This is a genomic window from Mesorhizobium sp. WSM4820 (assembly GCF_055811075.1).
Genome location: NZ_JBVVQN010000006.1, coordinates 264759 through 311203 on the forward strand (window position 1 = coordinate 264759; position 46445 = coordinate 311203).

Sequence of the window (46445 nt, forward strand, 5' to 3'; positions counted from 1 at the left end):
AAGGGCAGCGTGACGATGCCGTAGATCAGCGACAGCCCCCACCAGCTGTCGGTAAAGTTGAGAAAGGCCCACATGATCATCACCGGGGTCATCACCGCCATCGGCGGAAACAGGCGGAGCTGGATCAGCGCCAGCGGCAGGTTCTGGCCAGAGCCGAAGCGCGACAGCCCGTAGGCCGCCGCGGTGCCCGCCGACATGGCGATCGCCGTTCCGAAGGTGGCCGACAGCAGCGACGACAGGATCGGCTTCAGGGCGGTGCGGTCGAGCGCGACGATCAGGTTGTTGGTCGATTCACCGAAGACGAAGCGGAAATTGCTGAGCGTCGGATCCTTCGGCCACCAGGTCAGCTCGGCGCCGGTCGCCGACCATTCGGCGATCGGCTTGAAGGCCATCGACACCATCCACAGGATCGGCACCAGCGTCACCGCGATGGCGGCAAGGATCGCTGCATAGCGGAGTGTTTCGAAGGGAACGGAACGCTTCATCTTGCCGCTTTGCTGGTACCATCGTTTGCGGAGGCGAAGCGCAACTCCTCGCCTCCATTCGGATCCTGGGAGGAGGATCAGCTGACCGGATCGAGAACGGTGGGCCAGGCCTCCTTGTTGGTCTTGATGGCTTCGAGAAGCTTCTCCTCGCCGGTGCGGCGGGCGATCTTCTTCCATTCCGCCTCGGTGTCGGCCATCGCCTGCTCGGCGGTCTTGGCCTTGGTCAGTGCGGCGACGAGGTTCTCGTCCAGCGCGTTGTGGAAGGCGGTGGCGCCGGGATAGTTGATGGTCGGCACGGTGCGGGCGACCGTCTCGCGCACCACATCCATGTGGTAGGCGTGATAGGTCTGGCGGACCAGCGGGTCGGAGAAATCCGACAGCCGGAACGGATCGAAATAGCCGCCCGGATTGGCGGTCATCCAGGCATAGATGCGGCTCGAACCGAGCCACTGCAGGAACAGGTAGCAGGCCTCCGGATTCTTGGCCTGCGACGAGACCGAGGCCGACAAATTGAGCCACAGCACCGAGCGGCTGATCAGCTTGCCGTCGATCTCGCGGCCGGGCGGCAGCATCGAGCCGATCTTGCCGGTGACAGCTGAATCCTTGTTGCCGGCATTGTCGAGGAATTTTGGCAGGTTGGAGAAGGCGCAGGTCATCGCGGCGCCGCCCTTGGCAAAATTTCCGTACTGCTCCGGCCAGCCCCAAGAGATCGCATCCGGCGAATGATGGGCCAATGAGGCGATGTACTCGTTAACAGCAGCAATGCCTTGCTGTGAATTGATCAGCGGCCTGCCGGTATCGTCGAACAGGAACTGATTTGGCGAAGCCATTGAAACATAACGCTGATACCAGTTGGTGTAGCCCCAGCCCTGGTTGCGCAGATCGGTCGAACCGAACAGACCCTTGTCCGGGCGATGGAAGAAGGCGGCGATCTCGTCATGCTGCTTCCAGGTCTTCGGCGGCGCCAGTTCATAGCCATGCTTGTCGGAGAAGGCTTTCTTCTCGGCCGCGTCGCCGAACAGATCGGTGCGATAGACCCAAGTCTGGAAATCGCCGTCCAGCGACACGCCATAGGTCGAGCCGCGATACTGGTTGAGCAGCGAGACGCCCTTGGCGCCGTCGACATAGCCGCGCTCGGGGTCGTCCCATTCCGGCTTGTACTGGGCGACGAAGTCGTCGAGCTTCAGGATGCCGCCGGTTTCGGCGAGATCGCCGAGACGGTTCCATTCCACCGCGTAGATGTCATAGGCCCCACCCTTGGTGGAGATGTCCTGCATCGTCTTGGTGAATTCCTGGCCGTTCGGCACGCCGACGATCTCGAGCGGAATGCCGGTTTCTTTCTCCCACAGATCCTTGATCGAGGGCGCGCCGGCGGGAAATGGCTGCGTCAGCTGGCCGATCGAGCCGTCGGACAGGCCAAGCACGATCTTGGCCGGCGCCTTGCCGGCCCCCTTCATCGCTTTGGCCGCCTCGATGGCGCGGCCTTCCGGCGTGTCGGGACCATACTGATAGCGCTCCGAGCCGTCGAAGCCGGTCGGGCCGCCGATCATGCCCGGCGCCAGCGCATCGGCCGCATAGGCGCGGCTGGGGCGGATGAATTTCGGCGCGATACCTGCGGCGGCAACAAGCACGGCCGCCTTTCCACCGGACGCCAGCAGACGGCGCCGCGACATGCGGATCATATCAGACATTGGAACTCCTCCCTCGGGGGCCTTGTTCCTCCACGGCCCCTATGATGGATATTGACGGCACCGGGGGAAGGCTGTCAACATCATAAATAATCAAAACACGTCACAACATCGCAAATGGAGGAAAAATGCAGTCGATCATCATCGCCCCATCGCACTCGCTGCTGGATTTTGAGGGGCTTGAATTTGAGGGGCGGCGCGGCTCGACGATTTGGCGTAGCGCCAGCTTGCGCATCGGCTAAGGCCGGATACATCATTTCCCATCAGAATCGCGGATGGCATCAAGCGGTCGTCCGGCATTCGAACCGTTGAACGCGCGATTTTGATGCGCGGTAGCGCGCAAGCAGTGAGGTGATCGACTGTGCGGTCCACCCTGACAGACATAGCCCGGGAAGCCGGCGTTTCAGCCGCGACGGTCGATCGTGTGCTCAACAACCGCGCCGGGGTCAGGGCGCGCACCCGCGAGGTCGTGCTGGAGACGGCGCAGCGGCTGGGCTACATCGCTGAGAATTCGAACAGCCCGACCCCGCGCCACGCACCGCCCGGCGATGTCATACGGCTCGACTTCGCCCTGCCCGCCGGCACCAATTCCTTCATCAAGATGCTGCACCGGCATATCGAGGCGCAGGCGCAATCGCGGCCAGACCTCGATGTTCGCGTCGCCACGATCGAAGGCTTCAATCCCGACCGGCTTGCCCGCCTGCTGCAGGAATTGCGCGGCCAGACGCAGGGCGTCGGCGTCATCGCGCTCGATCACCCGACTGTCCGCGAGGCGATCCGTTCGCTGTCGGCCAGCGGCGTCAAGGTCGTCACCATAGCGTCCGACATCCTGCACGTGCCGAGGGTCGCCTATATCGGGATCGACAACCGCGCCGCCGGCCGGCTCGCCGGCTATCTGCTCAACCGCTTCATGGGCGCCGGTCGTCCGGGCAAGGTCGCGCTGTTCGCCGGCTCGCTCTCCTATCGCGGCCATGAGGAACGTGAAATGGGGTTCCGCCACATATTGACGGAAGAATCGCCCAACCTGCAGATCGTCGAGATGCGCGAGATGCTCGACGACCGGGAAAAGGCCTATGCGGAGGCCTCCGCCCTGCTGGACCGGCATCCGGACCTGGCCGCGATCTACAATGTCGGCGCCGGCAACACCGGCATCGCCCGCGCGCTCAAGGAGCGAGGGCGGGCGCTGTCGACCGTGTTTCTCGGCCATGAAGTGACGGAAGGCACCAAGGAGCTTTTGCTCGACGGCACGCTCGATGCAGTGATCGACCAGAATCCGCGAGTCGAGGCCCGCGAAGCGCTCAACACCTTGACCCACGCGGTCAGGGGCTTGCCCTACGAGTTGCACCAGCCGAGGCTGCAGGTGATCTTCAGGGAAAGCATCCCGGAGATCTGAACGGCCTGTGGCACTGTCAACACGGCCTAGATTCTGCTCACCATCGCTTGCGCACCCTCAGCCATGCCAATCGCGATCCGGTCGCCGGAGACAATGCCCGATATGTCGCAGACGACCAGCGGCATGCTGATTTCGTAGAGGAACTCGGCGACGATGGCGCCGACGGCCAGGATCGGATCGGGCCGCTGCAGGATGATGCCGGCCGGCGCCGTGCCCCTGCGGATCGCCTCGGCCAGGACCGACGACGAGGACGACGACCCCCGCCCGGATGCCATCACCAGGATCTTGCCGGCGACGTTGCCGCCCGGGTGCGAACGGTCGATGATGTCGCCCGTTTCGGCATCGACGCCACCCCAGAAGCTGAGCGCATGCGACAGCACCAGCGCCGATCCCTGCGCCTCGCCGGCAAGCTGGAACGTGCCGACTCTGTTCAGCGCTCGACCGTCCTGTTGGCTCATCGCGCGCCTCGCACGACGCGGCCGGCAGCGGCCGAGTGAACGCAGTCTTCCAGGTCGCCGAAGGCCACTGTCACGCCGATATTGCCGGGCGCATAATGCGCCCATTTGCCGGAATTGGTCATCACCACGCCGTCGAGACGCTCGAGCACAGAGGTGACATAGGTGCAGGTATCGGTAACCGGAATGACGTTGAACGCCTCCATGCCGTCCAGTTCGCCCTCGTCCTGCAATCTCTTGAAAGTGGCGCGCCCGGTGTTGACGTAGATCGGGATGCCCCTGCCCGGCGCCACCTCGCGCAGCATCGCCAGCAGGCGCATCCATTCGTCATGGGAAAAATGCGGCGTGCCGAGCGATACGGCCGCAAGCGGCGCGCCGTCGGGGACGCTCGACAGTTTTGCCAGCGCCTGGTCGATGTCGGCGCGACAGATCCGGATCGTCGCCTCCGGCGCCACGCCGCGAAATGCGTCGTCGAGCGTCCTTGCTTCCGGCGTGATGCCGACCGCATGAAACAGCGCCACCGCACCCGTCGTTGCCGCCGCCGCGCCAAGCGCCTTCAGCTGGTCCTCGTCGCGCGGCTGCGGCAGGCCCGATATGACCGGAATGCGGTCGCCACTCCTTTGACCGACAATAAGCCCGACGCCAACGAACAGGGCATCGGCAGGTTCGAAAGAACCGGTCAGCTCGAACAGGATCTGGCCGCGCCGATTATCGGTCAAATGCAGTCCCCAGGCCGGCGCGCGCCCGGTCATCGCGCAGCACAGATCGATGAAATCGCCATAGCGATTGGTCCGCGCACCGATCACCGAATTGGCAAAGACGATGGCGTTGGACTCGCCCCAGGCGATCTGCTCGCCAAAGCCCGGCCGGAACCGCGTCTGATAGGGCGCGCAGGTGAAGGTCGCCTGGCAGCCGAGTTTTAGATGCGCCTTCATCAGCCGCCGCGCCGGCACCTCTTGCGACCGCGGCATCTTCACCAGCCCGGGATGGATGAGGTCGAAGGAACCGACATTGAGTGTCGTCGGCACCCGAACGCGGCCGCCGCCCTCGACCAGCCTTTCGACGAAATCGAGGCTGGCCTGGCCGTGATAGAGGCAGCCGTCGATATGCGCCCCGGCAATGTCCAACAATTTGCGCGCACCGACGGCGTTGGAAAAGGCGACCAGTATCTTCACGGCTGCAGCCACGGCCCGGCCGTGCTCGCCGTCGAGCATCGACTGGTCGCCCGCACTGAGTTCAAGCGTCATCGGCATGCTCCGGCGCCCCATTTTGCTCGACAGACAGCGGGACAGCATTTGGATTCTTGCGAAGCGGACCCCCACCCTAACCCTCCCCACAAGGGGGAGGGAATGCTGCCGCGCGCCTTTATTTCTCCCCTTGGCGCCGAAAGGCAGGCAAGTTGCCGAGGTCAGCGCCAACGAAAGTCTCCCTCCCCTTTGTGGGGAGGGGTTAGGGGTGGGGGTACATCGTAGAGCGACAACCCATTCAGTCCTCAGCGATCAGCACCGTGCTCTCCGGCGACCAGCGCAGCACCACTTCTTGCCCCTCCGCCAACCTTTCAACGCCGGTGTTCTGCACGATGACCTTGAGCGTTTGCCCGTCGCGATCGACGAAATAGGTGCTGTTGCTGCCGGCGAAGATGCGCTTGGAAACCTGGCCGCGGAGCATATTGGCGTTCGGATCGGACGTCCCTGAATCGGTAGCAATGCGGATGCGTTCGGGCCGCACCGCGCAGCTGGCCCTGGCGCCGGCGGCAAGCGTCGCGCCTGCCGCGGCGGCGATCGCCGTGCCGTCCGGCAGCCGGATGCCGGCGCCGGTGCTGTCGCCGCGAAAAATGTTGGCGTCGCCGAGGAAGGTGGCGGCGAATTCGCTCTTCGGCCTGTCGTAGATCTCCTCGGGCGGCCCCTCCTGCACCAGCCTGCCGTCACGCAGGATGCCGATGCGGTCGCTCATCGTCAGCGCTTCTTCCTGGTCGTGGGTGACGAAGATGGTGGTGATGCCGATCTCGCGCTGGATGCGCTTCAGCTCGATCTGCATGTCGACGCGCAGCGCCTTGTCGAGCGCGCCCAGCGGCTCGTCGAGCAAAAGCACGCGCGGCTTGGTGACGATGGCCCGGGCGAGCGCCACCCGTTGGCGCTGGCCGCCCGACAGCTGGTGCGGGCGGCGGCCGCCGAGCTTGCCGAGCTGCACCAGGTCGAGCGCGCGCTGCACCTCGCTGGCTATCGTTGGCTTGGCTTGCCCGCGCACCGACAGGCCGAAGCCGACATTGTCGGCAACGCTCATATTGGGAAACAGCGCATAGTTCTGGAACACCATGCCGATGCGCCGCTTCTCGACCGGCACCCGCTCGACGCTCTCGCCGCCGATGGCGATGCGGCCGGAGTCGGGGAAATCGAAGCCGGCGATCTGGCGCAGGAGCGTGGTCTTGCCGCTGCCCGACGGCCCGAGCAGCGCGTAGAAACCGCCGTCGGCGAAATCGATCGAGACATCGTCCAGCGCCTTGTGCGCGCCAAAACTGCGCGACAAATTCGCTACCTGCACGCCGGCCATTATTTCTCTCCGCCGAATTTGAAGAATTTTGCCGTGAGCAGCATCAGCGCCATCGAGACGACGATGATGATCGTCGAGACGGCATTGATCTCCGGCGTGAAACCCTTGCGGATCGCGGCGTAGATCTCGACCGGCAAGGTCGTCTGGCCCGGCGTCGACAGGAAGTAGGAGACCACGAACTGGTCGAACGACACGGCGAAGGCGAACAGCCCGCCGGCGATGACGCCCGGCATGATCCAGGGCAGCGTCACCCGCGAAGTCACCTGCCACTGGTTGGCGCCGAGCGATCGCGCCGCCTCTTCCAGCTCCGGCGCAAAGGTCTGCAGCCGGGCCGAGACGACGACGATGACATAGGGCAGCGCCAGCGCCACATGGCCGAGCAGGATCGCGAACAGTCCCCGCCCGATGCCGACGCCGAAGAAGAAGATCAGCATCGCCGTGCCGGTGATCAGCCACGGAATGGCGATCGGTGGAAACAGCAGCGCTTGCAGGACTTTCTTGCCGCGAAATTCGTGGCGATAGAGCGCCAGCGATGCCGCCGAGCCGAGCACCGTGGCGATGATGGTGCTGATGATGGCGATCTCTATGCTGTTCCAGGTGGCCGAGATCAGCTGGTCGTTCTGCCACAGCGAAGCGTACCACTCGGTCGTCCATTCGAACGGCAACTGGTAGAAGGGCGAGACGTTGAACGACATCAGCGCCATGATGATAACAGGCAGGTAGAGGAAGGCGAGCAGCAGCCAGATGTAGAGGCGCCCACACCATTCCAGGATACGCGTCGTCGCCATCACGCGGCCCTCTTCAACACCGGCGACGCCAATGCCAGGATGACCAGCACGACGGCCAGCAGGATGAAGGACAGCGCCGCACCCAGCGGCCAGTTGAACACGGCGACGAACTGGTCCTCGATGATCGTGCCGTAGAAAGTGCCGGTGCGGCCACCGAGGATACGCGCTTCCATGAAGGAGCCGACGACGGGAACGAAGATCAGCGCCGCACCGGCGACCAGCCCCGGCATCGACAGTGGAATGATCACCCGTTTCAGCATTTGCAGCCGCGAGGCGCCGAGCGAGCGCCCTGCCTCGATCAGCGAATCGTCGATGGCCTGCAGCGTCAGGTAACAGGTCAGCACCATGTAGGGCACGTAGGAGTGGACCAGGCCGATGATGACGGCCGGATAGGAATACATCAGGTCGATGTTGATCTTGAACGGCAGCACGGCATTGAGCGCGGTGTCGAGAATGCCGCCCTCGCGCAGCACCATCGCCCAGGAGAAGATGCGCACCAGGCCGTTCGACCAGAACGGCAGGATGACGAGCAGGAAGATCGCCTCGCGGCTGCGTCCCCTAAACACCTTGGCCAGCACATAGGCCGCGGGATAGCCGATGACGACGCACCACAGCGTCACCTCGAGCCCGAGCCTGAGCGAGGCCAGCAGCAGCGTCCGGTAGAGGCCTTGCGCAAAGAAGGTGGCATAATTGTCCAGCGTGAACGACCACGCCTTTCCCGACAGCGGCAGCTCGGTCATGAAGGAGAAGAACACCATGGCCGACAGCGGCAAGAAGATCGCCACCGTCAGCCAGAGATAGGCGGGCACAAGCAGGGGCAAAGCCGATCGCAATCCGCTCCTCGCACCGGTCGCGACCTGTCCTGCCATATGTTCCTCCCGAAAAGCTTGCCGTTACTTCACCCCGCCCGTTACTTCACCCAGCCCGTTACTTCACATTGACCTTCAGCTCCTGCCACAGCGCCAGATAAGCCTCGCGCTGCGCATCGCTGATCGGCGCCTGGAACTGGATGCGCTTGGCGACATCGAGGTCGCCCATCACCTTGCGGTTGAAGGCATCTTCGGGAAGGGCGGCGACCGCCTTGGCGTTGGCCGACACCGGCGCGCCGACCTTGGTGACCCATTCGACGTAGAACTTCGGGTCGATCATGGTGTTGATGAAGGCCTCGGCGCCGGCGACATTCTTGGCGCCGACCGGGATGGAAAAGGCGTCGAGCCAGGCGACGGCGCCTTCCCTGGGGATGACCAGCGAGACCGGCAGCTTGAAATGCGTCTTGGCGCGGTCGGCCGAGCCGCTCCAATAAGTGCCGATGTCGATCTGATTGGAGGCGACCATCTGGTTCCAGTCGTTTTCCGAGCTCCAGAACGTCTTGATCTGCGGCATCAGCGAGGTCAGCTTCGCCTTGACCGCTTCCATATCCTTGATGTCGTTGATGTTCTGGCCGGTGGCGATGGCGCCGAACTGGACCGCTTCGACGGCATCGTCGCGAATGGTGACGCGGCCCTTATGCGCCTCGTTCCACATCTCGGCGATGCTGGTCGGCGGCGTCTCGAAGGCTTTCTCGTTGATGGCGAGCGCGGTCAAGCCCCACACCCATGGCACGCCATAGACCTTGCCATCGCGGGCGAGCATCGGCGAGCCTGCCTTGTCCGCGCTGATGTCGGCATAGTTGGGGATTTTCGAGACGTCGATCGGCTGGATCAGCTTTTCCGCCATCGCCTGGTCGTTGAAGGCGGCGTTGATCATGACGACGTCGTAGAGGCCGGGATTGGTCCTCAGCTTGGTCAGCATTTCCTGTTCGGAATTGAAAAAATCGTTGACGACCTTGTTGCCGGTCGCCTTCTCGAAAGCGGCAATGGCCCAGGGCTCGTCGGCGCCGTAGCCCTTCCAGTTGAGCACATGCACCTCGTCGGCGGTGGCGACCAGTGCGGAAGCGAAGACGGCGGTTGCCGTCAGAAAAGCAGTCAGTTTGGGCATGCGCATGTTCGTTCCTCTCATTGTTTGCCCGGTTGGCGAGCTTGTTTAAGTCATTTTTGCTGTCGGAAATGGGCCTCTAGCCCGCCGCCATGCACGGATTGATCGTCATGGCTGAGGAAAGTCTGGATGTCGTGGGCGGTCGGCGCCGACGACCCGCCATGGCGGGTGACCGAGAGCGCTGCCGCCGCATTGGCGTAGCCCGCCGCTTCGAAGGGCGGCACGCCGCGTGACAGCGCGCTGATGAAGGCGCCGATATGCGTGTCGCCGGCGCCGTTGGTATCGACGGCGGTGACGTTGAATCCGGGCATGGTCCGCGCGGTGCCGTCAGCCAACCGCACGAAGCAGCCTTTTGCTCCGGCGCGGATGACGACCGCCTCGGCGTTCGGGCAGTGACTGGCCAGCAGCCGGGCGGCAACGGCCTCGACATCGCCGCGGCCGGCGATCTCGGCCGCTTCCGTTGTGTTGCAGCTCAACCAGTTCGTGCGGGCCAGCACCCGGTCGAGAATGGCGCGCGGAATGTCCGAGACGACCGGCGTCGGATCGAAGACCAGGGGGATCTCCGCCGGCAGCGCCTCGATCCAGTCGGCCAGCGCGTCGCGGCTGCCGGGATAGCTCAGCGTATAGCCGGAGGCGAACACCCAATCATCAGGCGCAACGCAGACAGGCGCCATCATGCCGAGGCTGAGCACACTCTCGGCGCCAGGCCATGACACGAAGGTGCGCTCAGCGTCACCGCTGATCATGGCGACGCAATTGCCGCTGTCCATGTCAGGCGATGGCGGGGTCAGCGTTGCGATGCCCTCGGCGGCAAAAGCGGTGCGCAGGAAGTCGCCATTCGGTCCACTGCCGAGCTGGCCGCCGAAGACGACCTTCATGCCGGTGCGGCTGGCCGCGACCATCATGTTGAAGCCGCCGCCGGCGACCTGGGCAAAGCTCGATGCGGTCTTTTCGGTGCCGGGCTCAGGCAGGGCGTCGATGTGGTAGACATGGTCGACCACCGCGCTGCCGACATGGACAAGACGCCCGCTCATGTCAGGCTGAGCTCCGCTCATGTCAGGCTGAGCTCCGCTCATGCCAGGCTGAGCTCCGCTCATGTCGGGCTGAGCTCCGCTCATGCCGCCGCGTCCTTGCCTGAACCACTTTTCGCCATCCGCGCCGCGACCAGGTCGGCGGCGAGCGCGCGCACCTGCGCGATGTCGAGGCCCTTGAGCCGGGCGATGTAATCCCTTGGCAATCGGCGAAAGCCGGCGCAGGCGCCTGCCATGCCGGCCGCGATGGCGCCGATCGTGTCGGTGTCGCCGCCGAGATTGGCGCTGATGACGGCCGCCTGCCAGGGATCGCCGCCGGCGATTTCCAGCACCGCGAAGGCCGCCGGAACCGATTCCTGGCTGGCGACGCCGGTGCCGACCAGGTCGACGATCAGCCGGATGCCGTCGGTGACGGCCTTGCCGCGAACCAGGCCCCTCGCCCAGTCGATGCGCGCGGCGATATCGCCGCCGGTCGTCCAATGACCGCGTTCTGCGCCCTGCCTTGCCGCCACGACCGCGCGATCCGAGGCGGCGCGCCAATCGCCGCCGGCAACGCCACAGCTGACGGCAGCGGCAACGGCAGCCGCCGCGGCAATGGCGATCGAGGTGTTGTGCGTCGCCCGGCAGGTTTCCGCAACCTTGGCGACCAGCGCGTCGAGCGGCTCCAGCGGCATCATGATGCCGACCGGCGCGATGCGCATCGCCGCGCCATTGGTGTCGCCGCTGCGCCCTGCCTCCTCGGCCGGCACGCCGTCATTGATGGCGTCGATGGCGCGCTTGGTCGACGGTCCGAGCAGATCGTAGCTGCCGCGCGCCTTGACCTCGCGCTCCCAGTCGAGCAGCGCCTTGACCCAGCGCGTGTGGTCGAAGCCGTCGCCTGAAGCAACCAGGATGCGGCCGAGCAGCAGCGCCTGTTCGGTGTCGTCGGTGACAGTGCCGGCAGCCAGGCCCTTCGACACCGGATGGTCGGCGGCGGGCGCGACGAAACCCTCGACAGGACCGTAGAGCTCGACGATGCGGGCCGGCGACAAAAGCTGCGTCGGCATGCCGAGCGCATCGCCCAGCGCCCCGCCGACAAGCGCACCCATCGCCCGGTCGATCGCCTCGGCCATCTCCATGCTCAGAACTCCAGGTGAAGCGCGAAATGCGCCGGATTGAGCAGGCTGGTGACATATTCGATGGCGCGGCCGTCGGCGGCCCGCGTCAGGCGCCGCGTGCGCAGGAACGGCGCTCCCGGCGCGCAATCGAGAATGGCCGCGTCCTTAGCGCTCAGCATCTCGATATCGGCCCACTCCTCGCCGTGATCGGGGACGAGCCCCGCCGCGCGCAGCGTCTGGTGCAGCGAGCCCTCGCGCAGGCCGCGCAGCGGCACGTCCTCCAGTTCGGGCGACAGCGGCAGGCGGCTGCGCTCGATCGAGATGGCGTGGCCGTCATCGGCGTTTGAGCGCACCCGGTCGACGGCGATGAAGAACGGGCTTTCGACGCCGAGCCTGGCGGCGAGCTCGGCATCCTGCATGACTTCGAGCCTGAGCGTGCGCGTCTCGGCATTGGCGCCGGCATTGGCCAGCGCCCGCGACCAGCCGACGGCGTCGTCGACCGGCATGCCGTCGAAGGTGACGAACGAGCCGATGCCGACCTTGGTGGTGATCAGTCCGCGGCTCGACAATTCCTCGAGACCCTTGCGGATGGTGTTGCGGCTGACGGAGAAGCGCTGGACAAGCTCGTTCTCGCTCTGCAGGCGGTCGCCGAAGCCGAGCACGCCGGAGCGGATCTCGTGCTCGAGGACGGTGGCGATCCGTTCGGGCTTGCCGGTTCCGGGAGACGACGACAGGGTCGTGCGACGCGCCATGGAATACCTGTTCAGTAAACCTGTATAGTCCTGTTCAATAGCGCGATAGGCCAAGTCATGTCAACGGCTCGCGGCCGGCGCAGTTTGGCCTCCCGGAATCCCAGGCAAGATTGCCCTGCTGGTCGCGACGGCCCCTCCCGATCACCACGGGCCCTGCTGATCACGACGGCCCCTCCTGATCACGAGGGTTGGTCGCAGGCTGGAATTTTATGGGAACCTTCACCACCCCCGAGCGGTTTTTTCTGTAGTCGCGATGCGGCGACGACCGAAAAAATGGAGACAAATGGAGGCAAACCATGCTTACGAAGTTACTCGCGGCGTCCGTGCTCGCCGCCGGCCTGGCCACCTCTGCGATGGCCCAGAGCACCGCCGACCCAGCCGACACAGAGGCTGGCATGGCTCCCGGCAGCGGCAGGAGCGTCGTCATCGACCCGGCCCCGGTCGATCCGACCCTGGCCGAGCCGGATACGGTCGATACCAGGATTACCGGCAGCATCATTGCGGGCCCCGACGGCACGAATTCCAATGCCGATCGGAACTGCCCGCCAAGCCCGCAGGGCGCGATGCCTGATGCCACGCACAAGGCTCCCGGCACGGTTTCACCGACCGTCAACGACAGGCACTGCGGCCAGTAGCCGAGATCGATTTCGGGACCAGCGCTTCGGCCGCGGGACAGTGCTTCGTCCCGCGGCCGAAGCGTTATGTGCGAAACCTTTGATGGCAGAGCGAGGCGCCCCCCTCTGTCCTGCCGGACATCTCCCCCACTTGGGGGGAGATTGGCTGTCATCACTGATTTCGCCAATCACAAAAGTCGCAAGAAGAGTGCCGTCGTCGAAGCTGCCAATCTCCCCCCTCGTGGGGGAGATGCCAAGTTTTGGCAAAGAGGGCAGGACAGAGAGGGGCGCCGTAGAGCACTACATCAGATGGCGGCTAGCCCTTGCGCGGCCGGGCAGTCTTTGAACTGGTCACCTTGCCGGCCGCCGGCTCCTTCGGCCGAGCCGGCGCCTTCGGCCGAGCCGGCGCCTTTGGCCGAGCAGTCTTGGCTTTGGGTCCGCTTTCCCCACCACCGTCGATCTCGGCCGCGGCCTGGTCCCAGTGCTGCTGATGCGCGCCGTCGGGCCGGCCGGCCTGCTCCCAGATCGCGTGAGCCCGCCGGCGAATGCGTTCCTGCCTGTTATCAGTCACTGTTGCCTCCTCGGCTCAAATCGGTGAGCGACAACTTCTAGCTGAATTTTCGACCGGCGTCTTGGGGGCTTCGGCCCAGATCGGGTCGGCCAGGGTCTGGTCCACCCAAATCGGACAGGACCGCGACCCCGAGGAGTGCCGCCTTTTTGGTGATCAGCCCCGCCAGATCCGCGTCCGAGCGCTCGGTTCCGGTTTGCTCACGCACGGCTGCAATCAACGCCTTCATCGACAACAGGGCAGAGCCCCGTTCGGCAAGCAGGGCAAGCAGCTTGTCGACGGATGCGGCCACATCGCGTGATTCGACATGCGGCAACATGGAAATGGCTCCTTCCGTCCCGCCACGAAGACGATCGACAGCCGGCTGCCTGCCGGCGAGCCGCCGCTCTTCCCGCGTCTTCCCGGGAGAGCGGCGGGTGAAGGTCAGTCGATGACCTGCACGATCCTGCGGGTGCCGGGATCGACCAGCACGGTGCGATCGTCGACGACTACGTATCTGTATTCGACGTCGGGAACCTCATGAAGTTCAACCGTGTCGGGCAAGGTGGAACCGACGTTGAGTTCCACGCCCAGGAGGCTGATCGACGCCAGCGGGTGCCTCTCCACATATTGGCGGACGACCGTCTGCTGCTCGGGCGTGATAATCACCTGGTCTGCGGTGGCGACGCCGACACCGGCCAGCAGAGCCAGCCCGGCGGCGGCAGGAACAAGGTGGATTTTCATCGTCTTCTCCTGTCTGGTTTGCGGGCTCTGCTGTCCGCAGTCGGGACGACTCGGCCCAAAAGCCAACGTTTGACGAAACCGTCTTGTTCCGTGAGCGGCGACTAATTGATCGCCGCGTTGGCTGGCAGTGGCCCGCGATCTTGGTCGCCCAAGCGCGCGGGCCGATCGGTTTTGCCCGATCAGCAGCGATACCGGAGGGGGATGATACCGACTGCTTCGAAAAGAACATTCAGCGATAACTAATGTTCCGCTCCCTACGGCAAAAAAACCCCTGCCGGCGCCGGCACGTCAGGCGCGAGACCGGCAAATGCCCCCAATCTATGGTTTCGGCGGCTGCGCCGGGACCTCGCCGGGCTTGAGCACCGGTGTCCTGCCCTGGTCCGGCGGCGGTGCGGCCACGCCCTGATCGCCGGTCGGCGGCGGCAGCAGCACGCCGTTGCAGGGGTCAAGCGTGTCGGTCAGGCTGTTGCTGTCACCGTTGTTGACGGGCGGCGGCGGCTGCTGCTCGCCGTTCTGCGGCTGCGCCTGGCAGTGGCCGGCAGGCGCCTGGTCTTGTGTCTGGTTATCCGCCTGGGCGGCAACCGGCGCCGCCAACGCCAGTGCGCCGAGCAGCGTGATTGGCAGGAATGCGAAAGGTTTCATGTCGAACGCCTCCGCGCGAACGATCGCCTCCTTGCCAAAGCCGGCTGGCGGCGATTGGTTCCCGCCTGCAGCAAGCCGCCCGGCTCCATCGCGCCGGCGCGGCATGTTGGGGAATCGTTAATCAGCGATTGCTACTATAGCGGAATGACCAAGAACCTCGGAAACGCCGAAAGAAGCGCTCCAAAGGAGCCGGCAAGCAACTCCGCCCTGAGCCGGCTGGCGCCGGCCTTGTTCCCCCTGGCGGTCGTCGCGCTTGGCTACCTCATCGGCTGGCAGTTCTTCGGCTTCTAGAGCAATCTCCCCCCGTGAGGGGGAGATCAGCAGCTTCGGCCTCGGCACTCATCCCGCAACGCTGGTAATTGGTGAATACACCGATGACGGCCAATCTCCCCCCTTGAGGGGGAGATGCCCGGCAGGGCAGAGGGGGTCGGTTCGACTGGGCGCGGCCTCTTCTCTTGCGGCAGTGGAGGTTGGCGTATTACGTGAGACGACCCCCTATGCCTGCCGGCCATCTCCCCCTCAAGGGGGGAGATCAGCAGCTTCGGCCGCTAGTCCGGGAAATCGAACACCGGTTCCTCGCATCGATGGACCCGGCATCGACCGTCAAGCGTCCCGACATAGGCGGCGACAGGCACTTCGGGCCAGTCGCATTCATTGCCGAACCGGCGGACATAGCGGTCATAGGTGTTGCGGCCGGTGGTCAGCACCACCGCGCGCCGGCTCTGGATCAGAAGCTGCGTCTGTTCGCATGTCATGGCGCGCGTATCCGGCCGGGCGTGAGCCATGCTTGTGGCGGCGATCAGGATCGCTGCGGCTGTCGGGACGATTGGGCGATCTGGCATGCTGCATCCTCGGCAAAGGTCGTGCCTAACGCGCAGCTTCGGCCGTGGTTCCGCACCCTGCGCAACGGCGCGAGGGCGCAACAAGTCAGCCGCGATCACTCCTCCTTCTCCGGCCACTCCTCCTTCTCCGGCCACTCCTCCTTCTCGGGCTTGAACCGCCTGACCACCACTTCGAAGACGATGTCCGAGATCCACATCGCCGAGACGCCGATGAGGAACGCCGCGGCCAGCGTCGTGGTGTCGTCGTTGGCTGGAATCGCCAGGCCTGTGGCGCGGAAATAATGCACCGCCGGCAAGGTCAGGTAGGCCGCCGCCAGCGCGCCGCAGATCGGCGACGCCACCATCTCGCGAACCTTGTAGCGGTGGCGCGACAGGGCTCGCAAAATCCCGCCGGAAAGGCCGGCGACCACCACCGGCGCCTTGATGCCGAGCGCGTCGAGAAGTTCCTGTATCATGGCTTCCACCCGCACCATCTGGCGCCCTTGCCGTTGTAGGCATTGATTTCGTCGAGCTCCGGCCGCGTCATGGCGGCGACGACGGCGGCGGACGCACGGCGCGGCTGGTTGTGGTCGCACCAAACCTGGCGCGCCGGCGAAACCGGCGTTGCGCACCCGGCGAGCAGCAGGCCGCCAAACAGCAGGCACTTGGGCAACAGGCCGGGCAGCAGCAGACTGGGCAGCAGCATCAGCGCTTTGACCATCGCATCGCCTCCCGCCGTGCGGCTTCGTCCGGCAGGTCGCGCGCCGCGCGTTCGGCATCGGTCGCCTCGCGGTCCATTTCGAGGCGCTCCTCGACGGCAACGAGTTTTTCTGCCGCTCGCCTGGCCGCATCCTTGTTGGCCCGACCGCCGGCGACAAACAGGCCGATGCCGCCGACGAGCGCGGCAAAAATCGCCAAGATCGTCGTGTTGCCGGCGAGCGCGCCCAGCATCGAAAGCACCCACATCTCAATTGCCCTCCACGGCAGGCTGGTTTCTGACGAGGCCGGCGACGCCGTCGCGCACGACGTTGATCAGGATCTTGAGCAGGGCCAGCACCCCGGTGATTTTTAGCGCCAGGGCGGCGTCGATGCCGAACAGCGTCCAGTCGAAGCCGACCAGGCCGGTGAGCAGCAGGATCAGCACATTGATCAGATTGTGCGCGGCGTTGGTATTGAACCAGTTCATGGCTTTACCTTTCGAAACAGGGAGGGGGCCTTTCGAAACAAGGAGAGGATTGCGGCGACCAACGGAGCCAGCACTGCGGCCCATAATCCGGACAACGATCCGGAAAACGGTCCGGACAACGGCCCGCGCCGCACTCCGGTTTTGCCCGGCTCTGCCTTGACGGGCGTGAAACCCTTCGGTTGCGGCGGCTGCGGGATCGGAACCGGCGCCGGAGGGGGCGGCGTGTCCCTGATCCCGGACCATTTGCGGAACGCCTCGGCAAGCCGGATATCGTAGGCGTTCTTCGCATAGGATGCGCCGTTGTAGCCCCTGGCGAAGCCGGCCCAGTCATGCTTGCGCAATTTGCCGTCGAGCCGGTTGGCGGCGATGAAATTGACCGCCGCCGCCAGCTGCAGCGCCTCGTCCGCCATCATGGCTTCGACCATGGCCTGCACGGTCAGAAAGCCGGCCGCCCTGAAATTCTCGCCGAGGACCTGGCCGAGCCCCCATGACGCCGATCTGAGCGCCGCCGTCTCGTCGATGGCGCAGGCGGCTTTCAGGCGCGGATAGCTGTCGCGGGGATACGGCTTTTCGCCCCATTTGGCATAGGCAAAGCCGGCCGCTACCGCCTTTGCCCGAGCCGCGCCCGCCAGATTGCGGTAAAACACATGCGGCTCGAACAGGATGACCGGCCGGCCGTGGGCGTCGAAGCCATGCCCGCTGGTTTCGACATCGAGAAAGGCGTGGATCTCGTCTTCGCCGACGCCGATGCTGGCGCCGAGTCTTGGCAGATCGAGATCGTCGAGGCGCCTGGCGGGGCCCTTGAACGTCATGTCCATGGTCTTGTCCTTTCCCAGGTTGATGTTTGCAGGCGGTTGATGTTTGCAGGCGCCCGGTTGATGTTTGCAGGCGCCCGGTTGATGTTTGCAGGCGCCCGGTTGATGTTTGCAGGCGATTGTGTGAAATGGCCCCAAACTGTGGGGATTTGCCGATGTCGCAAGACGAAGGAACGGCGCGCTGGACGGTGAAGGCCGAGCTCTGCGCGGTCGGCCGCGACAAGCCGCTGCTTGTCGCGCTGGCGGTGATCCTGTGCCTCTATTGCGGGCTGATAGCCGGGCCGATCGTCTATGCATTCCTGGCCTTCCAGGGCATGGCGAATTTCTTCAACTGACGGCATTGACCAGTTGAGAACAGCTCGATCCGTCTTGCCATCGGCATGGAAACCGCTTAGCCGGAATAAACTGCTCGCATGAACCGTTCATACCCCATGGGAACAGGTGCGGAGGGCGCGTGACAATCAGGATCAGGCTTCCGGGCGGGACACTGAAGATCAAGAAAAAGGACGAGCTGCGTCGCCGCGAGCAGAAGCGCCAGGTCCCGGTCTGGCGGCTTGGAGACTATTTCATCGTCTGGTGGCCGAGCAGCATTTCGGATCGTCCGTCCGGACGGCCGCCAAAGGGAGTGGGTGAATAGTGAATAGTGAAGAAGGTGCTCTACTCACTACTACCATTCACCATTCACCATTCACCATTCACCATTCTCCCGCTCAAGCCGGTCCCGGAAAACAGCCGCGGAAATAATCAACGATCAGCCCTTGACTCTTCCGCCACGGAAGCTCTCTAAGTCGCTGCATTGCACAACGGGGGTTGGGAGCAATGGCAGTGCGTATCAGGTTGCCGGGCGGCACCTTGAAGATGAAGGTGTATCGGGAGTTGCGCGAGCGTGAGCGCGCCCGCCGCATCCCGGTTCTGAAGCTGGGCTCGCTGTATTTCAGCTGGTGGTCGAACCGGCCGCGTCCGTTGAACGACCAGCCCGACGACGATCCAAACCGATCTCGGGCAGCGCCTTGACGGCCCGAAAAAAGCCGTCCTCGGGCGGCTGCGCTTGAACCCTTCCGGTCAAGCCAACAAACGCGCGCATCGGCGGTTGACTCTTCGGCTGGGGAAGTTCTCTAATTGCTGCATCGCACATCATCATTGAATTGCACAGCGGAGTTGAACCGATGGCCGTGCGCATCAAACTGCCGGGCGGCACCTTGAAGGTAAAAGTCTATCGCGAATTGCGGGGGCGCGAACGCGAGCGCCGCGTGCCGGTCATGAAGGTGGGTTCGCTGTATTTTGTCTGGTGGTCGAACAGCCAGCCTCACAACAAGCCGCAAGACAGCCGCCATTAGCCGTTGCCATTCGCCCGCGCCTTGGCGCAAGCGAATGGTTGGCGCTCTAGGATGGGACGACGCTCATTGATGAGCGAAGGCATCATTTCATTTCACCAGGTCGCGGTCCGGCCGCACCAAAGCGTCGGCCGGAACGTCCGACCGTACGATTGAGCCGGCTGAAATTATCGCCCGGTCGCCGATCGTGACACCCTTCATTATCATGGCACTGTTGCCGATCCAGACATCATCTCCGATTGTGATCGGTGCTGAGCGGATGCCTGGGTCGACGCGCGGATGGCCTTCGCGAAAGATGGCCTGCATCTGCGCAAAACGCTTCTGCGGGTCCATGGGATGCGAGTTGGTATCGTGGATCGCCACCCCCCACGAGACGTGGACATGTTTGCCGATCTTGATCCCCACTGGATCCGATGACCAAATCGTCGAGCCTGGACCAAGGTAGAACCAGTCATCGATATTGATCCGACCCTCATGGGCAAAGACCTGCAAATGTCCGTCCAGATGGCTGTCCGCGCCGATTGAGACCCGGGACTTGTCGCCATGAATGTTGAAGATCTCCGCCCCGGCACCGAACTTCGTGCGCGGCCCGATGACGGCATTCTCCCTTGCGGCGCCTGTGGCGATCCAAGACGAAAAGCGGCGGCGAACAGCGAGAATGGTGGAGAAGATACGCATTTGCGAACATCTGCCACACGCCACCATTTCAGTCTAGGCATCGAAGATACCCCGACGCACCATTTGACGCAGGCATTCGGCGTCATAGGTGGCAGGCTGCCGGCTGCATTCGGATGCAGCTCGTCCGACATGTACAGTGTCGACGTGAGGTAGCCCATTCCGCTCGATCTTGGTGCCGACAACGACCCACTCCTCGCCTTCCCGGAGTTTGGCTACCGTCTCACCGTTGTGCTGAATTGCCTGTGCCATTTGCCTATCCCCTCTCCGCGACAAGGACTCCGTTATTGTGGAGTTCTCGATGGAAACGATCCAGGCTGTGTTCGGTCATCTCGATCCGCGCGACCAGAACGCTCGACACGAATTTTGCGAAATACTGTTCATTGCCTTCGCCGCGATGCTGTGCGGCGCCAAGACTTGTTCCGACATCTGGCGCTTTGGGCAGGAAAAGGAAGCGATGCTGCGAAATGTGCTCACTCTGGCGCATGGCATCCCGTCGCACGACACCTTCTCGGCGCTGTTTCGCAAGCTTGTCCATACGGGGTTCGCCGAGGCCTTCGCCGGCTTCATGCGCCATTTACCCCTACCTCCCCTCCAGCCGCGCCGCCTTCTCCAGCGCCGCCAGTTGCGCTTCGTCGAGTGTCAAAAACCCCATGATGTGCTGCACCACTTCGGCGCGCGCGTTGCTCAGCGCGCTGTGCAGCTCGAAGCCGTTCGGCGTTCTGGTCTTGGCCAGCCACTCGCCATAGGACGGGCGGCGGTAATAGCCGGTCGCCGCCGTCAGGTCGGCCAGCACCATCTCGCCGTCAGCGCATCCTGCGCCCTGGCCGGGCCGCCGGCCTGGCGCGAATGGGCGAAGCGTTTGCCGCTCATGCGCCGCCCTCGCCGTCCTGCGGCATCAGCCCGCTGAGACTGTCGAGCAGGCTGTCGCGCGCCTGGACCGCCGCCGGCACGGCATCCCTGGCAACCTTGCCGGCGGCGGCGATCGCCGCCATGCCGGCCTGCGCTTGTTTTGCCCTGGCTCGGGCATCGCGAATATCAGCCACCTCGTCCTGGCGGCGAAAGATGCGCTCCGGGCTGCGGCCGGCGCTCTGCACGATCTTCAGCGCCTCGTCACCGTCGATATTGTCCATGACGCCGGGGTCGAACTGCGCCATCTGCATGGCCGTGGTCACCACCTGGATGGTGTCGCGCGCCTCGGCCGAGCGGCGCAGCACGTCGAGCGGCCCGGTGAAGGTCGGCCGCACCGCCTTGCCGGCGAGGCTCGCCGGCGGCAGGAAGCGGCTGTCTTCCTCATACAATCCCTTGTCCTCGAGGATACCGAGCTCGCGGTCGAGATTGGCGGCAAAGCCGGCCTGGATGATCGAGCCGGACGGCCCGAGCAGCGCGCCCTTCTCCTCCTGCCGGATCAAGGCTTCGGTGGCCGTCATCTGCGGGTTCTGCACCAGCGTCTGGAACAGGTTGACGAACATCATGTCGCGGATCTCCTCGGCCCGACTTTCCGCGTAGTCGAATGCATGGGTCGGGTTCTGGCCCACAGCGATCGGCGCAATCGGCGGCCGGCCATTGTCGTCGATCAGGCCGGTGTAGTTCTCGCCGGGATTGAGCACCGGCACATAGTCGAGCCGCGCTTTCGACGCGGTCGCCGGATCGGTGATCTGCTGCAGCGCCCTGAGGCCCGAGCGGCGCACGGCATTTTCCTCGCGCACCGTGGTCAGCGCCTCGATGGTCGGCGAGATGCCATAGGGGTCGCCCTCATGGCGGCGCCAGTTGACGCAGGACACCGGGAAGGAGCGGAAACCGCTCTCCCTGACGATGACCTCCTCGTCCTCGACGACGTGGTAGGAGGCGAATGCCGTGTCGAGATACTGGTAGGTGCCGGAGAGCCGGTACATCTTGCGCTCGTCGCGCGGCTGGATGCACTGGATCAGCGAGATCTTGGTCTCGCATCTGGCCGGGTCGTCGACCAGCATTTTGATCCGCGCCGGCAGCTTGTCATAGCCGAGCAGCTGCGCCGCCTGCCGTGCCGTGCGCTCATAGCGGCGGTGGAAAATGTCGACCTGGCCCCAGCGTTGCGGCAGAGATAGCCCTCGACCACCGGGATCGAGGCATAGCGGATCAGCGTGCCGCCAAAGCCCTCCTCGGCGTAGAGATAGGCCGGGCCATAGCGCACGACGTTGCGCAGGCAGGCCTGCGTCGCCGGCACGAAATTCGAATTGGCCGAATAGCGCAGCGCAAACAGGAAATCGCGAAGCGCCTCCGCCCATTCCTTCTCCTCGTCGCTCTCCTGGTCGTTCACGGCGGCGGTCGACAGCCCGTGCCATTTCTCCGACTGCGGGATGATCAGGCTTTCCAGCCCGGCGACCAGCCGGTTGGCGGCCGAGTTGATGGTGTTGGCGTAGACACGGGCGCCGCGCCGCTGCTGCCGCTCGGCCTGCGGTTCCGCGCCCCGGCGCCCACTCCAGACATCGGGCGCGTCGGGGTCGCAGAATTCCGACACCGCCTCCCAGACAGCCTCATGCTCGCTCTCCAGTTCCGCCTGTCGCGACAGGATATCGTGGGCACGGGAATCGCTCGCCATGGCATTTCCTTGTTCTGTTGTATCAGCTTGTTCGAAGCCCAGATATTGCCAAGACCAGGTCGAATTTTGTTCGCTTTTGCGATGTTCAAGGGGCGCGGGGCGGCGACTCAAGGAGATCGATTTGATAATGACGGAAAGCCTACCCGGCGCCCTGAAGCGGCGAAGCAAGCAGGTTGCAAAGCGGCTGATCGGCTATGATTCCCGCAACTGGCTGCGCATCAGGCAGATCGAGGCGTTCACCGCGTTTCTTGAGGCCGACGGCCGCAAATCCTCTGACGTGATCGAGATCTCGCCCGGCTGGAACCGCCACTGGAAGACGATTTGCTCCAACTATACATCGGTCGATTTTCCCGAATTCGACATCTGCAAGGACCGCACCGACCGGCAATATTCCGTCGTCATCGCCGACCAGGTGCTGGAGCATGTGCAGCGCCCGTTTGCCGCGGCACAGAATATCCACGCCATGACCCGGCCGGGCGGCTGGGCGATGGTGGCGACGCCGTTCCTGTTCAGGGTGCATGCCAGGCCGCACGACTACAACCGCTGGACCGCCGCCGGCCTGAGGCAGGTCCTGGTCGAGGGCGGCTTCCCCCAGGCAAACATTGAAGTGTTCAGCTGGGGCAACAAAGCCTGCGCAAAAGCCCATATCGGCGGGCCGGTGCGCGCCTACGGCCTATGGCGCGACCTCAGCAACGACGAGGAATATCCGCTGATGGTCTGGGCCTTCGCGCGCAAGCCGGGGTGAGAGCGCGCAGAGTTCGACGTTGGTGCTGCCAGGCGCACCCCTTGTCGCCACGTCACACGCCCAGCAGCACGCGGCGCTGGCTGGTGAGTTCGCTCGGCGACAGATCGGTCTTGACCGTGCCGGCGGTGCCCTGGCGCTGCTCGAGCTCAGCCCGGAGCGCTGTTTCGCGCGCCTGCACGTCCTTGTCGGCAATGGTCGGTGTCGGTGGCAGCGGCTTCAGCGCCGGCGGCTTTTGAAAAACGCACATGGTTCCAGCTTTCTCCAAAGTCAGACGACCCAAAGTCAGACGACCTCGTCCAGTCGTAGAGCAAAAAATCCTCGCCGTTCTTGCCGTAACCCGGCAGGCGGCAGCGCTGCGTTGCGCCCAAGCGGGCCAGCCAGCGCAGCGCCAATTCATTGCTGGCCAGCGCCCGCGCCTCGACGCGGAAGGCGCCGTGCGCGGCAACCTGCGGACCGAGCACGGCGTGAAAGAACGCCGTAATGCCAGGCACACAGCGCTTCATGCGGCGCGTGCCCCAGCTCCAGGCGATCCACAACCCGCCGCGCTGCTCGGCGGCGCCAAAGCCGGCCTCCGGATTGCCGTTCAGCTCGGCGACATAGGCAAACCCCTGCAGCGCCGTCAGCGTCAGCAGCGCCGGCGACCATTCGTCGAACTGGCAGTCGATCTCCGTCCGGTCCTCAAGCCGCAGGTTGGCGGCGATGTAGGAGAGGTCGCGCAGCGTAGCGCTGACGATGCGAACGGTCATCGGCGGGGTCCCCTCACCGGAACGCCTCCAGCGGATCGCTCTGCCCTGCCTTTCGCCGTGCCGTCTTGAACTCGGCCGGGTCGACCACCGCTTCCCTCAGCATCATCACGCCATAGCGTGTCGCCGCCATCAGATCGTCGCGCAGCTTCACCACTTGGCCGTCTTTGCGGTGGTAGAGCCGAAACTCCTCGAACCAGGGCAGAAGCGTCGAGAACACCTTGAAGCGGCCGCTCTGCATGCGGTCGAGCATCTCCATCAGCCCGGCCTCGACCGACACCGAACCGTCGGCGAATTGCGCATGGCTGGAAAGCATGTTCAGCCCATGCGCGCCATATTGCCGGGCAAGTGCCACGCCCGCACCTTCCAGCGTCTCGCGGCGGCCGTCGCGCGGCCACGCCAGGGCAGCCATTCGCCCCACGGTTTTAGGGTCAGCGCCTGCATGGCCGGCGTTTGCTGCGAGGCGCGGCAGGCTTTTGCGACATAGACGACGTCGGCCTCCGTATCCCAGGCGAGTTCGACAGCAGCGGAACGGTGATCCCAGCCGAAATCCAGCGCCCCGAGCCGCGGCCAGTAGCGCGGCAGCCGGAACGGCTCGCAGGCGATCAGCTCCTCCGCCACCGGAAAGATGCGGCCGGAACCCAGCACCGGAATGCCCATCGCCCGCGCCTCGCGCTCATGCGCCGGATAGGCCGATACGATCGCGGCGCGCTGCTGCGGCGTGTAATGCTCGGCATCGTCGATGGTCATGAAGGTGACGTGGCGAGACATATTAGAGTGCCGTAATTTACTTGCCGCGGCGAGTGATTGCCATTGATAATACTGTCCATCGGTGCAAAGCTGCTGGCAGCTTGGGGGAGATACATGATCCGCATAGTAATCGTCGTGGCCATTGCCGCCAGTACATCAGCATGCCAATCGAACGTCCCGTACGACACGAGTAAGCAGACCTGCGGGGTCTACATGCGCAGGGGATTCAAACACGAAGTTTGCACCCCGGACACACCAGACAAAGTATGCAATGTCTGGTATAATCAGATTACAGGTGATGAAAGGATATGGTGTCAACCACTTACCCGGATAGCAACCGATCCTAAGGCCCGCGCCAGGCAGCTTGCGGGCAGCAGATACCCTTGATTCGACTTCGTCCGCTGGCTTTCGGCATCCCCTCCACCGCTTCCGCCGACAGAAACAACAGCACCACATCCGACATGCCGAGGAGCGGCGTAAAAGTGACGATGGTGATGCCGCCTGTGGCGTTGGTGCGGGTCAGGCCTTCGGAATAGATGTCGAGCGGCGGTTCCTCGTCGAACCAGACGCCGTGCAGCGTTTCGCCCTGCCACTTTTCGCGGCCCTTCTCAAAACTCTTGAACGACAGCACCGATTCATCGGCCTGCACATCGCCGCCGCCGCCATGGCGCACGACGACGCTGTCCAGCCCATGCGGCGCGCCGCGCCCCATGATGGTGCTGACAATGGCGTCGGCCGGGATCATGCCGGTGCCCCACGCCGCCGGCTGCTGCGGCGGGCCGACCAAGATGCGCTGCGGGTTGTCGCGCGTGCCCTCGGCGGTGACACCGGCCGCCCACAGCCGCACGGCCGTGTCAAAAACCTTGCCTTGCCACCACTCGGGATAGCGGCCGGTGAGATGCATCGCCCATTCGGCGCCGCCGGCCCTTGTCTTGCCGAGCTGGTTGCCGGCCATGAACAGGCGTTCTCGGTTGGCAGCACCGGCCGAATGGAACTCGGCCTGTCGCGGGTAAGGTCGGTAGGCGGCAAGCTGGTTAGTGCGCCGCCTCCGGTCCAATTCCCTGAGCAGGCTCAGATACTCGGTCTTCGCCGTCGCGGCCCGGCTTTGCGAGGCCCGGTCCTGCGACGCCGGACTTTTCGAGAAACGGCCGCAGGACGGCTTCGAGGCCGCGGATGCGCTGCCTGATTTCGTCATCGCTCAGTGCTTCCAGACTGTTGATGTTGAGATGCAGATCCTTGGGCAGCACCGACAGCACGATCTTCAGATATTGATCGGGCTTTTCGGTACGAACCTCGGCGATGACGCCGGCGCCATGTGCCCGGAAATCGGCGCGGATGGCGTCCAGAAAGCCATCGGCCAGCGTTTTTTTCGCTCGCTTCGGCCGGCCGGAAGGCCTGGGTTCGGTCACATCAGCCGGTTCGTCGTCGAAAAGGATTCTCGGCCATGCCCTACCTCGATGCTGGTGATTGGCGAAAGCCGGGGTGACATCCGATCTCCCCCCAAGTGGGGGAGATGCCAAATTTTGGCAAAGAGATGGCAGGACAGAGGGGGGCGCTGTCCCGCCGACATCGATATCGGCAACACAGGCACGAACTTGTGGGAAGGCTTGAATTAAAAAAACCCGCCTCGGCGGGCGGGTCGTTGGCGCAAATCAGCACCATGACTTTATTCCTAGCATAGCTGCCGTCACAAAGCAAGCGAAATCTCGCGGGCCGGCCTAAAATTCGGCCGCCCGCCGCGCTATGGTGCAGGGATCGGAACCGGTGTTCGCGCGTTTGCAATTTGCCAATGGGAGCAAAGCCATGAATGTCGCCAATCTGCAACTCGAGGGCCTGCTGATGGCCGTCGCATCGATCAATCAGGTCCTTGTCCGCAAGGGCGTACTGACGGTCGAGGAGATAGACATCGCCTTGCGCAAGGCCGAAGCCAGCGAGACCAGCGAGGAGCGCTCCGAAGGCATGTCGGCGTCGAGCCGCGATGCCGTCAACTTCCCGATCCGGCTGCTGGAGCTGGCGAACCAGTGCCAGCCGGAGGCGGACATGCCGTCCTTCTCCAAACTGGCGCGCATGGTCGGCCAGATGAAGGAACCCTACAACGACCAGATGTGACGTCGCGATCGCCTCGCCGTATCGGAACGCCGCTTGCCAGCCGAGCTACGATCAGCTGGCCGATGCAGACTTCCAGGTCAGCACACGGCCCGGCCCATGCACGGCGGCAAACAGCAGCCCGGCCAGGAAAGTAAAATGATCGACGAAAAAGCCGAACTCGGCCTGGTTGCCGGCCCAGTGCGACGGCCCGTGGAAGGCAAAGGCGAGGAACAGCACATAGGCGCCGGCGACAAGAGCGGCCTGCGAGAAGAAGGCGCCGGTCAGGAAGCACAGGACGAGGACGACTTCGAGCACGGCCGCGCACCAAGCCAGAAACAGCGGGAACGGAAATCCGGCGGCGGCGATGTAGCCCGCGGTGGCGCCCATGTCGATGAATTTGAAGGTCACCGCCATGAGGAACACGGCTGCGAAGATCAGGCGGCCAGTCAGGATTGCCGCGGTCTGCCACGGCGGTTGAGCCGGTGATTGGGTGGTTTCCGATGACATGCCGTCCTCCAGGGTTGCGACCGATTTCGTCCCAAGGACGTTACACCAGCCGCAAACCCGACATGCGGCGCTTCCCCTTCTCCCCTTGTGGGAGAAGGTGGCCGAGCGAAGCTCGGTCGGATGAGGGGTGCTCCAGCTTGGCATCGCCGCATTCCGTCCAACACCCCTCGTCCGGCTCGGCGCTGCGCGCCGATCCACCTTCTCCCACAAGGGGAGAAGGGATCGCGGGCCTTACCCTGCCTTCGCCTCCGGGTGGCTGATCGGTGCCCGCACAGTCCCATACTGGCCGCTCCAGCGGTCGGTCATGTCGCAGCGTATGTCCCACAGTTCCGGGAAGAAGCGATGCAGGGCGCCGGCCTGCAGCAGTTCGACTGGCCGGCCCTTGAGCGATTTCGAGCCGAGCCCGATCGAGCGGTGGATGAGATAAAGATGATTGGCGCGGAATTTCTGGAACAGCTCGTCGAATTCGATCAGCGCCTCGGCGACGACATAGCTGTCGCCGTGGTCATAGCTGACATCGTAGACATCCTCGAGCGAGAGCCCGCGACCATCGAGATAGGACGCCTTGAACGCCCGCCACAGGTCCGGCGGCGTGCGCAGCAAGAGCTTGAAGCCCGGCGATTCCTGGCCGCTGCCATTGCCGAGCTGCAGCCGAATCTCCTGGTATTCCTTGGGCGACATGGTTTCGAGCAGGTCGAGCTGCGCCGTCATCAGGCGCATCAGCCGATGCACCCGCCCCATCAGCGTGACGATGCGATGGGTGTTCTGCTGCTCGAGGAAGTCGACGACATCGACCAGCGTGTAGGCGATGAGCTTCATCCACAGCTCCTCGACCTGGTGGACGATCTGGAACTGCAGCTCGTCGGCATTTACCATCTCGGCCAGCGGCTTCTGGCAGGCGAGTAGCTTGTCGCAGCTGAGATAGACGCCATAGTCGCGCATCTCGGGCGCTTCGATACGGGCGTGATAATCCGGCTTGTGCATGGCAGCTGCTCCTTTGCCCGGCCCTCAGGCGTTTGTTCGGTCCGAGCCCGCAGTTTAGTCGCTTTTCACTTGAACATTGTTCCTTTGTGTTATCCAAATGCCAGAAAATGGAGGACGAATGTTCGTCCATCGCGAAGGTTTGGAGAACGTGTGATGCTGGATGCCGTCGACCGGAAGATCGTCGCGGCGCTGGAACGCGATGCGCGCACCTCCTTCGCAGTGCTTGCCGACGAGGTCGGCTTAAGCAAGACGCCGTGCTGGAAGCGGGTCAAGGCGCTGGAGGACGCCGGCATCATCCGCGGCTACTCGACGCGGGTCGACCCGGCCAAGCTCGGCTTCGGCATCGAAGCCTTCATCCAGGTGTCGATCGATTTCGAACTGTCCGAAGCCTTCGAGGCCGCCGTCCAGGCGCATCCGCTGATCCGGCGCTGCCACGCCACCACAGGCGAGGCCGACTATCTCCTGCAGATCGTGACCGTCGACATGATGGCGCTGGACAGGATGCTGCGCGTCGAGCTCAGTCGCCTGCCCGGCGTGCGCCGCACGATCACCTCGATGGCGATGCGCGAGATCAAGGATGACATTTCTTTCGCCAATGCCGTGGGGCATGCCCAGCAGAGCGCTAAATCCGAGGCTTAAGAGACTGTTTCGAAATTCGCTCTGGCGAGTCATATGGTGGTGGTTTCGAGAACCGGCGCGCAGCGGACGTTTTGGTCCGTGAGCCCGCGCATGACCCCGAAAATCGGAAGATTTTCGGAAAGGATCATGCGCAAACCAAAAGTGCTACAGCGTCCTTTTGCGCGTCCAAAGGACGCGCGGCGCTGTAGGTAAGCGCAGAAAACGCCATCAGATGGCCGCCAGAGTAGAGTTTCCAAACAGTCTCTAAGGCGTGTAGCCCAGCGCGACCAGCACGGACAGCCCTGCAGCCAGGCCAATTGCGATAACAATGCCGAAATGCCGTTCCAGGAATTTGCGCCCCTGCCAGTCGTATCGCATTTCTAAAAACTCCGCCGCGTAATCTGGGGCAGCGTGTTCAGGCGTCAAGGCCGGGTCCTTGACAGGCGGTGGACAGGCAGCTGCCATTGTTCATACCGTGGTTCATATCGGAACGTGGAACGACGGCCGAGCATTCCTGCGCTAAAGCTGAGCTTCGATGGCAGCCTTGTCTATGACAGACCATACTTCTACAATCTTTTTGTCCCCAAATTCATAGATAACATTCTCAGCAAAGGAAACTCTCTTCCCATTTACAGGGAGGCCGAGGAAGCTTTCTTTCGGCGTGCAGTCGAACCCGAGCCGGCTCGCTATATAGGGCGGATCGGAAATCAGCATCTGGACGTTGAAATAAAGGTCCGGAATTTCAGCAAAGTCTCTCTCCAGCATTTTGCGATAGTCTGATAGACCGAGCCGCCGACCGTTGTGGACCACTTCATCATCAACGAACTGCCCCAGCTTCGGCCAGTCCTGCTTGTTCAGGCAGGCAATGTAGTCTCGGTAGATGTCACAGAGGTCGGTTCTGGTCACGGCGATTGCTCCCATCCTACAAGGCCCCGCTGAAAGCTCATGCTCAAGCCGATGATGGCATGAAGCGGCTTCATGCGCGGATGAGAAAGTGCTAGACAGCGTCACTTTCCCGCTTCGTCTAATGGTAGGACAGCGCCCTTTGAAGGCGTGAATCGTGGTTCGAGCCCATGAGCGGGAACCAGCAGCTCACCGGTCGGGGCAACCGATCGGTCTTGGTCCAATCAGGCGGCTGCAATGCGCCGACGACGCGAGATCGGCGTGCCTTCCTTTCCCAAACTGGCAAGGATGGTCGGGCGGATCAAGCAACCCTATAACCATCAGATATGACGGAGGACGACATGGCCGACGACAAATCCAGGAGCAAGCAGGACCGCAAACCGGCCGCCGGCGAGGAGCCTTACGACGTAGCGGCGTTTGCGAAAAAATACGGCATACCGCCGAGCGAGGCCGCGACCATCATCAAGCGGTACGGGCCTTCGAGAAAGAAGCTCGACGCGCATATGGCGAGCCGCAACGCCTGATCCGCATCGGCGGCGGCCTGCAGGATAGGTGTTGCGATTAAATTAGCCTGAGCGCATATTTTGTCAGCCGGTGAACCAACCAAGCCGGTCAGGCTCGGCGCCAGCCCCCCCTCGATCCCCTCGACGCCGAGCCGCTGGGGGATCGGCGGCCCTGGAGGCGAACCATGCCCATGTATCTCTCACGATTCAGCTATACGCCCGAGACCTGGGCGCGCCTGATCGAAAACCCCGAGGATAGACGCGAGGCAGCCCGCACCTACATCGAATCGGTGGGCGGAAAGCTGCACGGGTTCTGGTACGGCTTCGGAGAGCACGATGGCTGGAACCTGTGGGAGGCGCCCGACAACGTTTCAATGGCATCTGTCATGCTTGCCATTGGTGCGGGAGGAGCGCTCAGCTCGTACGAGACCACCGTTCTCCTGAGCGTCGAAGAGACGATGCAAGCGCTTGGCAAGGCAAAGTCGGTCCGTTATCGCCCGCCAGGAAAGTCCTGACCAGTCGCGCATCACGGCGCCGGACCGGTTTTGCGGACTTTTCGCCCGGCCAGCCCGGAGAGATCCGGGCTAGGCTCGCCGTCCGGCTGGTGCCGGCGCGCTCGCCCGTGTCTTGCTCGCCCGTGTTACGCCCGCTTGTGTCACGCCCGCTTGCGTCGCGCTCGCCCGGGTCGCGCACGCCCGCGCCACGATCGCTTGCAGCGGTTCCGGCCGGTGCAGCAGAAATCCCTGGCCGAAGTCAATGCCCATATCCGCGAGAATGTCGAGCGCATCCTGCGTTTCGATCTTCTCCGCCACCACGGAGCAGCCGAGGCTCCTGGCGATGCCCGATATCGCCGAGACGATTTCGCGGTCAAAGCGGCTATCGGCAATATGCTCGATGAACGAGCCGTCGATCTTGATCGTGTCGACGGGAAAGCGCCGGAGATATTCGAACGAGCTCATGCCCGCCCCGAAATCGTCGAGGCTGACGCGGCAGCGCCGCTCGCGCGCCTTGCCGACGAACTGCTCGGCAGCTGCGAAATTGGTGACTGCGGCGGTTTCGGTGATCTCGAAGCCGATGCCGGAATGCGGCGCCCCGGTCTCGGCGATGATGGCGTCGACGAAATCCCAAAGCTGCGGGTCGCTCAGCGTCTGCGCCGACAGGTTGGAGCTGAGCGTGAGCGCCCCTGACTTCAGCGCCGGACCATGAAGCGACAGCGCCGTCCTGATGATCCAGCGGTCGAGCCGCGAGGCGACGCCGAACCGCTCCGCCGCCGGGATGAACTCGCCCGGCGGGATCAGCCGGCCGTTGCGCCCGGCGAGCCGCGCCAGGACCTCGACATGGCGGCTTTCTTGCCAGGGTTTTCCGAGCTGGTGGATTTCCTGGCCGAACAGTTTCAGCCTTCCGTCCGCCATGGCGTCGACGGTGTCGGCGGCCAGCCGCGCCGCATTGAGGCCGCTGGAACCGGATGTCGTCTCGGGCGAGAACACCGCGAAGCGATTGCGCCCGGCGGCCTTGGCCGCATAGCAGGCGTCGTCGGCGCAGGCGAGCGCGTCGGCCACTGCGGTATTCGCATCGGCGACAAAGGCGATGCGATGCTGGCCGCAAGCTTGCGCGACGCCGCCGTCGAGCCGAGGTCGGCATCGCGAACCGCCGCGAGTACGGCGCCGGCGAGACGCTCGGCTTGCGCTGCGTCGCAATCAGGCACCAGCAGCGCGAACTCGTCGCCGCCGAGGCGCGCGGCGTGCACCGACGGCGGCAGACAGCCCAGAATGCGCTCGGCGACGCTCTTCAGGGCAAGGTCGCCGGCGGCGTGGCCGGCGAAGTCGTTCAGTGCCTTGAAGTAGTCGAGATCCACGTAGAACACCGCGAGCCGGCGCGCCGTTGCGATGTGCTCGGCCAGCAGCCGGTCGAAAGCGGCGCGGTTCAAAAGGCCGGTCAGCGCGTCATGGCGGGCCGCATGGGCAAGTTCCTGCTCGCGTTGCTTCGCCTCGGTGATGTCGCGCACCGTGCCCAGGATCTGGCCCGACGACTGGGCGTCGGCGAACCGTATCAGCGATTCGAGATGTCGGATTTCGCCGTCCCGCTTGATGATGCGGTACTGCACGGCGACGACCTTTTGGGTTTGCAGCGGCGCCAAATGGGCCCGCTCGGCGTCGGCCCGGTCGTCCGGATGCAGATAGCTGTGCCAGAGGTCTTGCGACACTTCGTCGGTGTCGGCGACAAGCCCGTAGATGTCCCGCGTGCGCTGGTCCCAGTAGCTTTTGCGTGCACCGATATCGTGATGCCAGATGCCGGTGCCGCTGGCCGCCAATGCCAGGCGAAAGCGGACGTTGACCTGTTCAAGCTCTGCTTCCGCCTGCTTCTGCTTGGTGATGTCGGTCTGGACGCCCATCAGTCTGACCGGCCGGCCTTCGGCGTCGCGTTCGACCACTCCGCCGCGATCGAGAACCCATACCCAGTGACCGGATTTGTGCTTCAGCCTGAGCTCGGTCTCGATCGAATCGATCAGGCCGGCAATGTGGCGTTCGCCGCTGGCCACCGCCCGCTCGCGATCGTCGGGATGCGTCAGCTGCAACCAGAGATCGCTCGTCTCGGCAAGCTCACCCTCGCCATAGCCGAGCATCTGCAACCACATCGCCGAGTAGAAACAGTCGCCGCTCCTGAGATCCCAATCCCAGACGCCAAGATGCGCGCGTTCGAGCGCCAGCTCCCAGAACTCTCCGTCGCGATTTTTCTTTTCGGCCATGCTCTGGACTTCGCCTGCCTCGTCGCGGCCATTGTGCGGCAAAAGCAAAGAAGAATCCGTTACTGCGCAGCGGCTGGGGTGGACGGCCAATTTCTCTCATCCTGACACCCACGAGGCGCGAACTTTGCCGCAATGGCAGCCACAGCCGCGACGGCGCCAGCCTCACTTCTTCCCTTGCGGGTAGATCGCCTCACCGCGCTTCAGCATTTCGACGAAGGCGGCGATCTTCTTCTCGCGGCCAGCCTCGGTCTTCATGTTGTGGATGCGGAAGGCGAGCGCGAAGCGGTTCTGCGCGCTGAGCCTTGCCAGCATCGCCTTGGCCTTGGGCTCGGCGTCTATTGCGGCCCGCAGATCCGCGGGGATTTTCATGTCCTTGCCGCTTGCATAGGCGCGCGCCCAGCGCCCGTCGGTCTTCGCCGCCTCGACCTGTTTGAGCCCATGCTCGGTCATCCGGCCCGACTCGATCAGCCGGGCGACGTTGTCGACGTTGATCTGGCTCCAGATGCTCTTCCTGCCGCGCGGTGTGTAGCGCTGCAAATAGCTCTTGTCGTCGAGCCCCTTGCGCACGGCATCGATCCAGCCCCAGCACAGCACGACGTCGATGGCCTCCTTGGGCGTGATCGAAGGCAGTCCCGAACCGACCTTGTGGATCTTGATCCAGATTTCTGTCTCGGTGTCGTGATGCTTGCCGAGCCAGGTGTAGAAGCTCTCGGCATCGCTGAATTCGCGGACCTCGGCGGGGTCGACCTCGACCGGCGCCATCAGCGGGTCCGCCTTTGTGTGGTCGTCATCGGTTCTCCTTTGTCGCTGCTTGGCTCCGATCGAATGCAGCAACAGTGGCCTTGTTGCAAGGTTGGCGGGACAGCAAAACTGCCAATCTCCCTCCTTGTGGGGGAGATGTCCGGCAGGACAGAGGGGGGGCGCGAAGGATTGCCATCGTCTCGTTACCTCTTGACCAACCGGGAATTGACATGAGGTGCAGTTGCAAAGGCTTGAAGGCCGGCGGGACAGCGCCCCCCTCTGCCCTACCGGGCATCTCCCCCACGAGGGGGGAGATTGGCAGCGTCACTGTCCTCGCCCGAGCTCATGGCGGTTCTTCCAATCGTGATGTAACAACGTCCTGGCAGAACCGGTTCCTCCTGCTCGCCTTGTGGGGGAAGGAAAGCGCCTCACTGCAGCTGCGGTTTCCTAAGAAAGCTGTTGCGGTCGGCCGACTTGACGCGCAGCCAGGTTTCGCGGCCGTCACGCACAACACGCAACGGGATCTCGGCGCCCGCCGGGTTCTGCCACAACTTGCGGTAGAAATCGGCGAGCCCGTCGACTTCGCCGTCGCGCACATCCGAGATGATGTCGCCCTGGCGCAGGCCGGCTTCGGCGGCCGGACTGCCTTCGGCGACGCTCATCACCACGACCTCGCCATTGCTTTCGGCGGAGAAGGCGCCGAGCCATGGGCGCGGTGGCTTGACAACCTGGCCGCGTGTCAGCAGATCGTCGAGGATGGGCGGCAGCAGGTCGATCGGCACCACCATGTTGATATCGGCGATCTCGCCGGCGCGGCTCATCTGCAGGCGCAGAGAACCGATGCCGAGCAGCCTGCCGTCCTGCCCGATGAGGGCCGCACCTCCCCATGACGGATGAGCCGGCGCGGTGAAGATCGCCTCGTCCAGCAGATATTCCCAATAGCCGGCGAATTCCTGCTTGGTGACGATGTACGCGCTGACCGCCTGGCCGATGCCGTCGGCGAGCACCACCGGGTCGCCGGCCATCGCCCTGGCCGCGTCGCCGAAAGCCACTGCGGGCAGGGAGAGCGGGGCCAGCGCCTGCACCAGGCCGAAGCCCGTTTCCTGGTCGTAGGCGAGCGCGTGCGCGGGAATCACGCGCCCGCTGTGGTCGGTCAGCCAGACTTCTTCCGCCTCGGTGATGAGATAGCCGATGGTGAGCACCAGGCCGTTGTCGCGAATGACCACGCCGCTGCCTTCCCGGCTGGTGCCCAGCGCATTCGCGGTGAAGGCATCATCCGGGATCGAAGCCCGCACCGTCACGATGGACCGCAAAATCGTATCGATGGTCATGCTCTCAATCCTGGCCATATTCACGACGACCGTTTCAGAGGGCCGGCATCTTCTATAGCTATGGCGCAGGTGACGAGGCGCAAGGGCCGGATGCAATCGCGCAGGCTTGCGCTGCCGATATCGACAATAGTTCAACACAAGTTGAACTTCCGTCAGCCCGCACTACCTGTATCTATGCAAGCTGATCCTCCCCAAGACCCTCTCCGCTCACATCAAAGGCCTCCGAAATGAACCAATACACACCGCCGAAAGTATGGATCTGGAACAAGGAAAATGGCGGCGCCTTCGCCAGCATCAACCGGCCGATCGCCGGCCCGACGCATGACATGCAGCTGCCGGTCGGCAAGCATCCGCTGCAGCTTTACTCGCAGGCGACACCAAACGGCGTGAAGGTGACGATCATGCTGGAGGAGTTGCTGGCGCGCGGCCACAAAGGCGCCGAATATGACGCCTGGCTGATCAGGATCAACGACGGCGACCAGTTCGGCAGCGGCTTCGTCGAGGTCAATCCCAACTCCAAGATCCCGGCGCTGATGGACCGCAGCGGGCCAAAGCCGATCCGCGTCTTCGAATCCGGCTCGATCCTGCTGCATCTGGCCGAGAAATTCGGCGAGTTCCTGCCGATCGAGCAGCCGGCGCGCGCAGAAACCCTGTCGTGGCTGTTCTGGCAAATGGGCTCGGCGCCCTATCTCGGCGGCGGCTTCGGCCATTTCTACGCCTATGCACCGGAAAAATTCGAATATGCCATCGACCGCTTCGCCATGGAGGTGAAGCGCCAGATGGACGTGCTCGACCGGCGCCTGGCGGTAAGCGAATATCTCGGCGGCGACGCCTACACGATTGCCGACATCGCCGTGTGGCCCTGGTATGGCGGGCTGGCCAAGGGCCGCATGTACAACGACGCCGGCGCGTTCCTGTCGGTGCAGGAATACAAGCACGTGCAGCGCTGGGCCGACGCGATCGACGCGCGGCCGGCGGTGCAGCGCGGCCGCATGGTCAACCGCGCCTTCGGCGAGCCGGCGATGCAATTGCACGAGCGCCACGACGCCAGCGACTTCGACACCAGGACGCAGGACAGGCTGGCGGCGGAGTGAGCAGAGCGACGGAGCTGGCGCGGATGACGCGCTGCGCAGTATCGGGCATATGCACCCGGAGATATATACTGGTTGACTAAAGTAACGGAACGTCCAAGGCACATTCCCAGAACCGAACATGTCCGCTTTCAAGCGGTTTAGACCATACTGTCTATCTGATGAACATCATGGTCTAGGCATGTTTATATTTGTGGTGGCCGACCTGAATCTCGAAACCGCATGCAGTCTCGACGGTCCAGTACTCGCGGGTCGCGGTCACTGTGTGTCTTTCGTTCGGCCCTATAGATCAGCCGGACGACGGACAAAAAATATCCAAGCTGCAGAACGATCAAGGTGAGGACCGTCCAGCCGAGCGCCTTCCAGATTGAACCCGTTGCCAAATAAATCGAGAGCGCCACGACGAATGCCGCGGCGGTCATCCCCACCAGGAACTGTGGAAAATTCATCGCTTTTCAAGGCCGCCCCGGAGCTTCTAACAGCCGCGACGACCACCCTTGCCCATTTACCCCGGACCAACGTTTTCACCCTTTTGTTGGTTGCGCAAGTGGCAGATGGATGGGAAGCGTACGCATGGTTGATGCAGAGGCGAGCGGTGCGCCGAAGCTGCCAATCTCCCCCCTTGAGGGGGAGATGCCAAGTGGGGGCAAAGAGGGCAGGCCAGAGGGGGCGCTGTCCCGCCGGCGTCAAAAACCACTACAGGCGCAACGCTCAGGCCGACATGGCCAGCGGCCTAGCGCTCTTGTTGGGGATCTGGATGTCGATCTCCAGCGTCGACATCGTCTCGCCGCGATCCATCGAGACCTGCAGATAATCCTGGTCGATCTGCACATGCCTGGCGATGACGGCCATGATCTCCTCGCGCAGCACCGAGACGAGATCGGGCTGGCTGCGGTTGCGGCGCTCATAGGCGAGCAGCACCTGCAGCCGCTCGCGAGCCACCGGCGCGCTGCCGCGCCGCTTGAAGAGGTCTAACAGGCTCATGCTGCCCTCCTTCCAAAAAGCCGATCGAGAAAGCCCTTGCGCTCGAACGGCACGACGACCGGCAGGTCCTCGCCCTCGAGCCGTTTGGCCGCCTCGATATAGGCGCGGGCGGCGGAGTTGGTCGGATCGCTGAGTGTCACCGGCGACCCGAGGTTGGAGGCCTTGAGCACGTCCTGGCTCTCGGGAATGATGCCCAGCAGCGGCGTCGACAGGATCTCGAGCACGTCGTCGATCGAGAGCATTTCGCCGCGCGCCGCGCGCGCCGCATCGTACCGCGTCACCAGCACATGCTTGGCGATCTGCTCGCCCCGCTCGGCCTTGACGGTCCTGGCGTCGAGCAGGCCGATGATGCGATCGGAATCGCGCACCGAACTGACTTCCGGGTTGGTGACGATGACCGCCTCGTCGGCAAAGCGCATGGCAAGCTGCGCGCCGCGCTCGATGCCGGCCGGGCTGTCGCAGAAGACGTAGTCGAACACCGAGCTCAGCTTTTCGATCACCTCGCCGACGCCCTCCTCGGTCAGCGCATCCTTGTCGCGCGTCTGCGAGGCCGGCAGCAGGAACAGCGTCTCGACCCGCTTGTCGCGGATCAGCGCCTGCGACAGCTTGGCCGTTCCCTGGATGACGTTGACCAGGTCGAACACCACCCGCCGCTCGGCGCCCATGATCAGGTCGAGGTTCCTCAAACCCACGTCGAAGTCGACCAGCGCCACCCTCTTGCCGGTTCTCGCGACGGCGGCGCCAAGGGCGGCCGTCGAGGTCGTCTTGCCGACGCCCCCCTTGCCCGAGGTGACCACCACAACTTTGCCCATCTATGCCTCCTTATTGTTGTTCGTATTGTTAAGCGTTTGATTTATGCGATGCGCTTAGTCTTTGTTTCTATTCAAAACCGCTGCGTACTTTCGAGTAACTTCATTGGCTGAACGGCGCGATGCGCAGCGTGTCCTTTTCCAGAAACGCCTGCACCGCTTTTCCACGCAAGGCCGGCTCCATCTCCTCGGCGGTGCAATACCAGCCGTCGACCGACAGCAGTTCGGCCTCGTTTTTGCGGCAGAAGATGCGGGCCGCCGCATGGCCGAGCACACCGGCCGACGCCCGCCCGCGCAGCGTGCCGTAGACATGGATCGAGCCGGCGGCGACGATCTCGGAACCGGAGGCGACCGAGCCCAGCACGATGACATCGCCATGCGCGTGGAAGATCGACTGGCCCGAGCGGATCGGCGTCTTGACCATCAGCGTGGCCGGCGCGTCCGGCAGCCTGTCTTCTGGTTGCCTGTCTTCTGACTGCTTGCCCGGTTCCGCCCTGCCTTCTTCCGCCCTGCCCGCCTCTTCCGGCCTGCCGGCAGCCTTTTGGTCGGCCTGCATGAGCAGCCCGGCTGTGGCCTCTTTGGCGCCGATCAGCAAAGGCGGCAGACTGGGCTCAAGCACCGTGTTGCCTTCGAGCTCGATGGCATAGATGCGGATGCCGCGCAGGCCAAGCTCGGCAACCAGCGCTTCGATCTGGCTGACCGCGGGCTTCAACGTGTTGAGGTTGAGCACCACCGGGCGGCCGGCAAAATAGCCGGGAGAATTGCCGATCCAGCGGTCGAGGCTTTCCAGCCACTCCGAAAGCGGCGTCTCCGGGGTGAGCGTGAAGGCGACGAAGGAGCGGGCGCGAAAGCGAATGGATTTGGTCTCGACGGGGGCGGCGAAGGTCACGGACAGCGATTCCTTACTGATAGGTAAACGCTAGCCAGCCATGGTTAACGAAAGGTTAACGGAAGGCGCGTTTGCGGCATCCGGAAAGCTGTTACTGACAGGGCCGGCGTGTCAGCAAACCGGCGGACAGCGCTGGAAATCGCCAGCCCCTTCTCGACACCTTGCTGGCTAAGTGCCCTTCGCTGCGTCCTCGATCAGTTCCGCCAGCAAGCTAGAGAACCGCTCGTCAGCCCTATCCCCGATATTTCCCACTTCTCTCGCCACCATCCCCGGCGAAGAGACCGACACTTGCCCACTCAACTGAACGTTGACCGTGAACGTCCTTCCGACCACCTCCTTTTCCGTTCCCCGCTTCCTGTAGATCCTGAACCGAATAGATGGTGTTGATGCTTTGGCTTGGCGGCGTGGCGCGGTGTCCATCTCGACGGCCACCTCGCCTGCTACGTCAGCCCTGGCCGTCTCCAGCGACGCAACCACGACGTCGTTTAGCCAGGCCCTTGCTTGCGCGCCGAAGTCCACCGCCTCGGCCTTCTCATTGCCGACCTTCCCTTTTTGCTCACGGCGAGCTTCCTTGCCGCGGTCAAGGGCATCTCTAAACTTGGACATCATGGTTTGCCTCCGATTGTGAGCGCATGAGACCAGCTGTCACATCGCCATGCTCCTCCTAATGGGTAGAACGCGCACGAGCGGTGTGCGTTGCGTAAGCGGAGCCCGCGGTTCGCCGCTGCGCGCGGCAGTATCGCGGTCGACCGCCGGGATGGCGGCGGTGATCGCGGCGCTGTGGTGGTGGGGTAGCGTGTCAGCAGCCAGCCGGACAGCGCTGGAAATTACCTGCCCTTTCCCACAAGATGCCTGAACATCCCTGGGGCTCGACATGTGCAACCTCTACAACATCACCACCAGCCAGGAAGCGATCCGCCAGTGGACCCGCGTCTTGCGCGATAGCCTCGGCAATCTCGAGCCCTCCATCGACATCTACCCCAACCAGCCCGGCCCGGTGGTGCGCAACGCGCCTGACGGGACGCGCGAGCTGGCCAACCTGCTGTGGGGCATGCCGACGCCGATCGAACGCGTGAAGGGCAAGGCCGACTACGGCACCACCAACATCCGCAACCCGCAATATGGCCACTGGCAGCAATATCTCGGCGTCGAGAACCGCTGCGTGGTGCCGCTCACCAGTTTTGCCGAACCGAGCCCAACGCCGGGCGACAAGGATCCGGATACCGGTATCCAGAAAAACTACTGGTTCGCGCTGAACGAGGCGCGGCCGCTGTTCTTCTTCGCCGGGCTGTGGACACGCTGGCAAGGCGTGCGCAAGATCAAGGACGGCCCCGGCGAGTTCGAGCTCTACGGTTTTCTGACCACCAGGCCAAACGCCCTGATCGCGCCGATCCACGAGAAGGCGATGCCCGTGATCCTGACCACGCAGGAGGAAACCGAGACCTGGCTGACCGCGCCGTGGTCGCAGGCCAGGCACCTGCAGCGCACGGCACCCGACGACGCGCTGGTGATCGTCGACAAGCCGGCGACGCAGATAAAATTTCCGCCGCAAGCGCCACAGGCGCCGGTACAGGGTTCGCTGTTCTAAAGCTTGAATTTTTGCAGGACCCAGATGTAGCCTTTTGGCGGATGGTCCTGGTCGACGAACTGGGTCTTCACCGTCGTGTCCGTTCGGTTGCACCGCTTGCATCTGAATCGGATGGTCTCCAGCGGCTTGTTCCAGCCCACCACCTTGGCCACGTCGTTGGCCCGAAAACGCCCGACATGGTAGCAGTGGCCGCACTCGACGATCAGCAGCATGTTGGCCTTCGCGGCACGTCCAACGCTGTCCATCGGCCCGGCCATGGCTCAATTCCGAGTCAAATAATCCTCGGGAAGCGGAAGCAGGCCAAGATCCGGCATCCGGAAATCGGGCTCCTTTTCCGCGACGCTGGCCATCACCTCATGCAATTTTTCGACAAGCCCGCAAAGCTGCCAAAACAGCTCGCCATGCGCCTTCAGATGCAGTTGCGACGAAAGCACCGTCCTGCGCAGGCTGAGAGCGTCGCTGATGATCGCCTCCGCATGCCTCGCCGACAGCCTGTCGAACCGGCTTTTTCGTCTGCCCATCGCGGCTCTCCCCAGTTTGTGAGCAACCGCCCCACCTCTGTCAAATAGGAAGGCATTCCTCGCCAAGTCAATTCACACTTGACATTTTTGTTCCCGTTTTGTTCAATTTGGACAGAAACGGTTTGAGGCATCGCCATGGACCACATGGTGACGCTGGACAGCCGCCAGGAGGCTGTCCTTCAGGCAATCGCCGATAACTTCATCGCACAGCACAAGGGCGACGCGGTGAAGGCACTCAAGGAAATGATCGTGCTGAACGGGCATCTGCAGGAGCGGCTTGACGCCGTGGAGGGACGGCGCCGGGCGACGCGGTAAGCGCTTAGAGATGACGGTAGCAGGACGCGTGTTCAATCGTGCCGTTCGAAGGTCGGCTTAGCGCCTATCTTGGTCATTCGAAGCAATTTCGCTGTTACTCGAAAGCGGACATCGGCAGCGCGAAGCTATCGGTCCTGGTTGCGCACTTTCGGACCTTCGAGCCCGCCCAGTTAAAGGTGCAGTTCTCGATCCCGAAGCGGTCCTTGGATCGGGAGGCGGGGCCACATCACCATTCGTTCGTGCAGTCGACCTCAGTCGCAGATCTCTCAGAGGCTCTGGCGGTGCGTCTCGCTTTCCCTACAACTCCAGGGCGGGCGGCCCCGATGATAAATCCATAGATCCTACCGCGGGCGGTTTATGCCAGTAATGGCGATTCCGGTCGAGCCGGCTATATGATCTATTCAGCCGGCGATCGCAGCCGACCGATTGAAGATGATGGTCACCTTGGTTCCTTCACCGACGGCCGAGGTGACGTCGAACTGCGCCTTGGCATTTTCGGTCAGCGACCGCGCGATGAGGGCTCCGAGTTTACCGGGTGCGGGCCATGTCACACCCTCAGGCAGACCGATACCGTCGTCAGCGACCACGACCCGGCAACCATTGCCGTCAACTATGCTCCGCAGCGTGATTATCCCTCCCTCCCGACCTCTGAAGGCATGCTTCAGCGCGTTTGTGAGAAGCTCGTTCACAACCAGTCCTGTCGGCATGGCGACATTTATCGAAACCGGATAGGTGTCGACCTTCATGTCGAGGCGGATACCCTCCACCGCGTGAGAGGTCATCACGGCGGAGGCTATCTGGCTCAGATAGACGCCCAAATCGATCTCGTTCTTGTCATCCTCACCAGACAGCGCTTGATACAGGATCGCGAGTGCGTCAACGCGCCCAGCCAGCCGCTCAAATCGCGTCTTGTCTGGCTCGACTGCGTTTCGAGTTTCCATTCGGATGAGCGCAGTGATCATTTGCAGGTTGTTCTTGACCCTGTGCTGCAGCTCGCGGAGGAGCGTATCTTTCTCCCGGATCCGCTCCTCAATGGACAGTTTGTCCGCCTCGCTATGGGCAGACACATCCACCAGGGCGACAAGCCGAAAGCAGAGCTTGCCATCGTCGTCCTCGATGACATTCGAATAGGCGTCTACGATCGCTGAACCTGAGCCTTTGCGCTCGAGGCGGAAGGTTCCAATGAAGTCCGTTTGTGTGACAATCGCTTCATCGATCCGCTGATCGAAGGGCGCTTTCACCGCACTCCCCGAAAGCCCGTTCCAATTCTCCTGCTCAAGGCGAGCGGCGGCAAGCCCGGAAAGCTTCTCGAATTCTGGATTGGCGTAGACCACCGTCTCGCGATCCCTCAGATCCGATACCGCAATTGCGATAGGAACTTGGTCGAGGAACTTCTTGAACTGTTCACTTTCGAGCGCAGTCGCAAGTTCGGGAGTGTCGAACAATTGTTCGACAGGCTCGTGCCTATTATCGTCGGATGTCATCCGTTGAGCCCGTCCTTTTCGCCGTGTAGCAATAGCCGTACCCGTGAAGTTAGTTATACGCCTGACATCTGATCAAGGCTACAACACCCCGGCTGTGGGTTTGGCGTTGAATGCATTTGATCGTTTCATGATTGTTGGTGAAACCGCGAACGGTATCGTCAACGATGACGCGCGTGCTCCTAGGTCCGGATGAGCCCACTCGGCTGGTATCGAACGCATCTTTATGAGTCGTCGCCAGAGGTCGGTACGGCAGCAGGTGTGATTTCCTCGCCGTCGCCGGACGAAGCGTGCCGAGGCCTCACGTAATCGCGGTCGATCTTGCCTTCCTCAGCCTTATAGAAATACTGGCTCGCGATGAGCCAACCTTTGAGAGGCCGAAGCGGGGGGATGCAAGTGATGAGCATGAAGGGCAGCGTGGTCAGCAGATGGACCCAGTACGGTGTGTCAAAAGCGACCTGCTGCCATACGCCAAGAAGAACGCTCGGCACACATGCAAAGCAGATTACGAAGAACGCGGGACCATCAGCGGGATCTGCAAACGAGAAGTCGAGATCGCACACTTCGCATTTAGGCTTAAGCGTCAGGAACCCGTTGAAAAGATGCCCTTTCCCACAACGGGGGCACAAACCGCGTACACCAGTGAGATCCGGTTTAAGTGGAGGCCATTCGTCAGTCATAATTGGTCCTCAAGATTGCCGATTGAACGAGCATGGGCGTCGGCCTGAATCGTGCTCAATCTCCAGTGATTGTCCCTTCACGCGTTTGCCTGGAAAGACTGGCCAGAACCACTTCCCCGTTGGATGTTCCACGCGCCGTTGGCGAGCAGGGATCTCTTTGACGTCGCGCGCCGAGCCTTCGCTTCTTCCTCCTGCTGCCGGACAAAAATGCGATCATCGCGTCCGGCGGTAAGCGCGAGCTCGATCGACAGCCGTGCCTTCGCATCGAGCTTGAAGCCTGCCACGGCGGTGACCTCCTTGATCCGGGTCTCGCTTAAAAGCCGAAGTCGCTCAACCCTGGGTGATCGTCCGGTCGGCGGCCCAGCGGCCAACGGAACTTGCGACCCGCTTCCGCGATCGGATGCTCGTTGATGCTGGCATGGCGCGCGCGCATTAGCCCGTCTTCGGCGAACTCCCAATTCTCGTTGCCATAGGCACGAAACCACTGACCGCTGTCGTCGTGGTATTCATAGGCATAGCGAACGGCAATGCGGTTACACTGAAAGGCCCAAAGCTCCTTGATCAGGCGATAATCGAGCTCGCGGTTCCATTTGCGCGTCAGGAAGGCCTCAGCCTCGGCACGGTTGGTTGCGAATTCGGCGCGATTGCGCCAGCGCGTGTCGACTGTATAGGCAAGCGCCACTTTGGCGGCATCGCGGCTGTTCCAGCCATCTTCGGCAAGGCGGACCTTCTCGATGGCGGACTGTTCATTGAAAGGGGGAAGCGGCGGACGGGACATTGGTAAGTTCCTTGTTTGTGTAGCGCTGAAAGGATGGGAGGGTGGTCGCAGGAAACGAGACGGGAACTGCGCAGCACTGCAGCACTTCGCCTTCGCCGCCGTCGGCTCCTTGAGGTGGGTTCACCGCACCTTTGGTGAGTTTGTTGCGGAATGATGTGCTGCAAAGCAGGCGGTCGGGCTCATTCCTGAAAAGCCCACTCGGCTGGTATCCAACGCATCTTTCCGCCGTCGGTCACGATCCGTCCCAATCCTGGGAAAGGCATGTGGGTGGCTGCGACGAGGGCTTTTTCCTCGGCCGCACGCGGAAAAAATCGTTCGCGCATGATCTGCGCGGCCGGTCGGTCCTGCTCGAACAGGAAGCCGACCTCCGGATTCGATGGATGGACAACCGGGAAGAGCATGTCCGAAACCATCAGCAGACTTTGTCCGCCATCCTCGATGCGGACTCCGATGTGCCCGGGCGTGTGGCCGGTCAGGTCGATGATCGAAACGCCCGGTGTGATCTGACGTTCGCCATCCATTGCCTGCAGGTTTGGATAGAGGCGGACCAGTTCCAAAGATGCATCGAAGCTGGGTTTCAGGAACTCCGGAGCTGAAATTCTCTTCGCGGGATCAGTCCAGTACGCGACGTCACGCCGATCGACGTACACGTCAGAATTCGGGAAGTTCCGGCTTCCACCGGCCACCAGGCCGCCGAGGTGATCGACGTGCATATGCGTGACGATGACCGCCCCAATATCTTCTCTCGTGATTCCCATTGTTTCGAGCGCACCGGGGAGCTGTCCCGTTTTGCCCATCGCGCCGGCGGGGCCGGTGTCGATCAGGATCAGGCGCTCGCCGTCATCGAGGAGATACTGGTTAAACACGAAGCGGATGCCTCCGGGCTTGGCCGCCGATATCGCCTGCGCTCCTTCTTCAACTTGTTCGGGCGTGCTCCCAGGGAAATAACCGAAGGGCATATCGGCAAACCCGTCCACCAGCGCGGTTACGGTGAAGCGGCCGATCCTGATTTGTGCTGAGGGGACGAGCGCTTTGGGATCGGCAGTCCGCGCTTTCGCGATATTCACGCTGGCGGCCAAAGCGGAGCCTAGTGCAACTGGGACCGCGGGGATTGCGAAGGCAAAGGCTCTGCGCGAAAGATTTGTCATGGGTTTCTCCTGCTGAACGAAAGTTCTCTTCGGCACTGGGTATCGGGGTTGATTTTGGCGTGCGGGCGCATCATCCCGGCGCTTACGCTCTACAGGCGCGCTGGCCAGATAGACTTTCACCGGCGCGTCGTCGGTGGCCACCCATAGATGCCCAATTACTATTGGTTTTTTGAGCAGAAGATCTGGCTGCTCGCAGCACAACGTCGGGCTTTCGGTCATGTCATCAACCTTGTGTCGTACCAGTTAAAATAAAGCCGGGCCCGCATCTCGGACGCTCATACTTGCGCCATACCGCCGTCGACAAAGAATTCGACGCCATTTACAAAGCTGCTTTCTTCCGACGCCAAGAAAAGCGCCGCTGCTGCGATTTCGTCCGGACGTCCCATGCGTCCCAGAGGAGTCTGGGCGATTAAAAACTCCGTCATCTGACGACCTTGTTCGAGATCAGGCGTTAAGCCGTGCAAACCCGGCGTCGAAGTCGCGCCCGGCGACAGGACATTCACCCGGATCCCGGAACCTTTCAGATCGAGAATCCAGCTCCGGGCGAAGCTGCGAATCGCTGCTTTGCTCGCGCCGTAGACGCTGAAAGCAGGGGATCCGTGGCTTCCAGTAGTGGAACCGGTTAAAATGATCGAGCCACCGCCCTGCATCAGCGGCAATGCCTTCTGGACGGTAAACAGCGTGCCTTTAACGTTGACGCCGAAGGTTGTGTCGAAATGGGTCTCGGTAATCTCGCCCAGCGGCATGAACTCGCCAAGCCCGGCATTTGCGAAGAGGATGTCGATGCGGCCATTCTTGGCCGTGACGGTTTCATACAGTCGGTCGAGGTCCTGAGCACTGGAAACATCGCTGCGAACGCCAGTGACGTTGTCACCTAACGACGCGACGGCTTTATCCAGCTCGGGCTGGCGCCGTCCCGTTATGAACACGTACGCGCCCTCCTCCATAAAGCGCTTTGCACTTGCCAGGCCGATACCGCTACTTCCGCCGGTAACGAGAGCGATTTTTCCGTCTAATTTTCCCATGATCGGTTCCAGTGCGCATGGCTGCAGAGGCAGCGGTTTAAAGTTTTGACTGAAAAGCTGCAGTGATTCTCAGCCGGCTGGTTCATACGCCCGCGTAAGCGAGCCTGGTGAAGAAGGGGGGATCAATGATGAACTGTCTCGGCGCCAGCCAACTTCCCGCCTCGGCGAAAACAGCCGAGGCTAGGCAGCACAGGCAGAAGCCGCGGCGAGACAAATTGATTGTATGCTCATTGGGCATCGTGCTCTCCTACGCCATGTAGTGTCAGGCTAGAGGGCCTCGCCGGGAGCCTCACCCTTTGATGAAA

Annotated in this window: 68 protein-coding genes, 1 tRNA gene and 1 pseudogene (1 of these 70 only partly in view); 17 read left to right on the forward strand and 53 right to left on the reverse strand. The window is 63.1% G+C overall.

Annotation, left to right across the window (positions count from 1 at the left end; genetic code table 11):
- On the reverse strand, positions 1–485 hold the 5' portion of the coding sequence (locus tag AC0L2R_RS12780; protein WP_473509276.1) for a carbohydrate ABC transporter permease. Its footprint begins 376 nt before the window's first position; 485 of the gene's 861 nt are visible here — the first part of the coding sequence; its start codon is at positions 483–485; the stop codon falls past the left edge of the window.
- A gap of 77 nt (positions 486–562) precedes the next feature.
- Positions 563–2176, reverse strand: coding sequence for an extracellular solute-binding protein (locus AC0L2R_RS12785; RefSeq protein ID WP_473509278.1), 1614 nt, complete (start codon positions 2174–2176; stop codon positions 563–565).
- Between the two features lie 358 nt (positions 2177–2534).
- Here AC0L2R_RS12785 and AC0L2R_RS12790 point away from each other — a divergent pair, with 358 nt between their 5' ends.
- Positions 2535–3566, forward strand: a complete 1032-nt coding sequence (locus AC0L2R_RS12790) for a LacI family DNA-binding transcriptional regulator (RefSeq protein WP_473509279.1) — start codon at positions 2535–2537, stop codon at positions 3564–3566.
- 26 nt (positions 3567–3592) lie between these two features.
- On the opposite strand, the gene AC0L2R_RS12795 is transcribed toward AC0L2R_RS12790, so the two are convergent.
- From AC0L2R_RS12795 to AC0L2R_RS12835, 9 genes are all read right to left on the reverse strand, one after another.
- Positions 3593–4024, reverse strand: coding sequence for an aconitase X swivel domain-containing protein (locus AC0L2R_RS12795; RefSeq protein WP_473509281.1), 432 nt, complete (start codon positions 4022–4024; stop codon positions 3593–3595).
- Entirely contained in the window at positions 4021–5268 is a 1248-nt protein-coding gene (locus tag AC0L2R_RS12800; RefSeq protein ID WP_473509283.1) for an aconitase X, read from the reverse strand. Before AC0L2R_RS12800 ends, AC0L2R_RS12795 begins: the two co-directional genes overlap by 4 nt.
- A gap of 238 nt (positions 5269–5506) precedes the next feature.
- Positions 5507–6571: an ABC transporter ATP-binding protein gene (locus tag AC0L2R_RS12805; protein ID WP_473509284.1), complete on the reverse strand. Its 1065-nt coding sequence runs from the start codon at positions 6569–6571 to the stop codon at positions 5507–5509.
- Complete coding sequence (locus tag AC0L2R_RS12810; protein WP_473509286.1) at positions 6571–7359, reverse strand: ABC transporter permease; 789 nt, start codon at positions 7357–7359, stop codon at positions 6571–6573. The genes AC0L2R_RS12805 and AC0L2R_RS12810 overlap by 1 nt, the downstream gene beginning before the upstream one ends.
- Positions 7359–8228 (reverse strand): ABC transporter permease, encoded by an 870-nt coding sequence (locus AC0L2R_RS12815; protein ID WP_473509287.1) that lies wholly within the window; start codon positions 8226–8228, stop codon positions 7359–7361. The genes AC0L2R_RS12810 and AC0L2R_RS12815 overlap by 1 nt, the downstream gene beginning before the upstream one ends.
- A 58-nt stretch (positions 8229–8286) precedes the next feature.
- A complete protein-coding gene (locus AC0L2R_RS12820) occupies positions 8287–9342 on the reverse strand; it encodes an ABC transporter substrate-binding protein (RefSeq protein ID WP_473509289.1) in 1056 nt (351 codons plus the stop codon).
- Between the two features lie 44 nt (positions 9343–9386).
- A complete protein-coding gene (locus AC0L2R_RS12825) occupies positions 9387–10367 on the reverse strand; it encodes a PfkB family carbohydrate kinase (protein ID WP_473509291.1) in 981 nt (326 codons plus the stop codon).
- Between the two features lie 80 nt (positions 10368–10447).
- The gene (locus AC0L2R_RS12830) at positions 10448–11482 is read right to left on the reverse strand and encodes an ADP-ribosylglycohydrolase family protein (protein ID WP_473509293.1); all 1035 of its coding nucleotides are present in this window, start codon (positions 11480–11482) and stop codon (positions 10448–10450) included.
- A 2-nt stretch (positions 11483–11484) separates the two neighbouring features.
- Positions 11485–12213 (reverse strand): GntR family transcriptional regulator, encoded by a 729-nt coding sequence (locus tag AC0L2R_RS12835; RefSeq protein ID WP_473509295.1) that lies wholly within the window; start codon positions 12211–12213, stop codon positions 11485–11487.
- A gap of 296 nt (positions 12214–12509) precedes the next feature.
- Between AC0L2R_RS12835 and AC0L2R_RS12840 the strand changes: the two genes are divergently transcribed.
- Positions 12510–12848, forward strand: a complete 339-nt coding sequence (locus AC0L2R_RS12840; RefSeq protein WP_473509297.1) for a hypothetical protein — start codon at positions 12510–12512, stop codon at positions 12846–12848.
- A gap of 295 nt (positions 12849–13143) precedes the next feature.
- Here AC0L2R_RS12840 and AC0L2R_RS12845 read toward each other — a convergent pair whose 3' ends face one another.
- The 4 genes from AC0L2R_RS12845 to AC0L2R_RS12860 form a co-directional block, all read right to left on the reverse strand.
- Entirely contained in the window at positions 13144–13398 is a 255-nt protein-coding gene (locus AC0L2R_RS12845) for a DUF2934 domain-containing protein (RefSeq protein ID WP_473509299.1), read from the reverse strand.
- A gap of 37 nt (positions 13399–13435) precedes the next feature.
- On the reverse strand, positions 13436–13714 hold the full coding sequence (locus AC0L2R_RS12850) for a hypothetical protein (RefSeq protein ID WP_473509301.1): 279 nt from the start codon (positions 13712–13714) through the stop codon (positions 13436–13438).
- 104 nt (positions 13715–13818) lie between these two features.
- Positions 13819–14118: a DUF1236 domain-containing protein gene (locus tag AC0L2R_RS12855; RefSeq protein WP_091599078.1), complete on the reverse strand. Its 300-nt coding sequence runs from the start codon at positions 14116–14118 to the stop codon at positions 13819–13821.
- A gap of 318 nt (positions 14119–14436) precedes the next feature.
- Positions 14437–14760, reverse strand: coding sequence for a hypothetical protein (locus AC0L2R_RS12860; RefSeq protein WP_473509302.1), 324 nt, complete (start codon positions 14758–14760; stop codon positions 14437–14439).
- 144 nt (positions 14761–14904) lie between these two features.
- Between AC0L2R_RS12860 and AC0L2R_RS12865 the strand changes: the two genes are divergently transcribed.
- Positions 14905–15051: a hypothetical protein gene (locus tag AC0L2R_RS12865; protein ID WP_091599075.1), complete on the forward strand. Its 147-nt coding sequence runs from the start codon at positions 14905–14907 to the stop codon at positions 15049–15051.
- A gap of 257 nt (positions 15052–15308) precedes the next feature.
- On the opposite strand, the gene AC0L2R_RS12870 is transcribed toward AC0L2R_RS12865, so the two are convergent.
- The 6 genes from AC0L2R_RS12870 to AC0L2R_RS12895 all read right to left on the reverse strand — a co-directional run bounded on the left by AC0L2R_RS12870 (position 15309) and on the right by AC0L2R_RS12895 (position 17585).
- On the reverse strand, positions 15309–15602 hold the full coding sequence (locus tag AC0L2R_RS12870; protein WP_473509304.1) for a hypothetical protein: 294 nt from the start codon (positions 15600–15602) through the stop codon (positions 15309–15311).
- Between the two features lie 95 nt (positions 15603–15697).
- Positions 15698–16075, reverse strand: a complete 378-nt coding sequence (locus AC0L2R_RS12875) for a hypothetical protein (RefSeq protein ID WP_473509306.1) — start codon at positions 16073–16075, stop codon at positions 15698–15700.
- Positions 16054–16302, reverse strand: coding sequence for a hypothetical protein (locus tag AC0L2R_RS12880; protein ID WP_473509308.1), 249 nt, complete (start codon positions 16300–16302; stop codon positions 16054–16056). The genes AC0L2R_RS12875 and AC0L2R_RS12880 overlap by 22 nt, the downstream gene beginning before the upstream one ends.
- Positions 16287–16547 carry a hypothetical protein gene (locus AC0L2R_RS12885; RefSeq protein ID WP_091599070.1) on the reverse strand — a complete coding sequence of 87 codons (261 nt, stop codon included), beginning with the start codon at positions 16545–16547 and terminating at the stop codon, positions 16287–16289. Before AC0L2R_RS12885 ends, AC0L2R_RS12880 begins: the two co-directional genes overlap by 16 nt.
- A 1-nt stretch (position 16548) precedes the next feature.
- The gene (locus tag AC0L2R_RS12890) at positions 16549–16767 is read right to left on the reverse strand and encodes a hypothetical protein (protein ID WP_023798600.1); all 219 of its coding nucleotides are present in this window, start codon (positions 16765–16767) and stop codon (positions 16549–16551) included.
- Positions 16764–17585, reverse strand: a complete 822-nt coding sequence (locus AC0L2R_RS12895; RefSeq protein ID WP_473509309.1) for an N-acetylmuramidase family protein — start codon at positions 17583–17585, stop codon at positions 16764–16766. The genes AC0L2R_RS12890 and AC0L2R_RS12895 overlap by 4 nt, the downstream gene beginning before the upstream one ends.
- A gap of 152 nt (positions 17586–17737) precedes the next feature.
- On the opposite strand from AC0L2R_RS12895, the gene AC0L2R_RS12900 reads away from it, so the two are divergent.
- The 4 genes from AC0L2R_RS12900 (at position 17738) to AC0L2R_RS12915 (ending at position 18919) form a co-directional block, all read left to right on the forward strand.
- Entirely contained in the window at positions 17738–17917 is a 180-nt protein-coding gene (locus tag AC0L2R_RS12900) for a hypothetical protein (RefSeq protein ID WP_091599061.1), read from the forward strand.
- A 119-nt stretch (positions 17918–18036) separates the two neighbouring features.
- Positions 18037–18219 carry a hypothetical protein gene (locus tag AC0L2R_RS12905; RefSeq protein WP_023798597.1) on the forward strand — a complete coding sequence of 61 codons (183 nt, stop codon included), beginning with the start codon at positions 18037–18039 and terminating at the stop codon, positions 18217–18219.
- 182 nt (positions 18220–18401) lie between these two features.
- Entirely contained in the window at positions 18402–18596 is a 195-nt protein-coding gene (locus tag AC0L2R_RS12910; protein WP_473509311.1) for a hypothetical protein, read from the forward strand.
- A gap of 152 nt (positions 18597–18748) precedes the next feature.
- Positions 18749–18919 carry a hypothetical protein gene (locus tag AC0L2R_RS12915; protein ID WP_023798595.1) on the forward strand — a complete coding sequence of 57 codons (171 nt, stop codon included), beginning with the start codon at positions 18749–18751 and terminating at the stop codon, positions 18917–18919.
- An 87-nt stretch (positions 18920–19006) separates the two neighbouring features.
- On the opposite strand, the gene AC0L2R_RS12920 is transcribed toward AC0L2R_RS12915, so the two are convergent.
- Complete coding sequence (locus tag AC0L2R_RS12920) at positions 19007–19594, reverse strand: acyltransferase (protein ID WP_287208102.1); 588 nt, start codon at positions 19592–19594, stop codon at positions 19007–19009.
- Positions 19595–19627: 33 nt separating this feature from the next.
- Positions 19628–19843 (reverse strand): hypothetical protein, encoded by a 216-nt coding sequence (locus AC0L2R_RS12925; protein WP_473509313.1) that lies wholly within the window; start codon positions 19841–19843, stop codon positions 19628–19630.
- 49 nt (positions 19844–19892) lie between these two features.
- On the opposite strand from AC0L2R_RS12925, the pseudogene AC0L2R_RS12930 reads away from it, so the two are divergent.
- Positions 19893–20102, forward strand: a pseudogene (locus tag AC0L2R_RS12930) (transposase family protein); the annotation flags it as partial.
- Positions 20103–20174: 72 nt separating this feature from the next.
- On the opposite strand, the gene AC0L2R_RS12935 reads toward AC0L2R_RS12930, so the two are convergent.
- From AC0L2R_RS12935 to AC0L2R_RS12945, 3 genes are all read right to left on the reverse strand, one after another.
- Positions 20175–20390, reverse strand: a complete 216-nt coding sequence (locus AC0L2R_RS12935; RefSeq protein ID WP_473509315.1) for a Bbp19 family protein — start codon at positions 20388–20390, stop codon at positions 20175–20177.
- Between the two features lie 70 nt (positions 20391–20460).
- The gene (locus AC0L2R_RS12940) at positions 20461–21600 is read right to left on the reverse strand and encodes a portal protein (RefSeq protein WP_473509368.1); all 1140 of its coding nucleotides are present in this window, start codon (positions 21598–21600) and stop codon (positions 20461–20463) included.
- The gene (locus tag AC0L2R_RS12945; protein WP_473509317.1) at positions 21519–22172 is read right to left on the reverse strand and encodes a portal protein; all 654 of its coding nucleotides are present in this window, start codon (positions 22170–22172) and stop codon (positions 21519–21521) included. Before AC0L2R_RS12945 ends, AC0L2R_RS12940 begins: the two co-directional genes overlap by 82 nt.
- 127 nt (positions 22173–22299) lie before the next feature.
- Here AC0L2R_RS12945 and AC0L2R_RS12950 point away from each other — a divergent pair, with 127 nt between their 5' ends.
- On the forward strand, positions 22300–22917 hold the full coding sequence (locus AC0L2R_RS12950) for a methyltransferase domain-containing protein (protein ID WP_473509318.1): 618 nt from the start codon (positions 22300–22302) through the stop codon (positions 22915–22917).
- 52 nt (positions 22918–22969) lie between these two features.
- Here AC0L2R_RS12950 and AC0L2R_RS12955 read toward each other — a convergent pair whose 3' ends face one another.
- The 6 genes from AC0L2R_RS12955 to AC0L2R_RS12980 all read right to left on the reverse strand — a co-directional run bounded on the left by AC0L2R_RS12955 (position 22970) and on the right by AC0L2R_RS12980 (position 25819).
- Complete coding sequence (locus AC0L2R_RS12955; RefSeq protein ID WP_473509319.1) at positions 22970–23095, reverse strand: hypothetical protein; 126 nt, start codon at positions 23093–23095, stop codon at positions 22970–22972.
- Positions 23064–23663 (reverse strand): hypothetical protein, encoded by a 600-nt coding sequence (locus AC0L2R_RS12960; RefSeq protein ID WP_473509320.1) that lies wholly within the window; start codon positions 23661–23663, stop codon positions 23064–23066. The genes AC0L2R_RS12955 and AC0L2R_RS12960 overlap by 32 nt, the downstream gene beginning before the upstream one ends.
- Before the next feature lie 13 nt (positions 23664–23676).
- Entirely contained in the window at positions 23677–24072 is a 396-nt protein-coding gene (locus AC0L2R_RS12965; protein WP_473509322.1) for a phage terminase large subunit family protein, read from the reverse strand.
- The gene (locus AC0L2R_RS12970; protein ID WP_473509323.1) at positions 23979–24431 is read right to left on the reverse strand and encodes a terminase large subunit domain-containing protein; all 453 of its coding nucleotides are present in this window, start codon (positions 24429–24431) and stop codon (positions 23979–23981) included. Before AC0L2R_RS12970 ends, AC0L2R_RS12965 begins: the two co-directional genes overlap by 94 nt.
- Positions 24432–24753: 322 nt before the next feature.
- The gene (locus AC0L2R_RS12975) at positions 24754–25365 is read right to left on the reverse strand and encodes a terminase large subunit domain-containing protein (RefSeq protein ID WP_473509324.1); all 612 of its coding nucleotides are present in this window, start codon (positions 25363–25365) and stop codon (positions 24754–24756) included.
- Positions 25366–25444: 79 nt separating this feature from the next.
- A complete protein-coding gene (locus AC0L2R_RS12980; protein ID WP_473509326.1) occupies positions 25445–25819 on the reverse strand; it encodes a hypothetical protein in 375 nt (124 codons plus the stop codon).
- 394 nt (positions 25820–26213) lie between these two features.
- Here AC0L2R_RS12980 and AC0L2R_RS12985 point away from each other — a divergent pair, with 394 nt between their 5' ends.
- Positions 26214–26519 (forward strand): hypothetical protein, encoded by a 306-nt coding sequence (locus AC0L2R_RS12985; protein WP_023803842.1) that lies wholly within the window; start codon positions 26214–26216, stop codon positions 26517–26519.
- A 51-nt stretch (positions 26520–26570) separates the two neighbouring features.
- On the opposite strand, the gene AC0L2R_RS12990 is transcribed toward AC0L2R_RS12985, so the two are convergent.
- Positions 26571–27005, reverse strand: coding sequence for a DoxX family protein (locus AC0L2R_RS12990; RefSeq protein WP_473509328.1), 435 nt, complete (start codon positions 27003–27005; stop codon positions 26571–26573).
- 231 nt (positions 27006–27236) lie between these two features.
- Positions 27237–27989: a tryptophan 2,3-dioxygenase family protein gene (locus AC0L2R_RS12995; protein WP_473509329.1), complete on the reverse strand. Its 753-nt coding sequence runs from the start codon at positions 27987–27989 to the stop codon at positions 27237–27239.
- A 153-nt stretch (positions 27990–28142) separates the two neighbouring features.
- On the opposite strand from AC0L2R_RS12995, the gene AC0L2R_RS13000 reads away from it, so the two are divergent.
- Positions 28143–28628, forward strand: a complete 486-nt coding sequence (locus tag AC0L2R_RS13000) for an Lrp/AsnC family transcriptional regulator (RefSeq protein ID WP_287283691.1) — start codon at positions 28143–28145, stop codon at positions 28626–28628.
- 243 nt (positions 28629–28871) lie between these two features.
- On the opposite strand, the gene AC0L2R_RS13005 is transcribed toward AC0L2R_RS13000, so the two are convergent.
- Positions 28872–29033, reverse strand: coding sequence for a hypothetical protein (locus AC0L2R_RS13005; protein ID WP_287068712.1), 162 nt, complete (start codon positions 29031–29033; stop codon positions 28872–28874).
- A gap of 93 nt (positions 29034–29126) precedes the next feature.
- Positions 29127–29513 carry an ester cyclase gene (locus AC0L2R_RS13010; protein WP_473509331.1) on the reverse strand — a complete coding sequence of 129 codons (387 nt, stop codon included), beginning with the start codon at positions 29511–29513 and terminating at the stop codon, positions 29127–29129.
- A 107-nt stretch (positions 29514–29620) separates the two neighbouring features.
- On the opposite strand from AC0L2R_RS13010, the gene AC0L2R_RS13015 reads away from it, so the two are divergent.
- The 3 genes from AC0L2R_RS13015 (at position 29621) to AC0L2R_RS13025 (ending at position 30528) form a co-directional block, all read left to right on the forward strand.
- Positions 29621–29694: transfer RNA gene (locus AC0L2R_RS13015), tRNA-Gln, on the forward strand.
- A gap of 157 nt (positions 29695–29851) precedes the next feature.
- The gene (locus tag AC0L2R_RS13020; RefSeq protein ID WP_027155385.1) at positions 29852–30034 is read left to right on the forward strand and encodes a DUF3606 domain-containing protein; all 183 of its coding nucleotides are present in this window, start codon (positions 29852–29854) and stop codon (positions 30032–30034) included.
- A 164-nt stretch (positions 30035–30198) separates the two neighbouring features.
- On the forward strand, positions 30199–30528 hold the full coding sequence (locus tag AC0L2R_RS13025; protein WP_027155386.1) for a GYD domain-containing protein: 330 nt from the start codon (positions 30199–30201) through the stop codon (positions 30526–30528).
- A 69-nt stretch (positions 30529–30597) separates the two neighbouring features.
- Here AC0L2R_RS13025 and AC0L2R_RS13030 read toward each other — a convergent pair whose 3' ends face one another.
- From AC0L2R_RS13030 to AC0L2R_RS13045, 4 genes are all read right to left on the reverse strand, one after another.
- Positions 30598–31425, reverse strand: a complete 828-nt coding sequence (locus AC0L2R_RS13030; protein WP_473509370.1) for an EAL domain-containing protein — start codon at positions 31423–31425, stop codon at positions 30598–30600.
- On the reverse strand, positions 31407–32759 hold the full coding sequence (locus tag AC0L2R_RS13035) for a PAS domain-containing protein (protein WP_473509333.1): 1353 nt from the start codon (positions 32757–32759) through the stop codon (positions 31407–31409). The genes AC0L2R_RS13030 and AC0L2R_RS13035 overlap by 19 nt, the downstream gene beginning before the upstream one ends.
- 162 nt (positions 32760–32921) lie before the next feature.
- Complete coding sequence (locus tag AC0L2R_RS13040) at positions 32922–33521, reverse strand: YdeI/OmpD-associated family protein (protein ID WP_473509335.1); 600 nt, start codon at positions 33519–33521, stop codon at positions 32922–32924.
- Between the two features lie 407 nt (positions 33522–33928).
- On the reverse strand, positions 33929–34831 hold the full coding sequence (locus AC0L2R_RS13045; protein ID WP_473509337.1) for a S1C family serine protease: 903 nt from the start codon (positions 34829–34831) through the stop codon (positions 33929–33931).
- 227 nt (positions 34832–35058) lie between these two features.
- Between AC0L2R_RS13045 and yghU the strand changes: the two genes are divergently transcribed.
- Complete coding sequence (gene yghU / locus AC0L2R_RS13050; RefSeq protein WP_473509338.1) at positions 35059–35925, forward strand: glutathione-dependent disulfide-bond oxidoreductase; 867 nt, start codon at positions 35059–35061, stop codon at positions 35923–35925.
- A 182-nt stretch (positions 35926–36107) separates the two neighbouring features.
- On the opposite strand, the gene AC0L2R_RS13055 is transcribed toward yghU, so the two are convergent.
- From AC0L2R_RS13055 to AC0L2R_RS13075, 5 genes are all read right to left on the reverse strand, one after another.
- The gene (locus tag AC0L2R_RS13055; RefSeq protein ID WP_128174977.1) at positions 36108–36371 is read right to left on the reverse strand and encodes an exopolysaccharide production repressor protein; all 264 of its coding nucleotides are present in this window, start codon (positions 36369–36371) and stop codon (positions 36108–36110) included.
- A gap of 262 nt (positions 36372–36633) precedes the next feature.
- The gene (gene minE, locus AC0L2R_RS13060) at positions 36634–36906 is read right to left on the reverse strand and encodes a cell division topological specificity factor MinE (protein ID WP_023803855.1); all 273 of its coding nucleotides are present in this window, start codon (positions 36904–36906) and stop codon (positions 36634–36636) included.
- Positions 36903–37718, reverse strand: a complete 816-nt coding sequence (minD, locus tag AC0L2R_RS13065; protein WP_023803856.1) for a septum site-determining protein MinD — start codon at positions 37716–37718, stop codon at positions 36903–36905. Before minD ends, minE begins: the two co-directional genes overlap by 4 nt.
- A gap of 100 nt (positions 37719–37818) precedes the next feature.
- Positions 37819–38604 carry a septum site-determining protein MinC gene (minC, locus tag AC0L2R_RS13070; protein WP_473509340.1) on the reverse strand — a complete coding sequence of 262 codons (786 nt, stop codon included), beginning with the start codon at positions 38602–38604 and terminating at the stop codon, positions 37819–37821.
- 168 nt (positions 38605–38772) lie between these two features.
- Entirely contained in the window at positions 38773–39213 is a 441-nt protein-coding gene (locus AC0L2R_RS13075; RefSeq protein WP_473509341.1) for a hypothetical protein, read from the reverse strand.
- Positions 39214–39478: 265 nt separating this feature from the next.
- On the opposite strand from AC0L2R_RS13075, the gene AC0L2R_RS13080 reads away from it, so the two are divergent.
- Positions 39479–40192, forward strand: coding sequence for an SOS response-associated peptidase (locus AC0L2R_RS13080; RefSeq protein WP_473509343.1), 714 nt, complete (start codon positions 39479–39481; stop codon positions 40190–40192).
- On the opposite strand, the gene AC0L2R_RS13085 is transcribed toward AC0L2R_RS13080, so the two are convergent.
- On the reverse strand, positions 40189–40449 hold the full coding sequence (locus AC0L2R_RS13085; protein ID WP_023803860.1) for a hypothetical protein: 261 nt from the start codon (positions 40447–40449) through the stop codon (positions 40189–40191). The two genes, AC0L2R_RS13080 and AC0L2R_RS13085, sit on opposite strands and share 4 nt — an antisense overlap.
- 3 nt (positions 40450–40452) lie before the next feature.
- Entirely contained in the window at positions 40453–40713 is a 261-nt protein-coding gene (locus tag AC0L2R_RS13090; RefSeq protein WP_287223933.1) for a hypothetical protein, read from the reverse strand.
- A 135-nt stretch (positions 40714–40848) separates the two neighbouring features.
- On the opposite strand from AC0L2R_RS13090, the gene AC0L2R_RS13095 reads away from it, so the two are divergent.
- Positions 40849–41028 (forward strand): hypothetical protein, encoded by a 180-nt coding sequence (locus tag AC0L2R_RS13095; RefSeq protein WP_473509345.1) that lies wholly within the window; start codon positions 40849–40851, stop codon positions 41026–41028.
- A 401-nt stretch (positions 41029–41429) separates the two neighbouring features.
- Here AC0L2R_RS13095 and AC0L2R_RS13100 read toward each other — a convergent pair whose 3' ends face one another.
- The 6 genes from AC0L2R_RS13100 to AC0L2R_RS13125 all read right to left on the reverse strand — a co-directional run bounded on the left by AC0L2R_RS13100 (position 41430) and on the right by AC0L2R_RS13125 (position 46140).
- The gene (locus AC0L2R_RS13100) at positions 41430–42512 is read right to left on the reverse strand and encodes a sensor histidine kinase (protein ID WP_473509346.1); all 1083 of its coding nucleotides are present in this window, start codon (positions 42510–42512) and stop codon (positions 41430–41432) included.
- A gap of 221 nt (positions 42513–42733) precedes the next feature.
- The gene (locus AC0L2R_RS13105; RefSeq protein ID WP_473509348.1) at positions 42734–43189 is read right to left on the reverse strand and encodes a DUF983 domain-containing protein; all 456 of its coding nucleotides are present in this window, start codon (positions 43187–43189) and stop codon (positions 42734–42736) included.
- 77 nt (positions 43190–43266) lie between these two features.
- Complete coding sequence (locus AC0L2R_RS13110; protein ID WP_473509350.1) at positions 43267–43473, reverse strand: hypothetical protein; 207 nt, start codon at positions 43471–43473, stop codon at positions 43267–43269.
- A gap of 29 nt (positions 43474–43502) precedes the next feature.
- Positions 43503–43967: a nuclear transport factor 2 family protein gene (locus AC0L2R_RS13115; protein ID WP_473509352.1), complete on the reverse strand. Its 465-nt coding sequence runs from the start codon at positions 43965–43967 to the stop codon at positions 43503–43505.
- Between the two features lie 179 nt (positions 43968–44146).
- Positions 44147–45115, reverse strand: coding sequence for an MBL fold metallo-hydrolase (locus tag AC0L2R_RS13120; RefSeq protein WP_473509372.1), 969 nt, complete (start codon positions 45113–45115; stop codon positions 44147–44149).
- A 275-nt stretch (positions 45116–45390) separates the two neighbouring features.
- Entirely contained in the window at positions 45391–46140 is a 750-nt protein-coding gene (locus AC0L2R_RS13125) for an SDR family NAD(P)-dependent oxidoreductase (protein WP_473509353.1), read from the reverse strand.
- Between the last annotated feature and the right edge of the window lie 305 nt (positions 46141–46445).

Coding starts and splice junctions, on each gene's coding strand:
- AC0L2R_RS13125 (WP_473509353.1), bottom strand. CDS start 46,140: ATGGGAAAATTAGACGGAAAAATCGCTCTCGTTACCGGCGGAAGTAGC.
- AC0L2R_RS13040 (WP_473509335.1), bottom strand. CDS start 33,521: ATGGCGCCGGTCGAGGTCGACCCCGCCGAGGTCCGCGAATTCAGCGAT.
- AC0L2R_RS12860 (WP_473509302.1), bottom strand. CDS start 14,760: ATGAAACCTTTCGCATTCCTGCCAATCACGCTGCTCGGCGCACTGGCG.
- minD (WP_023803856.1), bottom strand. CDS start 37,718: ATGGGCAAAGTTGTGGTGGTCACCTCGGGCAAGGGGGGCGTCGGCAAG.
- AC0L2R_RS12895 (WP_473509309.1), bottom strand. CDS start 17,585: ATGGACATGACGTTCAAGGGCCCCGCCAGGCGCCTCGACGATCTCGAT.
- AC0L2R_RS12880 (WP_473509308.1), bottom strand. CDS start 16,302: ATGGTCAAAGCGCTGATGCTGCTGCCCAGTCTGCTGCTGCCCGGCCTG.
- AC0L2R_RS12870 (WP_473509304.1), bottom strand. CDS start 15,602: ATGCCAGATCGCCCAATCGTCCCGACAGCCGCAGCGATCCTGATCGCC.
- AC0L2R_RS12965 (WP_473509322.1), bottom strand. CDS start 24,072: ATGGCTGCCCTGGCGTGGCCGCGCGACGGCCGCCGCGAGACGCTGGAA.
- AC0L2R_RS13105 (WP_473509348.1), bottom strand. CDS start 43,189: ATGACTGACGAATGGCCTCCACTTAAACCGGATCTCACTGGTGTACGC.
- AC0L2R_RS13085 (WP_023803860.1), bottom strand. CDS start 40,449: ATGGCCGGGCCGATGGACAGCGTTGGACGTGCCGCGAAGGCCAACATG.
- AC0L2R_RS12805 (WP_473509284.1), bottom strand. CDS start 6,571: ATGGCCGGCGTGCAGGTAGCGAATTTGTCGCGCAGTTTTGGCGCGCAC.
- AC0L2R_RS13030 (WP_473509370.1), bottom strand. CDS start 31,425: ATGGCGGACGGAAGGCTGAAACTGTTCGGCCAGGAAATCCACCAGCTC.
- AC0L2R_RS13090 (WP_287223933.1), bottom strand. CDS start 40,713: ATGGGCAGACGAAAAAGCCGGTTCGACAGGCTGTCGGCGAGGCATGCG.
- AC0L2R_RS13115 (WP_473509352.1), bottom strand. CDS start 43,967: ATGTCCCGTCCGCCGCTTCCCCCTTTCAATGAACAGTCCGCCATCGAG.
- AC0L2R_RS12865 (WP_091599075.1), top strand. CDS start 14,905: ATGACCAAGAACCTCGGAAACGCCGAAAGAAGCGCTCCAAAGGAGCCG.
- AC0L2R_RS13020 (WP_027155385.1), top strand. CDS start 29,852: ATGGCCGACGACAAATCCAGGAGCAAGCAGGACCGCAAACCGGCCGCC.
- AC0L2R_RS12960 (WP_473509320.1), bottom strand. CDS start 23,663: ATGACCGTTCGCATCGTCAGCGCTACGCTGCGCGACCTCTCCTACATC.
- AC0L2R_RS12925 (WP_473509313.1), bottom strand. CDS start 19,843: ATGGCACAGGCAATTCAGCACAACGGTGAGACGGTAGCCAAACTCCGG.
- AC0L2R_RS12990 (WP_473509328.1), bottom strand. CDS start 27,005: ATGTCATCGGAAACCACCCAATCACCGGCTCAACCGCCGTGGCAGACC.
- AC0L2R_RS12810 (WP_473509286.1), bottom strand. CDS start 7,359: ATGGCGACGACGCGTATCCTGGAATGGTGTGGGCGCCTCTACATCTGG.
- AC0L2R_RS12785 (WP_473509278.1), bottom strand. CDS start 2,176: ATGTCTGATATGATCCGCATGTCGCGGCGCCGTCTGCTGGCGTCCGGT.
- AC0L2R_RS12800 (WP_473509283.1), bottom strand. CDS start 5,268: ATGACGCTTGAACTCAGTGCGGGCGACCAGTCGATGCTCGACGGCGAG.
- AC0L2R_RS12970 (WP_473509323.1), bottom strand. CDS start 24,431: ATGTCTCGCCACGTCACCTTCATGACCATCGACGATGCCGAGCATTAC.
- AC0L2R_RS12920 (WP_287208102.1), bottom strand. CDS start 19,594: ATGCGTATCTTCTCCACCATTCTCGCTGTTCGCCGCCGCTTTTCGTCT.
- AC0L2R_RS13025 (WP_027155386.1), top strand. CDS start 30,199: ATGCCCATGTATCTCTCACGATTCAGCTATACGCCCGAGACCTGGGCG.
- AC0L2R_RS12985 (WP_023803842.1), top strand. CDS start 26,214: ATGAATGTCGCCAATCTGCAACTCGAGGGCCTGCTGATGGCCGTCGCA.
- AC0L2R_RS12890 (WP_023798600.1), bottom strand. CDS start 16,767: ATGAACTGGTTCAATACCAACGCCGCGCACAATCTGATCAATGTGCTG.
- AC0L2R_RS12830 (WP_473509293.1), bottom strand. CDS start 11,482: ATGGAGATGGCCGAGGCGATCGACCGGGCGATGGGTGCGCTTGTCGGC.
- AC0L2R_RS13045 (WP_473509337.1), bottom strand. CDS start 34,831: ATGACCATCGATACGATTTTGCGGTCCATCGTGACGGTGCGGGCTTCG.
- AC0L2R_RS12950 (WP_473509318.1), top strand. CDS start 22,300: ATGACGGAAAGCCTACCCGGCGCCCTGAAGCGGCGAAGCAAGCAGGTT.
- AC0L2R_RS13000 (WP_287283691.1), top strand. CDS start 28,143: ATGCTGGATGCCGTCGACCGGAAGATCGTCGCGGCGCTGGAACGCGAT.
- AC0L2R_RS12875 (WP_473509306.1), bottom strand. CDS start 16,075: ATGGTGCGGGTGGAAGCCATGATACAGGAACTTCTCGACGCGCTCGGC.
- AC0L2R_RS12840 (WP_473509297.1), top strand. CDS start 12,510: ATGCTTACGAAGTTACTCGCGGCGTCCGTGCTCGCCGCCGGCCTGGCC.
- AC0L2R_RS13095 (WP_473509345.1), top strand. CDS start 40,849: ATGGACCACATGGTGACGCTGGACAGCCGCCAGGAGGCTGTCCTTCAG.
- minE (WP_023803855.1), bottom strand. CDS start 36,906: ATGAGCCTGTTAGACCTCTTCAAGCGGCGCGGCAGCGCGCCGGTGGCT.
- AC0L2R_RS13035 (WP_473509333.1), bottom strand. CDS start 32,759: ATGGCCGAAAAGAAAAATCGCGACGGAGAGTTCTGGGAGCTGGCGCTC.
- AC0L2R_RS13120 (WP_473509372.1), bottom strand. CDS start 45,115: ATGACAAATCTTTCGCGCAGAGCCTTTGCCTTCGCAATCCCCGCGGTC.
- AC0L2R_RS12815 (WP_473509287.1), bottom strand. CDS start 8,228: ATGGCAGGACAGGTCGCGACCGGTGCGAGGAGCGGATTGCGATCGGCT.
- AC0L2R_RS13100 (WP_473509346.1), bottom strand. CDS start 42,512: ATGACATCCGACGATAATAGGCACGAGCCTGTCGAACAATTGTTCGAC.
- AC0L2R_RS12820 (WP_473509289.1), bottom strand. CDS start 9,342: ATGCGCATGCCCAAACTGACTGCTTTTCTGACGGCAACCGCCGTCTTC.
- AC0L2R_RS12910 (WP_473509311.1), top strand. CDS start 18,402: ATGGCAGTGCGTATCAGGTTGCCGGGCGGCACCTTGAAGATGAAGGTG.
- yghU (WP_473509338.1), top strand. CDS start 35,059: ATGAACCAATACACACCGCCGAAAGTATGGATCTGGAACAAGGAAAAT.
- AC0L2R_RS12835 (WP_473509295.1), bottom strand. CDS start 12,213: ATGGCGCGTCGCACGACCCTGTCGTCGTCTCCCGGAACCGGCAAGCCC.
- AC0L2R_RS12945 (WP_473509317.1), bottom strand. CDS start 22,172: ATGGCGAGCGATTCCCGTGCCCACGATATCCTGTCGCGACAGGCGGAA.
- AC0L2R_RS12855 (WP_091599078.1), bottom strand. CDS start 14,118: ATGAAAATCCACCTTGTTCCTGCCGCCGCCGGGCTGGCTCTGCTGGCC.
- AC0L2R_RS12935 (WP_473509315.1), bottom strand. CDS start 20,390: ATGGTGCTGGCCGACCTGACGGCGGCGACCGGCTATTACCGCCGCCCG.
- AC0L2R_RS13080 (WP_473509343.1), top strand. CDS start 39,479: ATGTGCAACCTCTACAACATCACCACCAGCCAGGAAGCGATCCGCCAG.
- AC0L2R_RS12825 (WP_473509291.1), bottom strand. CDS start 10,367: ATGAGCGGGCGTCTTGTCCATGTCGGCAGCGCGGTGGTCGACCATGTC.
- AC0L2R_RS12975 (WP_473509324.1), bottom strand. CDS start 25,365: ATGGCCGGCAACCAGCTCGGCAAGACAAGGGCCGGCGGCGCCGAATGG.
- AC0L2R_RS12995 (WP_473509329.1), bottom strand. CDS start 27,989: ATGCACAAGCCGGATTATCACGCCCGTATCGAAGCGCCCGAGATGCGC.
- AC0L2R_RS13075 (WP_473509341.1), bottom strand. CDS start 39,213: ATGATGTCCAAGTTTAGAGATGCCCTTGACCGCGGCAAGGAAGCTCGC.
- AC0L2R_RS13055 (WP_128174977.1), bottom strand. CDS start 36,371: ATGAATTTTCCACAGTTCCTGGTGGGGATGACCGCCGCGGCATTCGTC.
- AC0L2R_RS12900 (WP_091599061.1), top strand. CDS start 17,738: ATGTCGCAAGACGAAGGAACGGCGCGCTGGACGGTGAAGGCCGAGCTC.
- AC0L2R_RS12885 (WP_091599070.1), bottom strand. CDS start 16,547: ATGTGGGTGCTTTCGATGCTGGGCGCGCTCGCCGGCAACACGACGATC.
- AC0L2R_RS12795 (WP_473509281.1), bottom strand. CDS start 4,024: ATGAGCCAACAGGACGGTCGAGCGCTGAACAGAGTCGGCACGTTCCAG.
- AC0L2R_RS12915 (WP_023798595.1), top strand. CDS start 18,749: ATGGCCGTGCGCATCAAACTGCCGGGCGGCACCTTGAAGGTAAAAGTC.
- AC0L2R_RS12850 (WP_473509301.1), bottom strand. CDS start 13,714: ATGTTGCCGCATGTCGAATCACGCGATGTGGCCGCATCCGTCGACAAG.